This window comes from Paeniglutamicibacter sp. (assembly GCF_046714615.1).
Lineage (GTDB): Bacteria > Actinomycetota > Actinomycetes > Actinomycetales > Micrococcaceae > Paeniglutamicibacter.
In genome coordinates this window covers 1-45275 of sequence record NZ_JBKKAP010000154.1, presented here as the reverse complement: position 1 = coordinate 45275, position 45275 = coordinate 1, and the positions used below count along the sequence as shown (strand labels likewise).

40 protein-coding genes and 1 tRNA gene are annotated in these 45275 nt (G+C 68.0%); 35 read left to right on the top strand and 6 right to left on the bottom strand.

The window, feature by feature from the left end; translation table 11 throughout:
• The 3 genes from ACLQ7E_RS18815 to ACLQ7E_RS18805 all read left to right on the top strand — a co-directional run.
• On the top strand, window positions 1–492 hold a 492-nt coding region (locus ACLQ7E_RS18815; protein WP_411734106.1), incomplete at its 5' end, for a glycosyltransferase.
• A complete protein-coding gene (locus ACLQ7E_RS18810; protein ID WP_411734105.1) occupies window positions 489–1832 on the top strand; it encodes a UDP-glucose dehydrogenase family protein in 1344 nt (447 codons plus the stop codon). The genes ACLQ7E_RS18815 and ACLQ7E_RS18810, both read left to right, overlap by 4 nt.
• Window positions 1833–1838: 6 nt before the next feature.
• Window positions 1839–2654 (top strand): SGNH/GDSL hydrolase family protein, encoded by an 816-nt coding sequence (locus ACLQ7E_RS18805; RefSeq protein ID WP_411734104.1) that lies wholly within the window; start codon window positions 1839–1841, stop codon window positions 2652–2654.
• A gap of 72 nt (window positions 2655–2726) precedes the next feature.
• Here the strand turns inward: ACLQ7E_RS18805 and valS are convergent, their stop codons facing one another.
• Both valS and ACLQ7E_RS18795 read right to left on the bottom strand, forming a co-directional pair.
• Window positions 2727–5342, bottom strand: a complete 2616-nt coding sequence (gene valS / locus ACLQ7E_RS18800) for a valine--tRNA ligase (RefSeq protein ID WP_411734103.1) — start codon at window positions 5340–5342, stop codon at window positions 2727–2729.
• 103 nt (window positions 5343–5445) lie between these two features.
• Window positions 5446–7134 carry a glycoside hydrolase family 13 protein gene (locus ACLQ7E_RS18795; protein WP_411734102.1) on the bottom strand — a complete coding sequence of 563 codons (1689 nt, stop codon included), beginning with the start codon at window positions 7132–7134 and terminating at the stop codon, window positions 5446–5448.
• Window positions 7135–7264: 130 nt separating this feature from the next.
• Between ACLQ7E_RS18795 and ACLQ7E_RS18790 the strand changes: the two genes are divergently transcribed.
• The 13 genes from ACLQ7E_RS18790 to ACLQ7E_RS18730 all read left to right on the top strand — a co-directional run bounded on the left by ACLQ7E_RS18790 (window position 7265) and on the right by ACLQ7E_RS18730 (window position 20481).
• Window positions 7265–7654, top strand: a complete 390-nt coding sequence (locus tag ACLQ7E_RS18790; RefSeq protein ID WP_411734101.1) for a DUF488 domain-containing protein — start codon at window positions 7265–7267, stop codon at window positions 7652–7654.
• 70 nt (window positions 7655–7724) lie between these two features.
• Window positions 7725–8495, top strand: a complete 771-nt coding sequence (locus tag ACLQ7E_RS18785; RefSeq protein WP_411734100.1) for an SDR family oxidoreductase — start codon at window positions 7725–7727, stop codon at window positions 8493–8495.
• Window positions 8492–9232, top strand: coding sequence for a sirohydrochlorin chelatase (locus tag ACLQ7E_RS18780; RefSeq protein ID WP_411734099.1), 741 nt, complete (start codon window positions 8492–8494; stop codon window positions 9230–9232). Before ACLQ7E_RS18785 ends, ACLQ7E_RS18780 begins: the two co-directional genes overlap by 4 nt.
• Before the next feature lie 76 nt (window positions 9233–9308).
• Entirely contained in the window at window positions 9309–11024 is a 1716-nt protein-coding gene (locus ACLQ7E_RS18775; RefSeq protein WP_411734098.1) for a nitrite/sulfite reductase, read from the top strand.
• Window positions 11021–11743, top strand: a complete 723-nt coding sequence (locus ACLQ7E_RS18770) for a phosphoadenylyl-sulfate reductase (protein WP_411734097.1) — start codon at window positions 11021–11023, stop codon at window positions 11741–11743. The genes ACLQ7E_RS18775 and ACLQ7E_RS18770 overlap by 4 nt, the downstream gene beginning before the upstream one ends.
• Before the next feature lie 47 nt (window positions 11744–11790).
• On the top strand, window positions 11791–12729 hold the full coding sequence (cysD, locus tag ACLQ7E_RS18765) for a sulfate adenylyltransferase subunit CysD (protein WP_411734096.1): 939 nt from the start codon (window positions 11791–11793) through the stop codon (window positions 12727–12729).
• Between the two features lies 1 nt (window position 12730).
• The gene (locus tag ACLQ7E_RS18760) at window positions 12731–14110 is read left to right on the top strand and encodes a sulfate adenylyltransferase subunit 1 (protein WP_411734095.1); all 1380 of its coding nucleotides are present in this window, start codon (window positions 12731–12733) and stop codon (window positions 14108–14110) included.
• Window positions 14111–14188: 78 nt separating this feature from the next.
• A complete protein-coding gene (locus ACLQ7E_RS18755; protein ID WP_411734094.1) occupies window positions 14189–15319 on the top strand; it encodes an ABC transporter substrate-binding protein in 1131 nt (376 codons plus the stop codon).
• Window positions 15316–16038, top strand: a complete 723-nt coding sequence (locus tag ACLQ7E_RS18750) for an ABC transporter ATP-binding protein (RefSeq protein WP_411734093.1) — start codon at window positions 15316–15318, stop codon at window positions 16036–16038. The genes ACLQ7E_RS18755 and ACLQ7E_RS18750 overlap by 4 nt, the downstream gene beginning before the upstream one ends.
• Complete coding sequence (locus ACLQ7E_RS18745) at window positions 16028–16996, top strand: ABC transporter permease (RefSeq protein ID WP_411734092.1); 969 nt, start codon at window positions 16028–16030, stop codon at window positions 16994–16996. The genes ACLQ7E_RS18750 and ACLQ7E_RS18745 overlap by 11 nt, the downstream gene beginning before the upstream one ends.
• A gap of 86 nt (window positions 16997–17082) precedes the next feature.
• Window positions 17083–18351, top strand: a complete 1269-nt coding sequence (gene cobA / locus ACLQ7E_RS18740; protein WP_411734091.1) for a uroporphyrinogen-III C-methyltransferase — start codon at window positions 17083–17085, stop codon at window positions 18349–18351.
• A gap of 53 nt (window positions 18352–18404) precedes the next feature.
• Window positions 18405–19910, top strand: a complete 1506-nt coding sequence (locus ACLQ7E_RS18735; protein WP_411734090.1) for an FAD-dependent oxidoreductase — start codon at window positions 18405–18407, stop codon at window positions 19908–19910.
• 196 nt (window positions 19911–20106) lie between these two features.
• Window positions 20107–20481 (top strand): DUF898 family protein, encoded by a 375-nt coding sequence (locus ACLQ7E_RS18730; protein ID WP_411734089.1) that lies wholly within the window; start codon window positions 20107–20109, stop codon window positions 20479–20481.
• A 58-nt stretch (window positions 20482–20539) separates the two neighbouring features.
• Here the strand turns inward: ACLQ7E_RS18730 and ACLQ7E_RS18725 are convergent, their stop codons facing one another.
• Window positions 20540–22264, bottom strand: a complete 1725-nt coding sequence (locus tag ACLQ7E_RS18725; RefSeq protein ID WP_411734088.1) for a DUF222 domain-containing protein — start codon at window positions 22262–22264, stop codon at window positions 20540–20542.
• Between the two features lie 399 nt (window positions 22265–22663).
• Here ACLQ7E_RS18725 and ileS point away from each other — a divergent pair, with 399 nt between their 5' ends.
• Genes ileS through ndk form a run of 4 tightly spaced genes read left to right on the top strand, consistent with a single transcriptional unit; the run spans window position 22664 to window position 28265 of the window.
• Entirely contained in the window at window positions 22664–25969 is a 3306-nt protein-coding gene (gene ileS / locus ACLQ7E_RS18720; RefSeq protein ID WP_411734087.1) for an isoleucine--tRNA ligase, read from the top strand.
• Window positions 25966–27330: a bifunctional folylpolyglutamate synthase/dihydrofolate synthase gene (locus tag ACLQ7E_RS18715; protein ID WP_411734086.1), complete on the top strand. Its 1365-nt coding sequence runs from the start codon at window positions 25966–25968 to the stop codon at window positions 27328–27330. The genes ileS and ACLQ7E_RS18715 overlap by 4 nt, the downstream gene beginning before the upstream one ends.
• A 4-nt stretch (window positions 27331–27334) precedes the next feature.
• Entirely contained in the window at window positions 27335–27796 is a 462-nt protein-coding gene (locus tag ACLQ7E_RS18710; protein WP_411734085.1) for a DUF4233 domain-containing protein, read from the top strand.
• A 52-nt stretch (window positions 27797–27848) separates the two neighbouring features.
• Window positions 27849–28265 carry a nucleoside-diphosphate kinase gene (gene ndk / locus ACLQ7E_RS18705; RefSeq protein ID WP_411734084.1) on the top strand — a complete coding sequence of 139 codons (417 nt, stop codon included), beginning with the start codon at window positions 27849–27851 and terminating at the stop codon, window positions 28263–28265.
• An 88-nt stretch (window positions 28266–28353) separates the two neighbouring features.
• Here the strand turns inward: ndk and ACLQ7E_RS18700 are convergent, their stop codons facing one another.
• Window positions 28354–28779: a DUF2809 domain-containing protein gene (locus ACLQ7E_RS18700; protein WP_411734083.1), complete on the bottom strand. Its 426-nt coding sequence runs from the start codon at window positions 28777–28779 to the stop codon at window positions 28354–28356.
• Window positions 28772–29401: a vitamin K epoxide reductase family protein gene (locus tag ACLQ7E_RS18695; protein ID WP_411734082.1), complete on the bottom strand. Its 630-nt coding sequence runs from the start codon at window positions 29399–29401 to the stop codon at window positions 28772–28774. The genes ACLQ7E_RS18700 and ACLQ7E_RS18695 overlap by 8 nt, the downstream gene beginning before the upstream one ends.
• A 568-nt stretch (window positions 29402–29969) precedes the next feature.
• On the opposite strand from ACLQ7E_RS18695, the gene ACLQ7E_RS18690 reads away from it, so the two are divergent.
• The 15 genes from ACLQ7E_RS18690 (at window position 29970) to ACLQ7E_RS18620 (ending at window position 44734) form a co-directional block, all read left to right on the top strand.
• Window positions 29970–33359, top strand: coding sequence for an Rne/Rng family ribonuclease (locus ACLQ7E_RS18690; RefSeq protein ID WP_411734081.1), 3390 nt, complete (start codon window positions 29970–29972; stop codon window positions 33357–33359).
• Between the two features lie 192 nt (window positions 33360–33551).
• Complete coding sequence (gene rplU, locus ACLQ7E_RS18685; RefSeq protein WP_217388267.1) at window positions 33552–33860, top strand: 50S ribosomal protein L21; 309 nt, start codon at window positions 33552–33554, stop codon at window positions 33858–33860.
• 48 nt (window positions 33861–33908) lie between these two features.
• Window positions 33909–34163, top strand: coding sequence for a 50S ribosomal protein L27 (gene rpmA / locus ACLQ7E_RS18680; RefSeq protein ID WP_217387816.1), 255 nt, complete (start codon window positions 33909–33911; stop codon window positions 34161–34163).
• A 150-nt stretch (window positions 34164–34313) separates the two neighbouring features.
• Entirely contained in the window at window positions 34314–35885 is a 1572-nt protein-coding gene (gene obgE / locus ACLQ7E_RS18675; protein WP_411734080.1) for a GTPase ObgE, read from the top strand.
• 9 nt (window positions 35886–35894) lie between these two features.
• Window positions 35895–37034, top strand: a complete 1140-nt coding sequence (proB, locus tag ACLQ7E_RS18670) for a glutamate 5-kinase (protein ID WP_411734079.1) — start codon at window positions 35895–35897, stop codon at window positions 37032–37034.
• Between the two features lie 100 nt (window positions 37035–37134).
• Window positions 37135–38454 carry a glutamate-5-semialdehyde dehydrogenase gene (locus tag ACLQ7E_RS18665; protein ID WP_411734078.1) on the top strand — a complete coding sequence of 440 codons (1320 nt, stop codon included), beginning with the start codon at window positions 37135–37137 and terminating at the stop codon, window positions 38452–38454.
• A 103-nt stretch (window positions 38455–38557) separates the two neighbouring features.
• A complete protein-coding gene (locus tag ACLQ7E_RS18660) occupies window positions 38558–38782 on the top strand; it encodes a hypothetical protein (protein ID WP_411734077.1) in 225 nt (74 codons plus the stop codon).
• Window positions 38783–38786: 4 nt separating this feature from the next.
• A complete protein-coding gene (gene nadD / locus ACLQ7E_RS18655) occupies window positions 38787–39416 on the top strand; it encodes a nicotinate-nucleotide adenylyltransferase (RefSeq protein ID WP_411734107.1) in 630 nt (209 codons plus the stop codon).
• A 12-nt stretch (window positions 39417–39428) separates the two neighbouring features.
• Window positions 39429–41105 carry a hypothetical protein gene (locus ACLQ7E_RS18650; RefSeq protein WP_411734076.1) on the top strand — a complete coding sequence of 559 codons (1677 nt, stop codon included), beginning with the start codon at window positions 39429–39431 and terminating at the stop codon, window positions 41103–41105.
• A 39-nt stretch (window positions 41106–41144) separates the two neighbouring features.
• Window positions 41145–41558 (top strand): ribosome silencing factor, encoded by a 414-nt coding sequence (gene rsfS, locus ACLQ7E_RS18645; protein ID WP_411734075.1) that lies wholly within the window; start codon window positions 41145–41147, stop codon window positions 41556–41558.
• Window positions 41559–41630: 72 nt separating this feature from the next.
• Window positions 41631–41706, top strand: a tRNA-Ala gene (locus ACLQ7E_RS18640).
• A gap of 289 nt (window positions 41707–41995) precedes the next feature.
• Window positions 41996–42601, top strand: a complete 606-nt coding sequence (locus ACLQ7E_RS18635) for a hypothetical protein (protein ID WP_411734074.1) — start codon at window positions 41996–41998, stop codon at window positions 42599–42601.
• Window positions 42598–43146, top strand: a complete 549-nt coding sequence (locus tag ACLQ7E_RS18630; protein WP_411734073.1) for a hypothetical protein — start codon at window positions 42598–42600, stop codon at window positions 43144–43146. The genes ACLQ7E_RS18635 and ACLQ7E_RS18630 overlap by 4 nt, the downstream gene beginning before the upstream one ends.
• A gap of 73 nt (window positions 43147–43219) precedes the next feature.
• Window positions 43220–44161 carry a hypothetical protein gene (locus tag ACLQ7E_RS18625; RefSeq protein WP_411734072.1) on the top strand — a complete coding sequence of 314 codons (942 nt, stop codon included), beginning with the start codon at window positions 43220–43222 and terminating at the stop codon, window positions 44159–44161.
• A 222-nt stretch (window positions 44162–44383) separates the two neighbouring features.
• A complete protein-coding gene (locus ACLQ7E_RS18620) occupies window positions 44384–44734 on the top strand; it encodes a zinc ribbon domain-containing protein YjdM (protein WP_411734071.1) in 351 nt (116 codons plus the stop codon).
• Window positions 44735–44815: 81 nt separating this feature from the next.
• Here ACLQ7E_RS18620 and ACLQ7E_RS18615 read toward each other — a convergent pair.
• Window positions 44816–45275 (bottom strand): IS3 family transposase (locus tag ACLQ7E_RS18615; RefSeq protein ID WP_411734070.1); only part of this gene is annotated, 460 nt, incomplete at its 5' end.

Here is a 45275-nt window from a genome sequence, read left to right as displayed (position 1 = left end):
TTGGCCGTCTTGGCGTCCATCCCGGACACCCGGCTGGTCATAGTCGGCGACGGACCGCAACGGGAGTTCCTCGCGTCAATCCTGCCGAACGCCTACTTCACGGGATTTCTGGGCGGAGACGAGCTGGGTACCGCCATGGCCTCCTTCGATCTTTTTGTCCATCCGGGCGAACTTGAGACCTTTTGCCAGACCATCCAGGAAGCCATGGCAAGTGGTGTCCCCGTGGTGGCCACCGGCCGTGGCGGGCCCGTGGATCTGGTGGATTCGTCCCGCACGGGCTGGCTCTACGCCCCGGGCAATCTGGACCAATTGCGGGACTACGCCATGGACCTCATCGGCGACGACGCCAAACGCGCAGCCTTTTCCGACGCGGCATTCCAACAGGTCCAGGGACGCAGCTGGCACGTTGTGTGCGAGCAGCTGATGGACCTCTACACCCAAGCCATTGCAGATCACCCGCGGCTTCCGGCCGCCCTGAAAGGAATCAAATGAAAATTTCAGTCATCGGCGCGGGCTACCTTGGCACCGTGCATGCGGTCACTCTCGCGCACATGGGCCACGATGTCATCGGTCTCGACACGGATGCCGCACGGATCGCGCAGCTGTCCAACGGCACCGCACCTTTCCATGAGCCTGGCCTGGCCGAATTACTCAAGGAGGGTCACGAGCGCGGTCACCTCACGTTCACCACCGACCCGGCGGAACTAGCCGAGGCCGAGGTGCATTTCCTATGCGTCGGCACCCCACAATCCAAGACGGCCAACGATTCCGACCTGTCGTTCCTTCGTTCAGCCATTGAGTCGCTGCTGCCCCACCTGCACTCCGACGCCCTGGTTGTGGGGAAATCGACCGTGCCGGTGGGAACCGCCAGCGTGGTTGAATCGATGATCTCGGCAACCGGAGCGGTGTTGGCGTGGAATCCGGAATTCCTGCGGCAGGGAACAGCCGTCAAGGATTCGCTGGTTCCCGACAGGCTGGTCTATGGAATTGCCGAGGGTGAGCGGGGCGCCAAGGCCGGGGCCATGCTCGACGCCGTCTACGCGTCACTGCTGGAACGCGGGACACCGAAGGTGGTCACCAACTTTGCCACGGCCGAACTGATCAAGGTTTCGGCGAACGCGTTTTTGGCTTTGAAGCTTTCCTACATCAACGCGGTAGGTGAGTTTTGCGAGCAGGCGGGGGCCGACGTCGTACAGCTTGCCCAAGCATTGGGGCACGATGACCGCATTGGGGGCAAGTATTTCCACGCCGGGATTGGATTTGGGGGAGGCTGCCTGCCCAAGGATCTGAGGTCCTTCCGGGCCCAGGCGCAGAGTCACGGCGTCGACTCCCTCGATGAAATGTTCTCGCTCGTGGACGGCATCAATGCCGACGCGCGCTACCGCACGGCAGAGACAGCCGTGCGGCTCTGTGGCGGCTCGGTGGCCGGACGGCGCATCACCGTCCTTGGTGCCTCGTTCAAGCCGCACACGGATGATATTCGTGATTCGCCGGCGCTTGATGTGGCAGCACAGCTGGCGTCGCAGGGTGCACACGTGACCGTCAGCGATCCCCAGGCAGCGGACACAGCTTGGCTGCAGTTTCCACAGCTTTCCTTTGAACCAGATGTGACAGTAGCGCTGCAAGGAGCCGAGCTGGTGCTGTTGCTGACCCAGTGGCCCGAATTCACCACCTTGGATCCCGCGCAGACGGCCGCTCTGGTTCAGCGTCCAGTGATCCTCGACGGGCGCAACGCCCTTGACGCCGCCGCCTGGCAGTCCGCCGGATGGGACTACCACGGGATTGGGCGCGCTGGGCTGGGAAGCATCGCCACATCACGGGCCGCCGTCTAGGATCCAGTGATTGTTCAGGCGCCGGGCCGTTATATTGCCCTGGGAGACTCATTCACGGAAGGGGTCGGCGATGTCAGTAACCGCCGGCCCAACGGTGTTCGGGGATGGGCCGACAGGGTTGCGGAGGGGCTGGCCAGCGAATGTCCAGGCTGGGAGTACGCAAATCTGGCCATTCGCAGCAAGCGGCTGCGGCACATCATTGCCGAGCAGCTGGAACCTGCCGTCGCCATGGAACCCACGCTCATCACCCTCTATGCTGGCGGCAACGATGTCATGGACTTTGGGACAAAAATCGCTGACATCCTTGCCGACTACGAAGTCCTTGTAGCCAGGTTGGCGCAGACCGGCGCAACGCTTGTCCTGTTCACCGGTTATGACGTGGAGGTCTCGCCCATCCTGAGCCCGTTGCGCCGCAAAAACCATGCCTACAACGACGGCGTTCGGCTTATCGCCGCGAAGTACGGCGCTGTCCTGGTGGATTACGCCAGTTTCTCCGTCTACGCGAACTCCCGTATGTGGGGGCCAGACCGGCTCCACATGTCCAAGGCGGGGCACAAATACCTTGCCGCAAGGTTGCTGGACATCCTGGAAGTACCGCACGGCATCACGCACAAGACAAAACACCGGGCACCCGCCACCACGGCAAAACAGTGGGCGCGGGAACACCATGTATGGGTTACCGAGTGGGTGCTGCCCATGTTTGCCAGAAAGCTCCGCGGCACCACTCTTGGCGATTCCTTGACCCCCCGCTGGCCCGAGCCGGTGCGGGTGCCGCCCAAAAAGGGCCTGAAGAAACTCACCCGCTCCCGCTTAAACAACTGACCCGCAGTAGTGGTCGAAAAACACCGCGAAATCGGGATTTTTCAGCCACTACTGCGGGCCAGTTGGAGGATGCTAGGCCTGTGCTGGCTCCTCAGCCGGCGCAAGCTCGACGTCGGACACGGTGAGTTCGCCGTCGCCCACGGCGACCGTGAGCTCCAGGGCGTTCGCCGCGGCCCTGAGGTCACCCAAACCGGCCGTCAGCTGTGCGGCCTGAACCTCGCCGGCGGTGACCGTCGCGGAGATGACCTGGGTGCGTTGCTTGACCTTGGCCTCGGACTTGGCCTTACGGATGCCGCTCAAAGCGTCCCCGACCGTCGCGAGCAAGGTGGTGTCGCCGTCGTCCACGGCAACCGCGGAAGGCCACGGCGCACGGTGCACCGAACCGGTGCGCCACCAGCTCCACACTTCCTCCGTCGCGAACGGCAGGAACGGTGCGAACAAGCGCAGCAGGGAATCCAGCGTTGTGGCCAGGGCGGCCAGCACGGAAGCCTGGCCTTCCTCGCCGCTGGCACCATAGGCGCGGTCCTTGATGAGCTCAACGTAATCGTCCGTGAAGTGCCAGAAGAAGCTCTCGGTGAGCTGCAGCGCGCGGGCGTAATCGTACTTCTCAAAGGCTGCCGTCGAGACGCGGATAACTTCTGCCAGCTGGGCCAGAACGGCGCGGTCCAAGGGGTTGGTCAGCACGGCGGTGTCGCCCGTGACAACGTTGGCCTCGGTTGCGCCAAGGTTCAACACGAACTTGGAGGCATTGAGCAGCTTGATGGCCAGGCGACGGCCAATCTTCATCTGCGCAATCTCGTAAGCCGTGTCGGCGCCGAGCTTGGCGGATGCGGCCCAGTAACGGACAGCGTCGGCACCGAAGTCGTTGAGCACGTCCGTGGGGACAACCACGTTGCCCTTGGACTTGGACATCTTCTTGCGGTCCGGATCCAGGATCCAGCCGGAGATCGCCGCGTGCTTCCACGGGGCGACATCGTGCAGCGCGTCGGCGCGCACGGCGGAGGAGAAGAGCCAGGTGCGGATGATGTCGTGGCCCTGCGGGCGCAGGTCAAACGGGAAGACCTTGTTGAAGAAGTCCTCGTCGCGGGACCAGCGGCCAACAATCTGCGGGGTCAGCGAGCTGGTCGCCCAGGTGTCGAGCACATCGGCATCGCCCACGAAGCCGCCGGCCTCGTTGCGCTGGCTTTCCTGGTAGCCCGGAGCGACATCCGCGGCCGGGTCGACCGGCAGCATCTCGTCGGTGGGCAGGATCGGGTTCTCGTAGTCGGGTTCCCCTGCAGCATCCAGCGGGTACCAGACGGGCACCGGCACGCCGAAGAAGCGCTGGCGGGAGACCAGCCAGTCGCCGTTCAGGCCGGAGATCCAGTTCTCGTAGCGCGAGCGCATGAACGCGGGGTGGAACTCGATCTGCTCGCCGCGCTTGATCAGGCGGGTCCGGCGTTCCTCGTCGCGCCCGCCATTGCGGATGTACCACTGGCGGGAGGAAACGATCTCCAGGGGCTTGTCGCCCTTTTCGAAGAAGTTCACCGGGTGGCTGATCTTCTTCGGCTCGCCGTCGAGCAGGTCGGCGGCGATGAGCAGCTCAACGACGCCCTCCTTGGCGGAGAACACCGTCTTGCCGGCGATCTGCGCGTAGGCCCCGGCCCCGGCCTCGGTGGTGATCCACTCCGGGGTCTCGGCGATGACGCGGCCGTCGCGGCCGATGATGGCGCGGGTGGGCAGCTGCAGTTCGCGCCACCAGGTCACGTCGTTCAGGTCGCCGAAGGTGCAGACCATGGCGATGCCAGAGCCCTTGTCCATCTTGGCCAGCGCGTGCGGGTAGACGGTCACGGGAACGTCGAAGAGCGGGGAGGTGACGGTCTTGCCGAAGAGCGGCTTGTAGCGCTCGTCGTCCGGGTTCGCCACCAGGCCGGCGCAGGCTGCCAGCAGCTCGGGACGAGTGGTCTCGATGAAGACCTGGGTGCCGTCCTCGGCGGTGAACGGGTAGCGGTAGTAGGCGCCGGGCATTTCCCGGTCCTCGAGCTCGGCCTGTGCCACCGCGGTGCGGAAGGTGACGTCCCACAGCGTGGGGGCCTCTGCCATGTACGCATCACCGGCGTTCAGGTTGGCCAGGAAGCCGCGCTGCGAGACGGCACGCGAGGTGTCGTCGATGGTGCGGTAGGTCAGGTCCCAGTCGACCGACAGGCCCAGGGTGGAGAAGAGGTGCTCGAAGACCTTCTCATCCTCCACCGCCAGTTCCTCGCACAGCTCGATGAAGTTCTTGCGGCTCACGACGTCCCAGTCGCGCTGGTTCTTCGCCGGGGTCGCCGGGGGGCGGTAGCCCTCGACGTAGGAGTACGTCGGGTCGCAGCGCACGCCGTAGTAATTCTGCACGCGGCGCTCGGTGGGCAGGCCGTTGTCGTCCCAGCCCATCGGGTAGAACACGTTCTTGCCGCGCATGCGCTGGTAGCGGGCCAGTACGTCGGTCTGCGTGTAGGAGAACATGTGTCCCACGTGCAGCGAGCCAGAGGCCGTCGGCGGGGGAGTATCGATCGAGTAGACCTGCTCGCGCGTGGTCTCTGCGTTGAATTTGTAGGTGCCTTGTTCGCGCCAGCGGGCGCCAAGGCGTTCCTCCAGGCCCTCAAGAGCGGGCTTGTCCGGAACGGAAACGATGACGGGCGTGTCTGTGCCCAAGGTGTCTTCTGCCATGGTTCCCATTCTTCCATGTCTGGGCGCGGTTGCCCCATTCATGGCACTGTGACGGCCGCGGCATCCTGCCCCCGCAGTGGGGGGCAGGATACCCAGTGGACGCTCAGGGGGCGATCCAGAGCGTGGTTTCGCTCTCGATGTGCACCACCGGTCCGGCGGGCCCGCCGCTGGCAAGCACGATCCTTGAGGGGTCGATGGTTCTCGGCAGCCCGAGCGGGTCGGTGCCGAAGTTGGTCAGCACCTCCCAGCCGTTGGGCCGGCGGTAGTGCGCCAACGTGGCATCGGGCGGCGAAACCCAGTGCAGGGACTCGGTGGTTTGCAGCTTGCGACGCCATGCCAGGGCGCTTCGGTAGAACTCCAGGGTGGAGTCCTTCACCCCGTCCTGGGCGCTGACAGCGTGGTCGGCAAACCACCCGGGCTGGGGCAGCCACGGCGAGCCGCCGAAACCGAAGTGCTCTTCCTGAGCATTCCAGGGCAATGGCACGCGGCAGCCGTCGCGGCCCTTGATCTTGTTGCCGGTGCGGAACCACGTGGGATCCTGCAGCGAGTCCAGGGGAAGGTCCGCGTCCTCAAAGAGTCCAAGTTCCTCGCCCTGGTAGAGGTAGGCGGAGCCCGGCAGGCCCAGCATGAACAGTGTTGCGGCCCGGGCCCGGCGCAGCCCTCGTGCCGGATCGGCTGCGGGTTCCTTGCCGCCGGAGAGCAGCCACGCATCCTGGGCAGCCGCGTCGGTCCCGTCGGGCAGGGAGTAGCGCGAGGCATGGCGCACCACGTCGTGGTTGGAGAACACCCAGGTGGACGATGCGCCCGAGGCTTCGGCTTCCTCCAGGCACCGCGCCACGATGTCGCGGAATGCGGCGGCGGAAAAGGGCGCCTGCAGCAGGTCGAAGTTGAAGGCCTGCCCCAGCCCGGTGGGCCGGGCATAGCGCAGGCGGCGGTCGGTGAAGGGCACCCAGGCCTCGGCCACGGCAATGCGCGGCGGGTCGTATTCGTTGAGCACCGAGCGCCAGCCGGCGTAGATCTCGTGGACCTCGTCGCGGTCAAAGAGCACGTCGGTGCCGTCATCGACCAGGATCTCCAGCGAGGGCTTGGAACGCAGTGGAGGAGCCATGTCCTTGACCAGTGCGTGGGCAACGTCGACGCGGAAACCATCCACGCCGCGGTCCGCCCAGAAGCGCAACGTGGTGTGGAAGTCCTCGCGAACCTCCGGGTTGTCCCAGTTCAAGTCCGGCTGCTCGGAGGCGAAAAGGTGCAGGTACCACTGGCCCGGCGCCCCGGCGTTTTCCCCGGTGGTTTCTTTGATGCGGGTCCAGGCCGGTCCGCCAAAGTGCGATGGCCAGTCCGAGGGCGGCAGCTCGCCGTTTTCGCCCAGCCCGTCAAGGAAGTGGTAGCGGGCCCGTTCGGGCGAGCCCGGTGCCGCAGCGAGGGCAGCGGTGAACCATTCGTGGCGGTTCGAGGAGTGGTTTGGCACCACGTAGGCGATGACCTTGATGTTTGCCGCATGGACGGCAGCGACCATGGCGTCAAAGTCGTCCAGGGTGCCCAGGCGCGGGTCCACATTGCGGTAGTCGTCCACGTCGTACCCGCCGTCGGCCAGGGCCGAGGGGTAGAACGGGGAGAGCCAGATTGCGTCGATGCCCAACCCCGCGAGGTAGCCCATGCGCGATGTCACCCCGGGCAGGTCGCCGAGCCCGTCACCCGTTGCATCGGCGAAGCTGCGCGGATAGATCTGGTAGACGGCGGCCTGACGCCACCAGTCGGCGGGGGACACTGATGTCGGGTCGGTGCTGTTCATGGGTCGGGGTCGTTCCTCTCTGAATGCATGCGGGCCGGGCAAGTGCTTCCAGTATGTCGCCGCCGCGGCGGGAATCCGCGCATTTGGCGCCGTCGTGGACGATTCACCCCGCCCGCCATACGCTGTAGCCATGGGTACCTTTCGATTGTTGCGCGCCTACGAGCCCGCCGATGGCGGCTATCGGATCCTGGTTGACCGCCTGTGGCCACGCGGACTCAGCAAGGAGCGGGCGGCGCTCGATGACTGGGCCAAGGACGTTGCACCCTCGACCGCCCTGCGCGTCGCATTCAGCCACAAGGCAGAGCGGTTCACGGAGTTCACCGACCACTACCGCCACGAGCTGGAACTGGGCTCCGCCGCCGAAGGGGCCCAACGCCTGCTGGGGATCGCGAGCGAGCATCAGGACGTGGTGCTGCTCTACGCCGCCCGCGACACCGTGCACAACCACGCCGTCGTGCTTCTGGACTTCCTGCGAGAGGCGCAACAGGCGAGCTTGAACGGGACGGGGCCCGGGGCCTGAGGCTTCCCCCGGGTGCCACGGAACGACATTGCGCTTGGGGACCGGCCGCCGCGCTGGATAGGCTTTGGTCATGTCATCACAGAATCCAGTCATCCAGCACGCAGCCGTCGTCACCGGGGCCTCCAGCGGCATCGGGGAAGCCACCGTACGCGCCCTGACCGCCGCCGGGTGGAAGGTCTACGCAGTTGCCCGCCGCGCCGAGCGGCTTGCGGCGCTCGCCGAGGAAACCGGTGCTGTGCCCGTTCCCGCGGACGTGACCGACGACGCCCAGGTCGCCGGGCTGCTTGCCGCGGTGACGGCCGGCGGCGGCATCGACACGCTCATCAACATCGCCGGCGGAGCCCGCGGCGCCGACTACCTGGCCGAGGCCAAGAACGAGGACTGGGACTTCATGCTCCAAGCCAACGTCATGGGCACCATGAAGATGACCCGCGCGTTCCTGCCGATGCTGCGCGCCCACGGCGAGGGAACCGTGCTCAACCTGACCTCGACCGCCGGGCTGGTCAGCTACGAGGGCGGTTCGGGCTACAACGCGGCCAAGGCAGCGCAGCGCGCGCTCACCCAGGCGCTGCGACTGGAGGAGGTCGAGCACAACGTGCGGGTCATCGAGGTGCTGCCCGGCCTGGTGCACACCGAGGAATTTGCCCTGCGCCGGATGGGCGGGGACCGCGAGAAGGCCCGGAAGGCCTACGCCGGGGTGGCCAAGCCGCTGAGGGCCGAGGACGTGGCAGACATCGTCTCCTACGCCGTCAACGCCCCGCACCACGTGAACCTGGACGAGATCGTCGTCCGCCCGGTGGCACAGGCCGCTGCCCACAAGCTGATCCGCGGCCAGGCGTGAGCGGCCCCGCCGCGGGCACCGGGCCGCGGCGGCTGCACGTGGTGGCCTGTGCCCACGGCACCGACAATCCCGAGGGGCGCCGGCTCGTGAACGGGCTGCGCGCGGACCTGGCCGCGGTGCTTGCCGCCGACGGGATCGACGCGGTGATCCACGAGGCCTATGTCGACGTGCAGGACCCCCGGCTGGAGGCCGTGCTCGCCGCACTGCCGCCCGGAGAGGACGCCATCGTGGCGCCCCTGCTGCTCTCGGAGGGCTTCCACACCTCGGTGGACATCGCCAACGCGGTGGCCACCCGGGCGCACACCCGAACCAGTGCGCCGCTGGGCCCGGACCCCCGGATGGCCACGGTGCTGGCCAAGCGGCTGGCCCAGGCCGGCCACCAACCCGTGGACGCCGTGGTGCTCGCCGCTGCAGGCACCCGCATCGAGGTCGGGCAGCAGCAGGCAGCCCGGATGGCCGCGGCCCTTGCCGAGGAGCTGGGCCTGGAGGTCGCCGTGGCGTATTGCTCGGCTGCCGCGCCGTCGGTGCCCGATGCGGTGGCCGCCTTGCGCGCCGCCGGGGCGCGGCGGGTGGGCATCGCTTCCTTCCTGCTGGCGCCCGGATTCTTCCACGACAGGCTGGCCGGCGCCGGGGCCGACTATGTTACGGCGGCGCTGCTTCCGAGCGTCACAATCGCGAAATGTGTCGCCGGAAGACTTGCCGAGGCCCTCGCCCAGGGCTCTTCCGACACCGAATAGGTCGCCGGGTTACGGCATGACGCGGTAGGTCGGCGGCGTTGGCGGGACGCCGCCGACCGGCCCTAGTGTCGTAGCCATGACACAGGCAACCGACACCCCGGAACGCACCCGGCCCGCCCGCCCGGCGAGCAAGCCGCACGGACAGTGGAAGATCGACGGCACCGAGCCGCTGAACGCCAATGAGGCGTTCAAGGCGGACGACAATGGGCTGAACGTGCGCGAGCGCATCGAAAACGTCTACGCCCAGGGCGGGTTCGACTCCATCGACCCCAACGACCTGCACGGCCGCTTCCGCTGGTGGGGTCTTTACACCCAGCGCAAGCCAGGCATCGACGGCGGGCGCACCGCCACCCTGGAACCGCACGAGCTCGAGGACCGCTACTTCATGCTCCGGGTGCGCATCGACGGCGGCACCCTTTCCACCGAACAGCTGCGCACCATCGGGCAGATCTCCCGGGACTTTGCCCGGGACACCGCCGATGTGACTGACCGACAGAACATCCAGCTGCACTGGATCGATGTGGTGGACGTGCCGGAAATCTGGCGCCGGCTCGAGGCCGTGGGCCTGGACACCACCGAGGCCTGCGGCGACGTGCCCCGTGTCATCCTCGGTTCCCCCGTGGCCGGCATCGCGAAGGACGAGATCCTGGACCCGACCCCGGTCATCGCCGAGATCCGTGAGCGCTTCATCGGGGATCCCGAACTGGCGAACCTGCCGCGCAAATTCAAGACAGCCATCTCCGGTCACCCGTCCCAGGACGTGGTCCACGAGATCAACGACATCGCGCTCATCGCCGCCATTCACCCCGAGCTCGGACCCGGTTATGACCTATGGGTCGGCGGCGGACTGTCAACCAACGCCCGACTGGCCGAGCGGCTTGGCGCCTTTATCCGCCCCGAGATCGCCGCGGATGTGTGGCTGGGTGTCATCTCGATCTTCCGCGACTACGGGTACCGGCGTTTGCGCAACAAGGCGCGGCTGAAGTTCCTGATGGCCGACTGGGGACCGGCGCGCTTCCGCGAAGTGCTGGAAACCGAGTACCTGGGATATGCCCTGCCCGACGGACCGGTGCCGGATGCCCCCACCACGCCGGGGGACCACGTGGGAATCCACGAGCAGAAGGACGGACGCTTCTACATCGGCGCCAGCCCGAACGCCGGCCGGCTCTCCGGCACGCTGCTGCTGGAACTGGCGGACCTGCTGGAGCGCCACGGCTCCAAGCGCTTGCGCACCACCCCGCACCAGAAGCTGCTGGCCCTGGATATCCCGGGTGAATCGGTGGCCGCCGCCGCCGCAGAGCTTGATGCCCTGGGCCTGGCCACGGCTCCCTCGATCTTCCGCCGCTCCGCGATTGCCTGCACCGGCATCGAATTCTGCAAGCTGGCGATCGTTGACACCAAGGACACCACCATCGCGGCGGTGGCCGAACTCGAAGCACGCTTCGCCGCCAAATCGGCGGTGCGGCTGCCCGCGGCACTGAGCCTGCACGTGAACGGCTGCCCCAACTCCTGCGCCCGCATTCAGACCGCCGACATCGGGCTCAAGGGCCAACTGCTGCCCGACGGGAACGGCGGGCAGACCCCCGGCTTCCAGGTCCACCTGGGCGGGGGACTTGCCTCCACCGAACGCGGGGAGGCGGGGCTGGGCCGCACCGTGCGCGGACTCAAGGTCACCGCAGACCAGCTGCCCGACTACATCGAACGAGTACTGGAAAACTACTCGGCCGGTTCCCAGGACGGCGAATCCTTCGCCACCTGGTCACACCGCGCCGCGGATGAGGACGTTGTATGAGGGCCGCCGATCTAAAGACCGCCGACCCGATTGCCGCCGACCGGGCGCTGGCCGAGGCAGGCGCCGCCGAACTGGGCTTCGACGCCTCCGCCACCGAGGTCATCGCCTGGGTGAAACGCAACTTCTCCACCGCCGAGGTAGCAGTCGCCTGCTCGATGGCCGACGCGGTGCTGCCGGCGGTCGTCGCCGAGCAACTGCCCGGGGTCGACGTGCTCTTCCTGGAGACCGGCTACCACTTCGCCGAAACCCACGCGACCCGCAACGAGGTCGCTGCTTCCCTGGACGTGCGGATCATCGACGTCCTCCCGTTGCGCACCGTTGCGGAGCAGGACGCCGAGTTCGGGCCCAGGCTCCACGAGCGCGACCCTGCAACCTGCTGCAGGCTGCGCAAGATGGAGCCGCTGGCCAAGGCACTTGCCGGTTACCGGCTCTGGTTCACCGGGGTCCGCCGGGAAGAGGCACCCACCCGCACCAACACCCCGCTGATCACCTGGGATGCGGCGCACTCGCTGATCAAGGTCAACCCGCTGGCCGGGTGGAGCTTCGATGAGTTGATCGGCCACGCCGCGGCCAACAGCGTCCCGGTGAACCTGCTGCTCTCCAACGGCTACCCGTCGATCGGCTGCGCCCCCTGCACCCAGCCGGTGGCCGAGGGCGAAGACCCGCGCGCCGGGCGCTGGGCCGGGGTCGCCAAGACCGAATGCGGCATCCACCAATGACCCTCGCCCGCACCCCCTACCACTTCCCACCTTCCAAGGAGCCAGAGATGAGCACCACAGCACCGGGGATCATCCCGCCGGGGACCACCGCGCCGGCCACCGACGTGCTCGACGCGTTGGAGGCGGAATCCATCCACATCCTGCGCGAAGTCGTCGCCGAGTTCGAACGCCCCGCCATGCTCTTCTCCGGCGGCAAGGACTCGGTGGTGATGCTGCACCTGGCCACCAAGGCCTTCTGGCCCGGGGTCGTCCCCTTCCCGGTGCTGCACGTGGACACCGGACACAACTTCGATGAGGTCATTGCCTTCCGGGACCAGACTGTCCAGGAGCTGGGGCTGCGCCTGGAGGTGGCACGGGTGCAGGATTACATCGACGATGGCCGGCTCACCGAGCGCGCCGACGGGACCCGCAACCCGCTGCAGACCACCCCGCTGCTCGACGCCATCGCCGCCAACAAGTTTGATGTGCTCTTTGGCGGCGGACGCCGCGACGAGGACAAGGCGCGGGCCAAGGAACGCATCCTCTCGCTGCGCGACGAGTTCGGCCAGTGGGATCCGCGCAACCAGCGTCCCGAACTGTGGAACCTGTACAACGGGCGCCACACCCCGGGACAGCATGTGCGGGCCTTCCCCATCAGCAACTGGACCGAACTGGACATCTGGCGCTACATCGAACGCGAAGACATCGCCCTTCCCTCCCTCTACTACGCCCACGAGCGCGAGGTCTTTGAGCACTCCGGGATGTGGCGGGCGGTGGGCGAATTCAGCCGGCCGGGCATTGGCGTTCCCACGCAGCGCCGCACGGTGCGTTACCGCACCGTGGGGGACATGTCCTGCACCGGTGCGGTGCTCTCCAACGCGTTTACGACCGCGGACGTTATCCGCGAGGTGGCCACCACCACCATCACCGAACGCGGGGCCACCCGCGCGGACGACCGCATCTCCGAGGCGGCCATGGAAGACCGCAAGAAGGACGGGTATTTCTAAGATGAGCACCACGAACCTGGACACTGCATTGGACACCACCTTGGATACCGACGCACCCCGGCTCGGTCGACGCGGGCTCTTCCGCTTCGCCACCGCCGGCTCGGTCGACGACGGCAAGTCGACGCTCGTCGGCCGGCTGCTGCACGACGCCAAGGTGGTCCTCGCCGACACCCTGGAGACCCTGGCCCGGACCTCCGCCGCCAGCGGCTTCGGCGGCGGGGACGGCACCCTGGACCTGGCGCTGCTCACCGACGGACTGCGCGCCGAACGCGAACAGGGCATCACCATCGACGTGGCCTACCGCTACTTCTCCACCGGTGAGCGCTCCTTCGTGCTCGCCGACTGCCCCGGACACGTGCAGTACACGCGCAACACCGTCACCGGCGCCTCCACCGCGGACGCGGCCATCGTGCTCATCGACGCCCGCAAGGGGGTGCTCGAGCAGACCCGCCGCCACCTGGGCGTCATCGGCCTGCTGCGCGTGCCCAACGTGGTCATTGCGGTGAACAAGATCGACCTGATCGACTACGACGGCGAACGCTTTGCCGACATCGCCGCCGACGTGGCACGGGTCGCCGCCGGGCTGGGGCTGCCGGCCCCGCACACCCTGCCGGTCTCCGCCCTGGTGGGGGACAACGTGGTGGAGCGCTCCGCACACACCCCCTGGTACACCGGGGACACGCTGCTGGGACTGCTCGAATCCCTGCCCACCCGCGACGAGCAGGACACCGTGGCCGAGGCCTTCCGCTTCCCGGTCCAGCTGGTGCTGCGCCCGCAGGGCGCGCTGGCCCCGGGGCTGGACGCCGCGGTCTTCCGCGACTACCGCGCCTACGCCGGCTCCATCGCCGCGGGCTCCATCGCCGTGGGGGACGCCGTCACCATCGCCACTCCGGGGCAGCCGCGCCGGGAGACCACCATCGTGGGGATCGACGCAGCGGGGGTTGCGCTGGCTTCCGCCGCGGCGCCGGCCTCGGTGGCGCTGCGGCTTGCCGACGAGCTGGACATCGCCCGCGGGGACACCATCGCCGGCACAGGCACCCTGCCGGACTCCTCGGCGGACCTCTACGCCCAGCTGTGCTGGCTTTCGCCGAAAACGCTGCACCCCGGCGCAACCGTGCTGATCAAGCACGGGACCGCGACGGTGCGCGCGAAGGTCGCCGCCATCGAGGGCCGGCTGGACCTGGAGGACTTCGGGCTGCTTCCCGCCGACGGGCTGGAACTGAACGACATCGGCACGGTGACACTGCGGCTGGCCAGCGAACTGCCCACCGAGCCCTACGCGCACCACCACCGCACCGGGGCGTTCCTGGTCATCGACCCGCAGGACGGCAACACGCTGGCCGCCGGGCTGGTTGGCGAGAGGCCAGCCACCGCGGGCTAGCCTCCGCACCCCGGCCGCCACCCCGCACTTCGACCACCCCGATCCCGCACCACACCGACAGAGAAGGACACCCGCGCCATGGACACCATCCGGTACACCGCCGAGGGACCGCGCCGCGGCCCCGGCCGGCGGGCCCTGCTCGCCGGCGGCACCGGGCTGCTGGGCCTGCTGGTGCTTGGTGCCGCAGCCACCACCGCGGTGCCGCGGCCCGGGGCTGCGGGGAACGCCGCCGCCGGGCCCGCGGGCACGCTGCGGCTGGGTTTCTTCGCCAACCTGACCCACGCGCCGGCGCTGGTCGGCACCGCCCGGGGGCTCTTCGCCCGGGAGCTTGGTGGATCGGGGACGCAGCTGGCCACCAGCGTGTTCGGTGCCGGACCTGCAGCCGTCGAGGCGCTGAACGCAGGGGCCATCGATGCTGCCTACCTGGGACCGAACCCGGCGATCGCCGCGTTCGCCTCCAGCGGCGGGCAGGGGTTGCGCGTGCTGGCAGGGGCAGCTGCGGGAGGTGCCCAGCTGGTGGTCCGGGCCGGTATCGCCAACGCCGCGGCGCTGCGCGGCAGAACCCTGGCCACCCCGCAGCTCGGCGGCACCCAGGACGTCGCGCTGCGGACCTGGCTTTCCACCCAGGGACTGCGGACCGACTTGCGCGGCGGGGAGGTGTCCATCACCCCGACGGCCAACGCCCAGACTCTGGAACTCTTCCGATCCGGGGCCATCGACGGGGCCTGGCTGCCCGAACCGTGGGCCTCCCGGCTGGTGCTGGAGGCCGGCGCGAAGGTGCTCATCGACGAGGCCGAGCTGTGGGACGGGGCGGCGACCGGAGCGCCGGGGCTGTTCCCGACCACGGTGCTCGCCGTGTCCCCGGCCTTCGCAGCGCGCCATCCGGAAACCGTCGACGCCCTGCTGCGCGGCCATCTTGCCGCGCTTGACTGGATCAACACCGCCAAGCGCGCCGACGTGCTGGAGACGCTGAACGCCCGGCTCGCCGAGAGCGCCGGCGCCGCCCTGGCCCCTGCAGTGCTGCAACGCGCGCTGGGCAATCTTGACTTCACCGCCGACCCGCTGGCAGGTGCCTACCCGCGCCTGCTGGAGCACGCCGTTGCCGCGGGGCTTGCCGAACCGGCGAGCCTGGACGGGCTGGTCGACACCGCGTTCCTTCAGCGGGCACGCGCCGCACGTTCCACCGGGACCCAGGGGGCAGCGGCATGAGCATCGTCATCGAGAACCTGTCCAAGGACTACGGCGCCGGACCGGTGCTCTCCTCGATCACCACCACGATCGCCGACGGCGAGTTCGTGGCGGTCCTGGGGGCCTCGGGGTGCGGCAAGTCCACGCTGCTGAACGTCATCGCCGGGCTGGAGCCGCCGAGTGCAGGTTCCGTGAGCGTCCCTGCCGGCGGGGCCGCATTCATGTTCCAGGACGCGGCGCTGCTGCCCTGGCTCACCGCCAGGGCCAACATCGAACTCGCCCTGGAACTGCGCGGGGTCCCGCGCGCCGCACGCGCCAGGCGCGCCAATGAGCTGCTGAAGCTGGTTCACCTGGGCGATGCCGGCGCCAAGCGCCCGCACGAGCTCTCCGGGGGCATGCGCCAGCGCGCCTCGCTGGCCCGGGCCCTGGGCCAGGACCGTCCGGTGCTGCTGATGGACGAGCCGTTCGCCGCCCTGGATGCGATCACCCGGGACCTTTTGCACGAGGAACTCGAGCGGATCTGGCGCGCCCACCGGCGCACCGTGGTGTTCGTGACCCACAACGTCCGCGAGGCCGTGCGGCTGGGCCAGCGGGTCCTGCTGCTCTCCTCGCGCCCCGGACGGGTCGCCGCCCAGTGGGAGATCGCCGAGCACGTGCGCACCGATCCGGCCGCGCAGGCCGCCCTGACCCGGGACATCACGCAGAGGCTACGCGAGGAGATCCGCCACCATGCCCACTAGTATCACTTCCGCGACCGCGACCGCCATCGCCCGCGAACGCATCACCGCCTGCGCCGGAGACCCGGCTCCGGCCGATGACATCGAGGACCCGGACAACCCGGAGCACCCGGACAGCCTGGGCGAACTCGAGGCCGGCCTGGACAGGTTGCAGGACACCCCGGCCACCTCCCGGCCGCCGGTCGGCCGGATCCTGCTGCCGCTGGGCACCCTCGCGGGCCTGCTGAGCCTGTGGCAACTGGCCGCCTGGTTCGGTTCGCCGCGCGCGGACCTTTTCCCCGGCCCGCTCGAGGTGCTGGGCACCGCCGCGGAACTTGCTGCCGACGGACGGCTGGCCGAAGCGGTGTTCACCTCGCTGCAGCGCGGGGTGCTCGGCTTCCTGCTGGCCCTGGCCATCGGCACGCCGCTGGGACTCTTGCTCTCGGCCTCCGCGACCCTGCGCCGCGGCCTCGGCCCGCTGGTCTCGGGCCTGCAGGTGCTCCCCAGTGTCGCCTGGGTGCCGGCCGCCATCATCTGGTTCGGCCTCACCGACGCCACCGTCTTCTTCGTGGTGCTGATGGGTGCAACGCCCTCGATCGTCAATGGATTCCTCTCCGGCGTGGATACCGTCCCGCCGCAATACCGCCGGCTCGGCACCGTGTTGGGGGCCAGCCGCACCCAGCAACTGCTGCGCATCGTGCTGCCCGCGGCCCTGCCCGGCTACCTGGCCGGACTCAAGCAGGGCTGGGCGTTCTCCTGGCGCTCGCTGATGGCCGCGGAGATCATCGCCGTCGGCGGGTCCATCGGCTTCGGCCTGGGGTCGCTGCTGCAACAAGGCCGCGACCTGTCGCAGATGGCGGTGGTCGTCTCCGCGATCATGGCCATCCTTGCCGTCGGCATCGCCGTCGAACTGCTGGTCTTCGCCCCGCTGGAGCGCAGGCTGCTGCGCCGCCGCGGCCTGGCCCCCGGAGCAACCCGATGAACCGCCCGCCGACCCCGCGGACCCCGCCGACGTCGCCGAACCCGCGCCACACACCCACGACCTTCCACTACCGGCAGGAGCCGAGCATGAGCCAGTCAACCGCACGCCGCGAGGCACCCATCCACCCGCTGGCGCTGCGCCTTTCCGGCAAGGCAGTGCTCTGCGTCGGCGCCGGAGCCGTGGCCGAGCGCCGGGTCAACCAGCTGCTCGACGCCGGCGCCCTGGTCACCGTGATCGCCCCCGCTGCCGTGGCGGGAATCGCCGCGGCAGCCGACTCCGGGCAGCTTCTCTGGCTGCGCCGCGGCTACGTGCCCGGGGACCTGGAGGGCATGTGGCTGGCCCACACCGCCACCGGGGACCTGGCGCTGGACGCGCGGGTGGCCGCCGACGCGGAAGAGCTGCGGATCTGGTGCGTCAACGCCTCGGACCACGCCGCCTCGAGCGCCTGGACCCCCGCCGTCGCCCGGACCGGGGACGGGATCACCGTCGCCGTCACCGCCGGCGGGGACCCCCGCCGGGCCGCCGGGCTGCGCAACGCCATCGCCCTGGCGGCCGACACCGGACTCCTGCCGCTGCGCCGCCACCGCTCCGGCACCGGCTCCGTGGCCCTGGTCGGGGGAGGTCCGGGGGATCCCGGGCTGATCACCGTGAAGGGGCGCCGGCTGCTGGCCGCCGCCGACGTCGTGGTCGCCGACCGGCTCGGCCCGCGCGACCTGCTTTCGGAGCTTGACCCGTCCGTGCGCATCATTGAGGTCGGCAAGGCCCCGGGGGACCACCTGGCCTCCCAGGACGAGATCAACGCGGTGCTGGTGCGTGAGGCGCGGGCCGGGAACCGGGTGGTCCGGCTCAAGGGCGGGGACCCGTTCGTGCTGGGCCGCGGCGGCGAGGAGGCTGCACACTGCCGCGAGAACGGCGTCGCCGTCGAGGTCGTGCCGGGGGTGACCAGTGCGGTCTCCGTCCCGGCTGCAGCCGGGATCCCCGTCACCCACCGGGGCGTCGCCGCCGGATTCTCGATGGCCACCGGGCACGACGAACTGACGGAACTTCCGGCACGCGCGGACCACACCCTCGTCCTGCTGATGGGGGTCGCCCGGCTGGGCCGCAACACCGCCACGCTGCTGGGGCGCGGTTTGCCCGCGGACACCCCGGTGGCGGTCATCGAGCGCGGGTGGACCCCCGAACAGCGGGTCACCATCGACCGGCTCGATTCCATCGCGGCCACCGCCGAGGCCATCGGGGTGTCGAACCCCGCCGTGGTCGTCATCGGCGATGTGGTGCGGCTCAGCCCCCACGCCGTCGGCCGGCTCGCGCCTGCGCACCCGGCACAGACCAGGCAGCCGCTGCCTGTCGGCTGATCCGACGCCCCCCGAAAACACCATCAAACCCGTTGGACCCCAGGAGAACCCCCATGACCGAGAAGAACACGCCCGCCCCCGCAGGCGCTCCCGCCGCGACCCCGGCCGCCTTCGCCGCACGCCCGCTGCGCGTCGCCATCATCGGCGCCGGCCCGGCCGGCGTCTATGCCGCGGACATCCTCACCAAGGCCGAGCGCGGCTTCGAGGTCGCCATCGACCTCTTCGACCGCTACCCGGCGCCCTACGGGCTGATCCGCTACGGCGTCGCCCCCGACCACCCGCGCATCAAGGGCATCGTCAAGGCGCTGCACAAGGTGCTTGACCGCGGGGACATCCGCTTCTTCGGCAATGTCGAATACGGCACCGACCTGTCTCTGTCGGAGCTGCGCGAGCACTACGACGCGGTCATCTTCGCCACCGGCGCCATCAACGATGCCGATCTGAACATCCCCGGCATCGAGCTGGAAGGTTCCCACGGGGCCGCCGACTTCGTTTCCTGGTACGACGGACACCCGGACGTGCCGCGGGCCTGGCCGCTGCAGGCCACCGAAATCGCGGTCATCGGCAACGGCAACGTGGCCCTGGACGTCGCCCGGGTGCTCTCCAAGCACGCCGAGGACCTGCTGGTCACCGAGATCCCGGAGAACGTGTACGAGGGGCTGCGCTCCTCCCCGGTCACCGACGTGCACGTCTTTGGCCGCCGCGGCCCGGCCCAGGTCAAGTTCACCCCGCTGGAGCTGCGCGAGCTGTCCCACAGCCGCGATGTCGACATCGTGCTTTACCCCGAGGACTTCGAGTTCGACGAGGCCTCGGACGCGGCGATCAAGTCCAACAACCAGACCAAGACCATGGTCGGCACCCTCACCAACTGGCTGATCGAGCAGGAGGATCGCGAGGAGCGCGGGGCCGCCGGCGAGACGGGCCAGCGCGCCAGCCGCCGGCTGCACCTGCACTTCCTGCATTCCCCGCTCGAGATCACCGGGGAAGACGACAAGGTCACCGGCATGAAGTTCGAGCGCCAGGAGCTGGACGGGACCGGCAACGCGCGCGGGACCGGGGAGATCGTCGACTACCCGCTCCAGGCCGTCTACCGCGCCGTCGGCTACTTCGGCTCCGCGCTGCAGGACGTCGAATACGACGGCCGCACCGGCACCATCCCCAACGACGGGGGCAAGGTCCTCGACGGCGCCGGCACCCAGGTGCCCGGCCTCTACGCCACCGGCTGGATCAAGCGCGGCCCGGTCGGGCTCATCGGCCACACCAAGTCGGATGCCGCCGAAACCATCGCCCACCTGCTCAATGACCTCGCCGGGTTGCCGCCGGCCTCGGACCCCGCCCCGGATGCGGTGCCCGGCCTGCTGGATGCCAAGGGTGTTGCCTACACCAGCTGGGAAGGCTGGCTGGCACTGGATGCCCACGAACAGGCCCTCGGCGCGGCCGCGGCCCCGGCGCCCACCCACGATGGTCCCGTGCCGCGGGAACGCATCAAGGTCGTCGAGCGGGCGGAAATGGTCGCCGTCTCGCGAGCCGCGGACGAGCCGGCCCGAGCCCGCGCCTGAGCCGGCATCCCGGTCGGGGCGCGGATGTTGAGCCCCGACCGGTGATCCAGCGGATCGACACCCTTGGCACCGCTCCTTAAGGCGTTCGGCGGCGGGTGGCGGCAAAACGTGGTCGTGCCTGGTTAGGCTCCAAGGGACAGGCGCGGATGACCGGCTCATCGCCGGCCACCCGTTCGGTACCAGGGGGAGAACCATCATGAGCATGCAGGTCAGCGGAAACAACCAATCCGGAACGGGTGTAGCGGCGCTGGGGAACTTCCCGCCCGGTACATCGATATTCGAATTCCGCGGGGGAGCGGCAACGTGGTTCGGCACGCAATTGCTGGGCATGGCCATCACCATCTTTACGCTGGGGATCTGCTACCCGTTTGCGGTGGTGCTGGTGGAGCGCTGGCGGGCCAAAAACACCTTCCTGCTGGGCAGGCCGCTCCAGTTCGTCGGCGCCGGGTGGGGAATCTTCGGGTTGTGGGTGAAGTGGTTCCTGCTGTGCCTCATCACCCTGGGCATCTATTCGTTCTGGGTGTACCCGCGCCTGACGGCGTGGAAGGTCGAAAACACGGTCTTGAACTAGCCTTCGGCAGTTCTGTGCTGTACCAGCGGGCGGCCTGCCGCTCGCGATGCGGAGGGGATCAGGCCGCCCGCTGGGGTTCCGCGGCGGGGTGGAACATCCAGTTGCGCCGAGGTATTTGCAAGGGATCGCGGGATCTGGGCAGGATGACATGCGGGATACCGCGGATCATCTCGATCCGGAATTTGCCGGCGTGGTAGGCCTGGTGGCATATCGGGCAAAGCAGGCAGCCGCGTGAGACATCTGTCCTGCCACCGAGATTCCAGGCATCCAGGTGGTGCGCCTCGCAACGGTTGGGCGGCATGGTGCACCCGGGGTTGGCGCAGCCCTTGTCGCGGACGGCGATGGCGCGGCGTTGGGCCCGGTTGAAGTATCTTCGGGTCCGCCCAAGCTCGAGCGGGACCCCGGCGCCGTCCAGCACGATCGGGACGATCCCGGCATTGCAGGCGATGCGCCGGCAGCTGGCTGCCGAAATGTCTTCGCCGTGGTCGGTCACCCCTGCCGCATCGAGTTGGCCCATGAACGTTTCCAGGTTGATGGTGATGTTCATCGTGAAGTTGGGGGCCAACGGCATTTGGGCGTCGGCGGCATTGCCCTCCGGGGCCCCGGGTTCCACCGGGCTGGTGGCAATCCTCAGAGCGTCGAGGAAGAACTGGTGCAGCCGCCGGGCACGCTGCCGGGTCAGCGCCTGTTCAATGGTTTCCCCGGGGCGGATTTCCGTCGTCGGGTCAAGTTCCGGCGCAATGCCGAGGTCGGTGAATCCGGCGGTGGGTCGCTGTCCCACCGGGATGTTCGGGTCGATGGCCCATTCGGGGATTGGCGGGCCCGCCTCCGGTGCCGGTGCGGCCGGTGTGCCGGCCTTGGTCTTGGGGCTGTTGAGGATGTCCGCGGCCGTGGCCAACAGTTCGTGGCCCTCGGCCGTGGTGATGACCTTGTACTCGTAGCCCTTGCGCGTGTGGCCTAGATAATAGGCGCCGACGAAGAGGTCTTCCACGGCCTCGCGGGCGGTGGCTGCAGCCTCGTCGTTGAGGCGTTTGGCCTGGTCCTTGAGCAACTTCGCGGTGCCCTGCGCGTTGCGGGTGCGAGCGGCATCGGCCAGCTCCGCCTCCAGCTCACGGGCGGTGGACGTCCCCTCGTCGCCCTCGGCCAGGTTCGGGGCCAGGGCCTCGAACTTCTTGGCCAAGGTCGCCACGGCCTTGGGATCCGCCGCGGCATCCGTGAGCACCCGGCCCAGCAGCGGGAACTTCGGCGGGACTTTCCGGCCGTTGAACCCGATGTGCGGCAGCAGGTTCCCGGCGCTTTGTACGCGATGCTGCGCCTGGAAGTGCGTGAGGTTCAGCTGGGCCGCCAGGAAATCGGTGTCGTCGCGATACAGCGGCTTGCAACCGGGCCTGGCCGGCGCATCCTCCGGCAGTCCGGCTCCGGCGGCGAAGGCCGCGGGATCCCGAAGCGCCTCGTTGAGGGCAGCAAGCGGATCCTCCGTGATGGTGTGCAACCCGGCATCCCCGGCCTGCGAGACCGCAAGAAGCTGGCCGTAGCCCGCCTGGCGGTAGATCTCCTCGGACAGCCTGAGAAAGGCGGCCGCCCGGACCGGGGACGACCCGACCGCGGAGGCCGCCCGGTCCAGGGCCTCGCGCACCACCGGAACAAGCACCGCAAGCACGCGCAAGGCATCGACCCCAGGTCCGGGATCCGGTGCCGGGCCATGCGGGGTGTCCAGGGGGAGGGGCAACGCCGTGGAGATGGCGTCCAGCACCTTCCCGACAAGCGGTGGCGTGATGGTCATGGATCAAGCATGCGCCGGGAAGGCCGGCCGCGGGGCGGGGACGGCAAAATTGTGGATAACCCGTATCGGCGATGCCTGGATCACCGAAACCGGCGGGATTCCGCGCCGGGCGCGAAGGCGCGCTAGACTTGTGGCAATACGACGTCGACCCGGCAATCACCGGCGAGTCCTTGGAAGAACGGTGAACACCCGGCGTGCCGGGAAAGCACCCGGTAGAACCAAGCGGGTAAGCCCGTCACAGCAGTCAACGAGCGGCCAGGAACGGTCCGGGTAAATTCCGGGGCGAACCGGGCAAGCGGGGTGGTACCGCGAGGTGGAGTGACCAATTGCTTCGACTCGTCCCTGTGTTGGAGAACGCCTAAGCGTGTAAAAACGCCTTCGATCCCAGGACTGCCGCAGATGACCAGCTACCCCAAGGCCTCGACCGACCCGCATGGCGTGACGCCATCCTCTCCCCGCTTCCCGGAGATCGAGGAACGGGTCCTGTCCTACTGGAAGAACGATTCGACCTTCCAGGCCTCCATTGACGCCCGCGACGCGGGTGTCGACGGTGCCAACGAGTTCGTCTTCTACGACGGACCTCCCTTCGCCAACGGACTGCCGCACTACGGCCACCTGCTCACCGGGTACGTCAAGGACCTGGTCGCCCGCTACCAGACCCAGCGCGGCTCCCGCGTGGAGCGCCGCTTCGGCTGGGACACCCACGGACTGCCGGCCGAGCTCGAGGCCATGAAGCAGCTGGGCATGAGCGACAAGGCGCAGATCGAGGCCATGGGCATCGACAAGTTCAACGACGCCTGCCGCTCCTCCGTGATGAAGTACGCCGACGAGTGGCAGGACTACGTCACCCGCCAGGCGCGCTGGGTCGACTTCGAGAACGACTACAAGACGCTGAACGTCGAGTACATGGAATCGGTCATCTGGGCCTTCAAGCAACTGCACGAGAAGGGCCTGACCTACAAGGGCTTCCGCGTGCTGCCGTATTGCTGGCAGGACGAGACACCGCTGTCCAACCACGAGCTGCGCATGGACGACGACGTCTACAAGGACCGCCAGGACCAGACCGTCACCGTCTCCTTCCCGCTGCTTGCCGGGGAATCCGCGGTCTCGAAGGAGCTTGCCGGCGTGCAGGCCCTGGCCTGGACCACCACCCCCTGGACGCTGCCGACCAACATGGCCCTGGCCGTGGGGCCCGAGGTCGTCTACGCCGTGCTGCCCGCCGGCGAAAACGGCGTGAAGGCCTCGGATGCCACCGGCAGCTTCATGCTCGCCGAGGACCTGGTCGGCGCCTACGCCAAGGACCTGGGCTACGCCGATGCGGCAGCCGCCACCGCCGCCATCATCGCGCGCCACACCGGTGCCGACCTTGCGGGCATCAGGTACGCACCGCTCTGGGACACCTTCACCGATGTGGAGACCTGGAACACGGGCAAGGCCTGGCAGATCCTGGTTGCCGACTACGTCACCACCACCGACGGCACCGGCATCGTCCACCAGGCCCCGGCCTACGGCGAGGAGGACCAGAAGATCTGCGAGTCCGCCGGCATCCCGGTGATCCTCTCCATCGACGAGGGCGCGAAGTTCCTGCCGGTGTTCGCCGGCGGCGAGCTGGCGGAAATCGTCGGCGTGCAGGTCTTTGAGGCCAACAAGGCCATCACCAATGTGCTCAAGGGCGAAGCCCGGCTGATCAAGCAGGCCTCCTACGTGCACTCCTACCCGCACTGCTGGCGCTGCCGCACCCCGCTGATCTACCGCGCCATCTCCTCCTGGTACGTCGAGGTCACCAAGGTCAAGGACCGCATGCTGGAGTTGAACCAGCAGATCAACTGGATCCCGGAGAACGTGAAGGAAGGCCAGTTCGGCAAGTGGCTGGCCAACGCGCGGGACTGGTCGATCAGCCGCAACCGCTACTGGGGATCCCCGATCCCGGTCTGGGAATGCGACGGCGCGAACTGCACCCACCGCGAGGTCCACGGCTCGCTGGAAGAGATCAAGGCTGCCTTCGGGCGCCTGCCGCTGAACAACGAGGGGCAGCCGGACCTGCACCGCCCCTTCATCGACGACCTGGTCCGCACCCACGAGGGCTGCGTCGATGCCGGCACGCTGCGCCGGGTCGAGGACGTGCTGGATGTGTGGTTCGACTCCGGGTCGATGCCCTACGCCCAGGCGCACTACCCGTTCGAGAACAAGGAGTGGTTCGACACCCACCACCCGGCGGACTTCATCGTCGAGTACATCGGCCAGACCCGCGGCTGGTTCTACACGATGCACGTGCTCTCCACCGCGCTCTTCGACCGCCCGGCGTACAAGAACGTGATCAGCCACGGCATCGTGCTGGGCTCCGACGGGCAGAAGATGTCCAAGTCGCTGAAGAACTACCCGGACGTCAACGAGGTCCTTGACCGCGACGGCTCCGACGCCATGCGCTGGTTCCTGATGGCCTCCCCGATCCTGCGCGGCGGCAACCTGGTCGTCACCGAACAGGGCATCCGCGAGGGCGTGCGCCAGGTGCTGCTGCCGATGTGGAACGTCTGGCACTTCTTCTCCCTGTACACCAACGCGGCCAATGGCGGCGCAGGCTACGAGGCGAAGATCGCCCACAGCTCCAGCGATCCGCTCGATGCGTACATGCTCGCGGCCACCGGGGACCTGGTCCGCGAGGTCACCAAGTCGCTGGATGCCTACGACATCTCCGAGGCCGCCGAAACGATCCGCCGGTACATGGACACGCTGACCAATTGGTACGTGCGCCGGTCCCGCCAGCGCTTCTTCGACGAGGACACCCGGGCCTTCGACACGCTGTACACCGCCCTGGAGACCCTGACCCGCGTCGCGGCCCCGCTGCTGCCACTGGCGAGCGAGGAAATCTGGCGCGGACTGACCGGTGGCCGCTCGGTGCACCTGGCCGAGTGGCCCGACGCGGAGCTCTTCGTCCGCAACGATTCCCTGGTCGCCGCGATGGAGATAACCCGCAAGATCGCCTCGGTCGGCTCCTCGCTGCGCAAGGCCGCGAACCTGCGCGTACGCCTGCCGCTGGCCGGCATGAGCGTCGCGGTGCCCAACGCCGCGGCCCTGGAGGGCACCTTCGCCACGATCATCGCCGACGAGCTGAACCTGCGCTCGATCACGCTCATCGACGCGGCGGATGCCAACGCCGCGGAATACGGCATCAGCCAGCGCCTGGTCGTCAACGCGCGTGCCGCAGGCCCGCGCCTGGGCAAGAACGTGCAGGTGGCCATCAAGGGGGCCAAGTCCGGTGACTGGTCGGTGGACGATGCCGGCGTGGTCACCGCCGGGGGACTGGGGCTCCAGGAGCACGAATACACGCTCGAAACCGTCGTGGAAGCCTCCGGGGGCGAGGACACCATCGCCGCGGCGGTGCTGCCCGGCGGCGGTTTCCTGGTCCTTGATACGTTTGTCACCGAGGAGCTGGCGGCCGAGGGCACGGCACGGGACATGATCCGTGCCATCCAGTCGGCCCGCAAGGACGCCGACCTGCTGGTCGGGGACCGCATCCGCACCGAGATCACCGCCGACGCCGCCACCGTGGCGGCGCTGCACGCCAACGCCGAGCTCATCAAGGGCGAAACGCTCAGCCTCGGGCTCGTCCTGGTCGCCGGGCCCGACGGGGATGCCCCCGTCGTGAGCGTCGAAACCGTGGCCGAGGCCGAAGCCGCCGACAACGAAATGGGACCCAACACATGAGCAACACCTTTGACAGGTTCTCGGTAGAGAGCGTCTACGCCGAGCTGTTGGCGCGCGCACCGGAAAACAAGATCGAGCCGCGCATGGCGCCCATGCGCCGGGCCATGGAGATCCTCGGGGAGCCGAACAAGGCCTACCCGATCATCCACGTCACCGGCACCAACGGGAAGACCTCCACGGCGCGCATGATCGAATCCTTGCTGCGCGCCCACGACCTGCGCACCGGACGCTACTCCTCCCCGCACCTGAATTCGGTCACCGAACGCATCGCGATCGACGGGGAGTCGGTCGACGATACGACGTTCGTGCGGATCTGGGACGAGATCCGCCCCTACCTGCAGATCGTCGACGACGAGCTCGCCGCGGCGGGCGAAAACCGGCTGACCTTCTTCGAATCCGTGACCATCCTGGGCTTCGCGATCTTCGCCGACACCCCGGTGGACGTGGCGATCATCGAGGTGGGCCTGGGCGGGATCACCGACGCCACCAACGTGGGCGACGGGCAGGTCTCGGTGTTCACCCCGATCTCCCTTGACCACACCGACCTGCTGGGCGACACCGTCGAGCTGATCGCGCAGGAGAAGGCGGGCATCCTCAAGCCTGGCGGATTCCTCATCTCCTCGGCGCAGCCGGCCGATGCGGCCCAGGTGCTGCTGGAGCGCGCCCGCGAGCTCGAAACGCCCTACCGGTTCGAGGGCGTCGAGTTCGGCGTCGAAAACCGCATCGTCGCCGTCGGCGGCCAGCAACTGGACCTGCAGGGCCTGGCCGGACGCTACCCCGGCATCCTGCTGCCGCTGCACGGAGAACACCAGGCACAGAACGCGGCGGTGGCCCTGGCAGCCGTCGAGGCGTTCATCGGCGGCGGGGAAACCGCGCTGAACCACGACCTGGTCATGGAGGGCTTCGGCGCCGCCACCAGCCCCGGGCGCCTGGAGGTCATCCGCAAGGCCCCGACCGTGCTGTTGGACGCGGGGCACAACCCCGACGGCATCCGCGCCTCCGCGGCCGCGGTGAAGGAGTCCTTCGGCTTCACCAAGCTGGTGCTGGTCATCGGGATCCTGGCCGAAAAGGACGCACCGGCCATGCTCGCGCAGCTGCGCGAGTCCTACCTGGACCTCACCGAGGACATCTGCATCACGCAGTCCAATTCGCCGCGCGCCATCCCCGCCGGGGAACTGGCCACCATGGCGCTGGAGGCGGGGTTCAACGAGGAGGACCTGTTCGTCACCGAGCGCCTGGACGACGCCCTGGAGTGGGCGGTGGGACGCTCCGAGGCCGGCGAGGACTTCGGCGGCGGCGTGCTGGTCACCGGGTCCATCACCCTGGTGGGCGAGGCCCGGATGCTGCTGGGAGGGTCCTAGACAGATGGCGAAAATGACCAAGGCGCAACGCGAATGGCGCCCGGGAGTGCCAAAGAAGCCCCGCTCGACCCGTGTGATGTTCGCCTCCACGGTGCTGGTGCTCGAGGCGTTCCTGGCGATCTTCGTCGCGCTGGCCCTCTTCGGGCTCAAGGGCGAGGAACTGTCCGGCGCCCTGGTGATCGGCGCCGGTGTCGTGGTGGCACTGATCTGCATCTTCACCTGCGCGCTGCTGAAGAAACCGCTGGGATACGCCATCGGCTGGGCGCTGCAGCTGCTGTTCATCTTCACCGGGTTCCTGCTGACCTCGATGTTCTTCATCGGTGCGGCGTTCGCCGCCACCTGGTGGTACGCGGTCACCAAGGGCCACACCATGGACCTGGAGACCGCCCGCCGCGCCCGCGAGCAGGCCGCCTGGGATGCCGCGCACCCGCAGGAGGGGACCGGGAATCCTCCCGCCCAACCGTAGAATCAACACCGACGCACGAGATTTTCACCAACAACGACAAGGAGCCGCCCCCATGGCCATTGAACGCACCCTGATCCTCATCAAGCCCGACGGTGTCAAGCGCCAGCTGACCGGCCAGATCCTCTCCCGCATCGAAGCCAAGGGCTACGTGATCGCCGAGCTCAAGCAGGTCTCCGCGACCCGCGAACTGCTCGAGGCACACTACGAGGAGCACGTGGGCAAGCCGTTCTACGAGCCGCTGGTCGAATTCATGCTCTCGGGCCCGCTCGTGGCGATCATCGCCGAGGGCCAGAACGTGATCACCGGCTTCCGCTCGCTGGCCGGCACCACCGATCCGACCACCGCCGCCCCGGGCACCGTCCGTGGCGACCTGGGCCGCGACTGGGGCCTGAAGGTCCAGCAAAACCTGGTCCACGGCTCGGACTCGGTCGAATCGGCAGCCCGCGAAATCGGCATCTGGTTCTCCTGATCCAGGGGGGTACCCACCCCGCAGAGAGGGCCCGGCACTTCCATAAGTGGAAATGCCGGGCCCTCTTTCTCGTTCGCGGAGGCCGGGTTCAGCTCGAGGTTGCCCGCCGGGCCCGGATCCTGCCCGCCAGCACATCCGCGCCGAGCGCCAGCGCGGCGCCAATCGCGTAGGCCGCCAGGTCCAGGGGTGCGAAGCCCGTGCCCAGCACCAGCCGGAAGGGCCCGAACGCCCGGGCCAGGTCGGCCGGAATCGAGGTGAGCTGCAGCAGCTCGATGAGCACGCACAGCACCAGGGCGATGGCGGCATTCGACACCGCCGTGGCGCGCGGGCGCAACGCCGTGAGCAGCACGTAGATGAGCACCGCGTAGAGCACGCCGCCGGCCAGGTCCGCCGGCAATCCGGCACCCAGGAAGCGCGAGGCCAGGCCCGCCGCGACGACGGGCAGCACCAGGGCGACGGCCGCCAGCCGCCGGGTCCTGGCCGGCCGCCGGTCGGCGACGGGAAGCTCAGGCACCAACGAAGGCGCCCGGGAAGCGCAGGATGACCGTGGCCGCGGTGATGACCAGCAGCACGATGACTGCAACCCAGGTCCATTCGCCCGCCGCGCGGCGCAGTGCCGCCGGGGCGGGGATCACTCCGTGGGCGATGTTGCGCGCCGTGGTGTACATGAACATCGGGATCATCATCGCCCAGACGATCATGCAGTACGGGCACAGGGCGTTGATCTCATACAGCGCCTGGGACCAGAGCCACACGATGAACACCATCGCCAGGGTGACGCCGACCTGGACGCCGACCCAGTACCAGCGGGCCAGGCGGGCCCCTGCCAGCAACGCCATGCCGATGGTGATCACGATGCCGAAGCCCACGATGCCCAAAAACGGGTTGGGGAAGCCCAACAGGGCCGCCTGGGTCGATTTCATGACGGTTCCGCAGGAGACCCACGGGTTGAAGTCGCAGCTGGTCACGTAGTCGGGGTCCTTGTACAGGGCAATGCGCTCGAGCACCAGGATCCCCGAGGCGATCCAGGCCACCGCGCCGGTGAGCACCAGGAACAGGCCAAAGGGCCGTGCGCGGGCCATGCGCGGCACCGCGTCCTGCGCGCTTGGCGGCGCTGCTGCTTCGGACATGCTCATTGGTGCTCCCTCGTGGCGGTTCGGTTTCCCCCCGGCGTGCGGCCACCCGGGAATCTGGCGTGGATGCCAAGCGGGGGCGGGAATTGCAGGTGGCCGTAAGTGAAGTCTAGTGGCCGGGTGCGGTGCCGTTCATGCCCCGCGCCGCAGGTTGGCACAAGGGGCGGGGCAATGAGCTGCACGCGTGCGTGTCGCCCGGTTTCCCGGCGCGGCGTCCTTCGGCGTGTCGATGTGAGACAATTGCATTGGTTGTTCGTGGATCCACAGTCTGCTTTCAACCCAACGACAGGCTTTCAAGCCCGATTGCGATGCATCTGCTGCGTAGAGACCGCCTATACGAAGGTCTGAGCGAATACCGCGATATGGTCGCCGCAACGTAAAGCGGCTTGCTTGGAAAAGCGCCGTTGGTCTTGCACGGATGCCGCGCCCCGCAATGGTTGGCGCACCCGGTCAAGGCATAAACAAGGACTTCCGCTGGGACACGCGGCCACAAGGCCCGGTCCGGCGAACCAACCAGGGGAGACGCGCTATCTGTGGGAGCAGTCGACCCGCCGAGGAGCACTCTTTTAACATGGCACTGAATCGCGACGAATCAAAGGCAGCGATGGGCCAGGGCCCAAAGGCCCACACCCGCACGTCCCGCCCCCCGCGCGGCAACTTCAACGAGCCGGCACCGCCGCCCCCGCGCCGGGCAATGACCCTGGCCGAGCTCAACGACGCAGCAGCCGCCCCGACGCGGAAGGTGCGCGCCAACGTTTCCCCGCGCACCGCCACCGCCCGCCGCGCTCCGGCCACCCGGAACGCCCCGGCCAAGACCGCCACCGTTGAATCGGTCGTCGCCGCGGCAACCGGCAAGGCATCTGCCCAGGTCCAGGCACCCGCGGCCGAGGCAGTGAAGGCCCCGGCCAAGGCACCTGCACGCCGCGGCCCGCGCCGCGCCACCTCCGGGGTCACCTCCCCGGGCGCAACCGTCGTGGAGGCACCTGCAGTCATCGAGGCCCCGGCCGCTCTGGCCGCCGCCGAAGCCAAGATCGAAATCGTTGCCGAGAAGGCAGAGGCCCCGGCCGCAGAGGCCCCGGCCGCGGAAGCACCCGCCGCCAAGCGCCCGGCCCGTGGTCGCGGCCGCAGGGCCACCGCCCCGGCATCGACCACCGAGGCCCCCGCCGCCGATGAAACCCTTCAGGCCCCGGCCGCCGAGGCAGCCGTCGAGGCCACCGAGGAGCCGGCCGAAAGCACCGAACCGGCCAAGGCCACGCGCCGCCGCCCGGCCCGAGGCGGCCGCGGCACCCGCGCCGCCCAGGATCCGGCAGCCATGGAAGCAGCCGTCGCCGAGACCCCGGCCGCCGCGGAAGCCGAGAATGCCGAAGCCGCCGACGAGGCAGCCACCGAGCTTGAGCCGGCGACCATCTCCGACCCGTTCGCCATTCCGGAATCCGCGCTCTCGCTGATCTTCCAGGCACCGAGCCTCCCCGCAGCCAGCGCTGCGGCCGGCGAGGACGAGAACGAGGAGCCTGCCGGCAACGGCCGCCGCACCCGCACCGACGCAGCCCACGAGGATGCCGATGACGAAAACGGGGACGGCTCCGGAGCCGTGTCCCGTCGTCGCCGTCGCCGCCGCCGCGGCGAAGCCGACCTTGAGTTGGCCGGCGGATCCGAAAACGACCCGCCGAACACCATCACCCGGGTCCGTGCCCCGCGCGCCACCCTGGAACCGGTGGTCTCCAACAAGGTCACCGCCGTGCGCGGATCCACCCGCCTGGAAGCCAAGCGCCAGCGCCGCCGCGACTCCCGCGAATCCGGCCGCCGCCGCCAGGTCATCACCGAGGCCGAGTTCCTGGCCCGCCGCGAATCCGTCGACCGCCAGATGATCGTGCGCCAGCGCGAGGACCGCATCCAGATCGGCGTCCTCGAGGACGGCATCCTGGCCGAGCACTTCGTCTCCAAGACCCAGCAGGACTCCCTGATCGGCAACGTGTATGTCGGCAAGGTGCAGAACGTGCTGCCCTCCATGGAGGCAGCCTTCGTTGACATCGGACGCGGACGCAATGCCGTCCTCTACGCCGGCGAGGTCAACTGGGACGTCGCGGGCCTGGACGGCCAGCCGCGCCGCATCGAACACGCCCTGAAGTCGGGGGACACCGTCCTGGTGCAGGTCACCAAGGACCCGGTCGGCCACAAGGGCGCCCGCCTGACCTCCCAGATCTCCCTGCCGGGCCGCTACCTGGTCTACGTGCCGGGTGGCTCGATGACCGGCATCTCGCGCAAGCTTCCCGACGTGGAACGCAACCGCCTGAAGAAGATCCTCAAGGACCACCTGCCGGAAAACGCCGGAGTCATCGTGCGCACCGCCGCCGAGGGCGCCTCCGAGGAAGAGTTGATGAACGACATCAACCGCCTGCGCGCCCAGTGGGAAGGCATCGACGCCGCCGCGACGTCCACCAAGACCCTGGCCCCGGAGCTGCTCTACGGGGAACCGGACCTGACCATCAAGGTCGTCCGCGACGTCTTCAACGAGGACTTCACCAAGTTGATCGTCTCCGGCGAGGAAGCCTGGGACACCATCGAGGCCTACGTGACCTACGTGGCCCCGGACCTGGTGTCGCGCCTGGAGAAGTGGGAGTCCGAGGATGACATCTTCGGTGCCTTCCGCATCGACGAGCAGATCCACAAGGCACTTGACCGCAAGGTCTTCCTGCCCTCGGGTGGCTCGCTGGTCATCGACCGCACCGAGGCCATGACCGTGGTCGACGTGAACACCGGCAAGTTCACCGGTTCCGGCGGCAACCTCGAGGAAACCGTCACCAAGAACAACCTGGAGGCGGCCGAAGAGGTCGTGCGCCAGCTGCGCCTGCGCGACATCGGCGGCATCATCGTCATCGACTTCATCGACATGGTCCTTGAATCGAACCGCGACCTGGTGCTGCGCCGCCTGGTCGAGTGCCTGGGCCGCGACCGCACCAAGCACCAGGTCGCCGAGGTCACCTCCCTCGGCCTGGTGCAGATGACGCGCAAGCGCATGGGCACCGGATTGCTGGAAGTCTTTGGCGAGAACTGCGAGGCCTGCAACGGCCGCGGCGTGATCACCCACGACGTCCCCGTCGAGCACCGCCGTTCCTTCAACTCGGCCGGCGAGTCGCACGGCCCCAGCAGCCGCGCCGCGGAGAAGCCCTCGCGGGCAGAGCGCCGCCGCCGCAACCGCTCCACCGACGGCGAGACCGGCACCGAAGACGGTGCCGAGGCGTTCGACGAGGCCCCGGCAGCGGTGTCAGCGCCGAACGAGGCCAAGGCCACCGCCACGCGCAACGCCTTTGCCACGATCGCCGCGGCCGCACACGCCGCCCACGAACACGACGAGGCGGAAGCCGTCGATGGCGGCGCAACGCTGACCGTGGCGGGGGAGTCCGTCGTGGTTCCCGCGGCACGCCGCAACCGCCGTGCAGCCTCCTCCGAGGCCAGTGCGCCGTCGCTGACCCTGGAGAACCTGGAAGCCGCGCTGCCGGACAACTCCCCGGTGGCCGATGCGCCCGCCGAGGCCGAGGAAGGCGAGTCGGGGCAAACGCGTCCGGCCCGCTCCCGCACCCGCCGCAAGGCCCGCGCCAAGGCTCCCGAGGCGAGTGTCGCCACCACCGGTGAACAGCCGGTAGTGGCCGCTGCACCCGTGATCTCGGGTGTGGCCGGACAGGCCTCCGACGATGCGCCCGCCGAGGCGCCGTCGGCCACGGCAACCAAAAAGACTTCGGGTATCGAGCCGGTGGCGCGCGTCAAGCGCAGCCGCCGTGCAACGAGCCCGCAGGGTGGATCCGACGCCGCAGTTTCTGTGGCATCGGACACGCTGGCGGCATCGGGTACCTCCCATGTCGCTTCGCTCGCTGACCCATCCAAGGCCCCACAGCCGCCAATCGCCGCGAATGCGCCGATTATGCTGGGTGTCGGGGTGCCGGTCAACGAGTTGAAAGAGTAGGGGTCTTGACGACTCGCGGGGCAGTCTGTATTTGCCCCCGCAGCGCTTTTTAGCGTAGTCTAGATCCTCGGTGCGAACGCCAGCTATCGGATTCTTCCGCTCGGCGTGCCAGCACAGCGCAATCCCCGGTTTGATTTGGGGTAGTGATGCGCAGCAAGACAGATTGAACGTCGAGTAGAAGTGAGTACCCACGTGGTGTACGCAATTGTCCGCGCTGGCGGCCGCCAGGAAAAGGTTTCTGTTGGAGACCTCGTTACCCTTGACCGCCTGAAGGCCGCCCCAGGCGCCTCCATTGAATTGCCAGCCCTGTTGCTGGTTGATGGCGAGAAGGTAACTTCGGCAGCCGATGAGCTTGCCAAGGTTAAGGTGACCGCTGAGGTCATTGAGAACCTTCGCGGCCAGAAGATTGTCATCCAGAAGTTCAAGAACAAGACCGGTTACAAGAAGCGCCAGGGTTTCCGCGCTATGTTGACCAAGGTCAAGGTCACCTCGATCGCTTAATTGCGGTTGATTCCAAGAATTCTCATTACCTGAAGGTAGGCATTTTCAATGGCACATAAGAAGGGCGCGAGTTCCACTCGCAACGGTCGCGATTCCAACGCCCAGTACCTTGGCGTAAAGCGCTTCGGTGGTCAGGTCGTTTCGGCCGGCGAAATCATCGTTCGCCAGCGTGGCACCCACTTCCACCCGGGCGCCGGCGTGGGACGTGGCAAGGACGACACCCTGTTCGCACTGGAAGCCGGGGCTGTCGAATTCGGCACTCGCCGCGGCCGTAAAGTCGTGAACATCGTTACCGCTGGCTAACTAGCGCGTAACCGCATTCATTACACTGTAGAGGGTGGGCCGCACGGCTCACCCTCTATGTGTTTTTCCAGAACCCCCCAGTTTTTTGCCGCACCCCGCCTCCGGGCGGCAGCGGAAAACATCATCCTTTTTTGCTAGGAGCTTTCAACCGTGGCAGCCTTCATCGACCGAGTGGTCCTCCATGTCTCCGGTGGTACCGGTGGGCACGGCTGTGTCTCCATCAAACGCGAAAAATTCAAGCCCCTGGGCGGACCCGACGGCGGCAGCGGCGGTGACGGCGGAAACGTCGTCCTGCGTGTAGACGCCCAGACCACCACGCTGCTTTCCTACCACCACTCGCCGCACCGCCACGCCGGAAACGGCGAAGGCGGCAAGGGCGACCTGCGCCCGGGCAAGAACGGCGAGTCCCTGGTCCTGCCGGTGCCCGAGGGCACCGTGGTCAAGAACCGCAACGGCGATATCCTCGCCGACCTGATCGGCGACGGATCCGAATACATCGTGGCCTCGGGAGGCCTGGGTGGCCTCGGCAACGCCGGGCTTTCCAGCCAACGGCGCAAGGCCCCCGGGTTCGCGCTGCTGGGCACCCCCGGCACCGCAGCCGAGGTCATCCTCGAGCTCAAGTCGGTCGCCGACGTCGCCCTGGTGGGCTACCCCTCGGCCGGCAAGTCCTCGCTGATCGCCGCGCTGTCCGCAGCCCGGCCCAAGATCGCCGACTACCCCTTCACCACCCTGGTCCCGAACCTCGGCGTGGTCCAGGCCGGCGAAGTGCGTTACACCGTCGCCGACGTTCCCGGTTTGATTCCCGGCGCCTCTCAGGGCCGCGGCCTGGGCCTTGAATTCCTGCGCCACGTCGAACGCTGCGCCGCCCTGGTGCACGTGCTTGACTGCGGTGCCCTGGAAACCGACCGCGACCCGGTCGCCGACCTGGAAACCATCCAGGCCGAGCTGGACGCCTACGAGGTCGACTCCTCGTTTGCCGGCGCCGATGGCCAGATCATCCCGCTGAACGAGCGCCCGCGACTGATCGCCCTGAACAAGGTCGACATGCCCGACGGCCGCGACATGGCAGAATTCGTGCGCCCGGAACTGGAGAAGCGCGGCTACCGCGTCTTCGAGGTCTCGGCCATGAGCCGCGAGGGGTTGCGAGAGCTCTCCTTCGCCATGTCCGAACTCGTCACCGAGGCACGCGCCAAGATCGAGGCAGCCCCGCTGCCCGTTCCCGTCGAGGTGCTGCGCCCGCGCGCCACCAAGGCCAGCAAGGCAGGGTTCATCATCCGCAAGGAAGAGCGCAACCTCGAGCCGCTCTTCCGCGTCATCGGCGAAAAGCCGGAGCGCTGGATCATGCAGACCGACTTCCGCAACGACGAGGCAGTGGGCTACCTCGCCGACCGCCTGGCCAAGCTCGGTGTCGAAAACCAGCTGTACAAGCTCGGTGCCCGTCCCGGCGATGCCGTGGTCATCGGATCCGAGGTCGACGCCGTGGTCTTCGACTGGGAGCCGACGATGGCCGCCGGCGCCGAGCTGCTCGGTTCGCGCCGTGGACAGGACGAGCGCCTGGCGGAATTTGGCTCACGCCCCTCCCGCGACCAGAAAAAGGCGGAGCACGAGGCGCGCAAGGATGCCAAGGCCGCTGCCCGCGAAGACCTGGAAGCCGAGCGCAAGGCCGGAATCTGGACGGAGTCGGTCAACTACAAGCACCAGCTACCCAAGTCCGGGGAGTAACACAGCACCGTGCGCGCCACCAACCAGCCCTCGGGCATCACCCAACGTGCGGACTTGCCGCGTGCCTCACGCATCGTGGTCAAGGTCGGTTCCTCGTCCCTGACCACGCTGGCAGGGGGCATCTCCGAGGAGGCGCTCAGCTCGCTGGTTGACCGCCTCGCGGCGGTCAAGACCGCGGGGACCGAGCTGATCCTGGTGTCCTCCGGGGCGATCGCCGCCGGACTGGCGCCCCTGGACCTGGGGCGCCGTCCGCGCGACCTGGCCACCCAGCAGGCCGCGGCCTCGGTGGGCCAGGGGCTGCTCATGGCCAAGTACACCCAGGCGTTTTCCGCCCACGGGGTCACCGTGGGCCAGGTCCTGCTCACCGCGGACGACCTGATCCGCCGCCAGCAATACGCCAACGCGTTCCGCGCGCTGAACCGGCTGCTGGCCCTGGGCGTGGTGCCGATCGTGAACGAAAACGACACCGTCGCCACCCACGAGATCCGCTTCGGCGACAACGACCGGCTCGCCGCCCTGGTGGCGCACCTGGTCAAGGCCGACGCGCTGCTGCTGCTCTCCGACGTCGACGCGGTCTACGACGCGCCCCCGAACGCCGGTGGCGTGCGCGTGCCCCGGGTCGATCGCACCGAGGACCTGGCGAGCTTGCGCATCGGGTCCACCGGGGGAGCCGGGCTGGGCACCGGAGGCATGGCCACCAAGGTCGAGGCGGCCACGATGAGCGCCGAATCGGGCATCCCCGCGCTGGTGACCTCCACCGCGAACGCGGCGGCGGCGCTGGCCGGAGCGGACGTGGGAACCTGGTTCTCCGCCCGCGGCGGACGGCGCTCCACCCGGATGCTTTGGCTGGCCCACCTGGCCACCACCCAGGGGCGGCTGCTGCTGGATCCCGGCGCCGTGCGTGCAGTGGCCTCGGGCGTCGCCTCGCTGCTGCCTGCCGGGATCACCGGGGTCAACGGTTCCTTCGAGGCAGGTGACGCGGTCGAAATCACCGACGCCGCCGGGCAGGTCATCGCCCGCGGGCTGGTGAACTTCTCTTCCGCCGAATTGCCGCAGATGCTTGGCCGCTCCACCCGCGAGCTCGGCGAAGACCTGGGCAGCCAGTTCGAGCGCGCCGTGGTGCACGTCGACGACCTGGTCCTGGTCTAGGCCGCGCACCGCCGCCGCCCGCAGGCTGCGCGATGCCGAGCCCGCCTCCGTGCTTAACATGGGGGCGGGCTTCGGCGCATCCACCGTAGAATGGGGGATCATGAGCCAGAACATTGACGCATCGCTGAATCTTACCGACGTAGCAGGGGCCGCCGACGGCATCGAGGCCGCCACGGTGGCGGTGGGCAAGCTCGCCGAACGGGCCCGGACCGCCTCGCGCGTGTTGGCCCGTGCCGACCGCAATTGGAAGGACCGGGCGCTGCTGGCCATTGCCGCGTCGCTGGATGCCAACCGCGCCGCCGTCATCAAGGCCAACGCCAAGGACATCGCCGCCGGGCGGGCCAACGGCACCACGGATGCGCTGCTGGATCGGCTCAAGCTCGACGACAAGCGCGTGGACGCGCTGATCGCCGCGCTCGAGGAACTTGCGGGGCTGCCGGACCCGGTGGGCACCGTGCTGCGCGGCCAGACCCTGCCCAACGGGCTGCGGCTGCGCCAGGTCCACGTCCCCATGGGCGTCATCGGCGCGATCTACGAGGCGCGCCCCAACGTCACCGTCGACATTGCAGGACTGGCCCTCAAGAGCGGCAACGCGGTGCTGCTGCGCGGGGGCAGCGCAGCGGCGCACTCCAACGTGGCGCTGCTGGCACTGATCCGCGACGCCCTGGAATCCGTGGGGCTGCCGGCCGACGCCGTGGCCTCGGTGGATGCCTGGGGCCGCGACGGAGCCGATGCCATGATGGGCGCCCGCGGCCAGATCGACGTGCTGATCCCGCGCGGCGGCCGCGAGCTGATCCAGCGTGTGGTCACCACCGCCAGCGTCCCGGTCATCGAGACCGGCGAGGGCAATGTGCACATCTACCTCGACGAATCGGCCGATGCCGCAATGGCCGTGCCGATCCTGCTCAACGCCAAGACCCAGCGCCCCTCGGTCTGCAACACCGTCGAGACGCTGCTGCTCAACGCGCACGCCAAGGCTGCCCCCGAGGTGCTCGCGGCCCTGCACAAGGCCGGGGTGCGCCTGCACGTCGACGCCCGGGCCAAGGTGCTTGCAGGTTCGATCCCCACGATCGACGCGCAGGAATCCGACTGGGACACCGAGTACATGGACCTCGACCTGGCCGTTGCCGTGGTCGATGACCTGGGCGGGGCCATCAAGCACATCCGCCGGCACAGCACCGGGCACACCGAGGCGATCCTGACCAACGACCTCTCCCACGCCGAGCGCTTCATTGCCGAGGTGGATTCGGCCGCGGTGATCGTCAACGCCTCGACCCGCTTCACCGACGGCGGGCAGCTGGGCCTGGGCGCCGAGGTCGGCATTTCCACGCAGAAGATGCATGCGCGGGGTCCGATGGGCCTGCGCGAGCTCACCACCACCAAGTGGATTGTGCAAGGCGATGGGCATGTTCGTTCGTAGCAGCGTGCCAAGGTGGGTACGATAGAGGCTAACGAGTCTTAAAAGATACAACACAGTGCCGAGCACGCATGTGCGCGTGCGGCACGCAACAACCTGGAGAAACATGTTTACCCAGTCCCTGAACGCGGCCATTGCTGCTTCCGAAAGCACCGGCGGCGGCATGTCCACCGGCGCGCATGCGTTGCTTATCGGCGGCGGCCTCTTCTTCGCCTTCATGGTGTTGCTGATGATCACCATGTCGTACTCCAACGTCAGCAACCGCCACGAGGTCAAGGCCGAGCCCGAGGACACGCACCGCACGCACGCCAACAAGCACGGCCATCACTAGCCGTCTGACGGCCGAACGAACGGACCGCCCATTTCGCCTGGGCGTCATGGGCGGCACGTTCGATCCGATCCACCACGGCCACCTGGTGGCCGCCAGCGAGGTTGCAGCGGTCTTCGACCTTGACGAGGTCGTGTTCGTGCCCACCGGGGAACCCTGGCAGAAGCTGGACCGCGATGTGGCTCCGGCCGAACATCGCTACCTGATGACGGTGATCGCCACGGCGGCGAACCCGCGCTTCACCGTGAGCCGGGTGGACATCGACCGTCCCGGCCCCACGTACACGATTGACACGCTGCGTGACCTGCGCACCCAGCGTCCGGGCGCGGAGTTGTTCTTCATCACCGGCGCGGACGCCATGGCCCAGATCCTGGGCTGGAAGGACGCCGAGGAACTCTGGCAACTGGCGCACTTCGTGGGGGTCACCAGACCCGGACACGAGCTGCCGGTGCTGGAGCGCAACGACGTCTCGTTGATGGAGGTCCCGGCCATGTCGATCTCCTCGACGGATTGCCGGGAACGGGTGCGGACCGGACATCCGGTGTGGTACCTGGTGCCGGACGGCGTGGTGCAATACATCGCCAAGTACAAGCTGTACAACGACAAGAACAACGCAGTAAGCAACGGCCAGGAATAGAGACGGCCGGGAATGGACAAGATGAGCGACGAGACCGGGCCCGCGCTCAGCAGGCGTGCCCTGCGGGAGCAGCGACGTGCCGAGGCCGAAGCGAAGCTTGCCCAGGTGGCCGAGCCCGCGGGCCGGCCGCCCGCGACCCCCGCCGGCAAGCCGGCGGCCAAGCCCTCCGTGTCCGCTCCGGCCGCCCCGGTGGCAAAGACTCCGGCGCCTGCGCCCAGGACTCCCGCGCCGGCAGCCAAGAGCCCGGCACCGGCAGTGAAGACGCCCGCGCCCAAGGCTCCCACGCCTGTGGCGAAGAGCCCGGCGCCGGCTACCAAGCCTGTCGCCAAGCCGGCCGTCGCAGCGCCCGTAGCCAAGTCCGTGCCGCAAACCGAAGAACCAACGCGCAGCCGCCGCGCCGCCGCCGGGGAAGTTGATGCGGTTTCCCAACGCACCGAACGTACCTCGCTGCAGCGCGCCCGCGACCGCGAGGCCCTGCGCACCCGCCGCCGGCTGGAACAGGAAGTCTCCGAACTTTCCCCCAAGGATCCGTCTCCGGCCGACGACCCCGCGCCGCTGACGCGCAAGCAGATGCGCCTTCAGGCACTCGGCATCGCCAAGGACGCGGGCTCGGCCTCCGAGCCGAGTGCCCCCCCGGCCACTGCCCGCCCCCAGACCGCTGCCCCCAAGCCGGCCGCTGCCGCCACGCCCGCCGCATCCAAGCCTGCAGCCGCGTCCAAGCCCGCCGAAGCCAAGCCCGCCGCGGCCGCGAAGGCTCCGGCCAAAGCCCCCGCCAAGCCTGCCGGGGGCAAGCCGCGGGTCGATCCCGCAGTACCGGCTCCCACCCCTGTTACACCGCAGATGAGCGTCGAAGAGGCCCTGGCGCTCCGTCGGCGTTCCGGCGGAGCCGCCCCGAGCGAGCCCTTGCTGATCCAGCCCGAAGAGGACCTGGCCAATGTGGACCTCGAGGTCCTGGCGCAACAGCGCGAACTCGCCGCCCGCGCGGCCATCATTTCCCGCCGCGCCGCCGAACGCCAGCGCATGCAGGAAGAAAACAGCCAGCGTGCCGGCGCCCGCCGCTCGGATCCCTTCACCGGGGCGATGAACCACCTGCGCGAAGAGGACATCGAGAAGAAGCTGGTCAACACCGGCATCTCCGGTCCGCTGACGCGCGGCTACAACATTGCCATGACCGACCAAGGCACCATCGTCGAGAATCGGCAAACCCTCACGGCCCCGGCCGCAAAGACTCCGGCTTCAGCGCCCCACGCGCCGAAGCCGACGACCCCGGCAGCGAAAGCCCCGGCGGTCACACCTGCGCAAAAGCCAAAGGCTGCTACTCCGGCCCAGGCACCGGCTCGCGACTCCACGTCGCCCGCCGCTACACAAGCTGCCGCAGCAGCACCGGCACGGACGGCAGCGGCAAAGCCCGCGGCCGCCGCACCCGCCGGCCCCAAGGCCCCCGTGGCCCAGGGCTCCGGCAAGGCAGTGGAAGCACCCGATACCATGGATGCCCCCGCCGAAAATGTTGGGCCTTCGGTGGCTCGCCCACCCGTGCGTGCCGTTCGCGCGCAGGGGCTTGAGCCACTTGATGTGCAAACCGCCGGAATGCGCCGTGCCAACAACATGTACTTGATGGTCATCGCGGCTTTGTCCGTTGGAGGCGCGGCACTCGTTGCCGGTCTCATTATGTTCCTGAACTCAAACTAGCGCCCACCGCGTCGCACCCAATCACTCAAGGAGAACCCCATGAGCGCCCACGAACATTCCATCGACCTGGTGCAAACCGCTGCCCTGGCCGCAGCGGAGAAGCAGGCCGAGAACCTGATCGCATTGGACGTTTCCGAACGCCTCGGTGTCACCGATGCATTCCTGATCGCCTCGGCGGCGTCCGAGCGCCAGGTCAATTCCATTGTTGACGAGATCGAAGACAAGCTTGCCGAGAAGTTCGAGATCCGACCGGTTCGCCGCGAGGGTCGCGGCCAGGGCCGCTGGGTCCTGCTTGACTACTCGGATGTCGTCATCCACGTTCAGCACAACGAGGACCGCGTTTTCTACGCCCTGGAGCGCCTTTGGGGCGACTGCCCGGTCATTGAACTGCCGACCACCGGTGAGCCCGCCACCGACATGTCGCACGTCGAAACCCTTCCGGACGTCCTCTAGGTCCTTCGATTTGCGCCACACGTTTTGTGTGGCCTATGATGGTTGAGTTGCCCGAAAGGGCGGCTCTCATTTGGGGGTATGGCGCAGTTGGTAGCGCGTCTGCATGGCATGCAGAAGGTCAGGGGTTCGAATCCCCTTACCTCCACCAAAATGTATGAATGAAAAGGTCTCCGGCTCCGGCCGGGGGCCTTTTTGCTTGCCTTGGAAGGCTTGTGTGTCGGGCCCGGCCGAGCGCCCAGGCGGGGCAGCGGGTGGATGTTTCGATCACTGTGTGTGCCCGTTCAGGAAAGCTCCCTTCAGCTCCTGCCCGATGGTGCCAGACTCCGGGCGGAGGAGCGGCATCGGACAGGGGGAGCCCACACACGTGCTCGTCTTTGTGAAGCGGCCGACAAAGCATGGACCTTGTGAAGGATCATACAAGCCTGTAGGTTTGTCTCATGATTGTCATCACCATTGACCAGCGCAGGTCGCGTTCGGGGCCGGACAAGGTCGAGTCCTTGCTGCGCCGATTGGCCGGCGACTACAGCGCGGTGCGGGGATTTGAGAGAACAGCGGGCGATGAGCTGCAGGGCGTGCTCGATGACGGTGCCGTTGCCGTTGCCTTGGCCCTTGAAGTCGCGCACACGGGGGAGTGGAGCGTGGGAATCGGCGTGGGGTCGGTGCAGACCCCGATGCCGCGCGAAACCCGGGCAGGACGAGGCCAGGCCTTTGAATATGCGCGGGATGCGGTCGAGCGGGCAAAGAATTCCAGTGGCGCCGTGGCCATGTCCGGCCCGGGGCCGGAGGCGGAGCGGATCGAGGCCGAATTGCAGCTCCTCGCGCTGGTAAACGCGCGACGAACCAAAACGTCGGCCGAAGCTGGCACATTGGTGTCGAAGGGCCTGACCCAGCAGCAGGTCGCCGCCCGCCTGGAGATCTCGCAGCAGGCCGTTTCGGCACGCCTGGCCTCGGGCCTCTGGTACGAGACCGCTAGGCTCACCGACCTTGCGGGCCGTGCGCTGGGAGAGTATTCGATGACGATGGAAGGCGGGCAGCGTACATGAACTGGATTGCCTGGGCCTTGCTGCTCGTTGTTGTTCCGTTGGGTGTCCCGCGATACTTTGCGGACTCCGGGTTTCGCTGGCCGTTGAAGCAGTCGATCACCAGCTATCTGCTCGTGGCCGTGCTTGGCTTGGCGGGGATCGCCGCAACGATCGGCAACCACATTCCCGCGACGGCCTCCATCCCCCATGAGCTTGTGGTCGTGGCCAGTGTCGCCGCGGCAACCCTGGGTGGAGGGTCGGTCACCGAGACGGTCTTCCGACTTGCGGCATTCAAAAGGGCCGCCGGAGCCGATGCATCCGACGATGTGGAGCCGAGTCCGCTGCGCGGAGGCATGTGGATCGGACTGCTGGAACGTGCGGCCATAGCCTCAACGCTCTGGGCCTCATGGCCCGAGGGGCTGGCGGTGGTCCTGGCAGTTAAAGGGCTGGGCCGGTTCTCCGAGCTCAAGCAACACGCTGCCGCCGAGCAGTTCATCCTTGGAACCTTCGTCAGCGTCTTGTGGGCATGCGCAGCCGTAGGAGTTGGCAGGCTCATCGGTCTCTAAGCCACCGACGGAAAGACGAATACGGTAGCGCCCGGGAGGGTGAATATCTGGAAGCCGTGGAAGAATGCCTCCTATGATGCCATCGGCCAATCCCCTCACTGACACGCCACAGTTCCGGAGGATGTTCATATGGATGTACTTCCCGCTGGGTTTCGGGGCCGTGTTCATTGGCCTCCTGCCATGGATCGTCACCGGGATGCGGCTGCCATTGCAGAACCTCTGGGCAATCAATACCCTGCCGGAAAACATGCCGCGTGCCCTGCTGCCGTTCAGCCAGTATCAACTTCCACTGATCCTGGCCATGATCATTTTCGGCATGGGGCTGGCTGGCCTGGCCGTTCGTGCCGCGCCACCTGCCGTGTGGCGGCGGGCCGCCTTCCTTGCCGCGGCTGGTGCACTTGGGGCATGCGGCCTGGCTGCAATCCAGACCGGAGCAGTGGTCCTGAACGGTCTGCATGATGGCATGCAATCCATGAAGTATTTCTACAGCGTGATGGCTGCCATCGTCGTCGCGGTGATTGTCGGGTTACTGGCCCTGTTCCTGTTTGCCTTGTCCAGACCGCCGGCGGCGTCGATCGGGGCAACCCTCGCTGCACTGGCGATGGCGATCTGGGTCAGGGCCCTCGTTGTGCTGCTGGGAAGCCATGTGGAATCACCGATCCTGCAAGCACTTCTGGCTGTGGCCCATTGGTTGCCGGCGCTCCTGGTGGGGGCCGTCATGGCATGGTGCGGAATCGGCAAGGTCCGTCAAGCCATGGCCTGGGTGGCCAACCTGCTCCTGCTGTGGATTGTGCCGGCGGCACTTGGGGCACTCTCCTACGCGGCGGGTTCTCGCTACCTCGCCGGGGACCTGCGGGAGATGGCAAGGGTCGGAATGGGCGTCTTGCTCAACTCGCTCGGACCGGAGGGAGGGGCACATTGGACGCTGCTGGCTGCGTTGCTGGTTGCCGCTCTTGGGACGCTCGCCCTGCGTAGCAAGGCGTTGGGTAGTAGCGCCAATCCGGCGCGGAACTGACCCACTGCCACTGGAAATGTTGAGGGGCATTGACGTTGGAACCGTGGGGTCGATGCTTGGCAGTGTCGGCTTCGTCGGCGGCCATTCACCGCCAAGGATTCCCGGGCCTACGGACCTCGTCCTTTGCCTGATGCGCGATCGCGCGGCGCGGCGGCGTTCCGCCCGGAATCAAGATTGCCGCCCGTTGTTCATGATTTGCGCCAACGGCTTAGAATAGGAGGCATGAGTGACGTTTTGCCATCGTGCCCGCAGTGTTCAAGCCCATACACCTACGAGATGGGCGCCTTGCTGGTGTGCCCCGAGTGCGCCCACGAGTGGTCCGCTGAAGCGGACGCCGTTGAGGAGCCTCAGGAAGCGGTTATCAAGGATTCGGTCGGCAAGGTACTTTCCGATGGGGACACCGTGACCATCGTCAAGGACCTTAAGGTCAAGGGACAAGCCCTGTCCATCAAGGTCGGCACCAAGGTGCGCAATATCCGTCTGGTCAACGGCACCGACGGTCACGACATCGACTGCAAGGTCGATGGCTTTGGGCCCATGCAGCTCAAGTCTTCGGTCGTCAAGAAGGTGTAAGAAGCCACTTTTCCCTGTTAGCAAAGCGCCACCCTCCAACCATGAACTGGTCCCCGAAAGTTGGACCCTGTAAGTAAAAGTCTACGCAGCCAGTGCCTGAGCCCGGTATTCCATCGGGCTCAGGCACTCGAGCGTTAACGAGATGCGGTCATAGTTGTACCACTGGATGTAGTCGTCGAGCTCTGTGGTGAACGCCTCGACACTGGTGTGTTCGTCGTGGTGGAACATCTCTTCCTTCAGGTGCCCGAAGAAGTTTTCCATCACCGCGTTGTCCAGGCAGTTGCCCTTGCGCGACATGGATTGGGCCATGCCGGCGTCGGCGAGCATCTTCTGCCAGCTGGCGTGCTGGTACTGGAATCCCTGGTCCGAGTGCATCATCGGCGCCTCGCCCGCGGCCAGGGTGCCGATGGCCTCGCTGAGCGATTGGTTGGCGAAGGCCACGGTCGGGGACTGCGACACCGAGTAGGAAACGATCGAGCGGTCGAACAGGTCCAGCACCGGCGAGAGGTAGACCTTGCGCTCGGCGATCTTGAATTCGGTC

Excerpts from the sequence above, each read along its gene's own strand:
- ACLQ7E_RS18810 (WP_411734105.1), top strand. The coding sequence starts at position 489 with ATGAAAATTTCAGTCATCGGCGCGGGCTACCTTGGCACCGTGCATGCG.
- valS (WP_411734103.1), bottom strand. The coding sequence starts at position 5,342 with ATGGCAGAAGACACCTTGGGCACAGACACGCCCGTCATCGTTTCCGTT.
- ACLQ7E_RS18795 (WP_411734102.1), bottom strand. The coding sequence starts at position 7,134 with ATGAACAGCACCGACCCGACATCAGTGTCCCCCGCCGACTGGTGGCGT.
- ACLQ7E_RS18790 (WP_411734101.1), top strand. The coding sequence starts at position 7,265 with ATGGGTACCTTTCGATTGTTGCGCGCCTACGAGCCCGCCGATGGCGGC.
- ACLQ7E_RS18785 (WP_411734100.1), top strand. The coding sequence starts at position 7,725 with ATGTCATCACAGAATCCAGTCATCCAGCACGCAGCCGTCGTCACCGGG.
- ACLQ7E_RS18775 (WP_411734098.1), top strand. The coding sequence starts at position 9,309 with ATGACACAGGCAACCGACACCCCGGAACGCACCCGGCCCGCCCGCCCG.
- ACLQ7E_RS18770 (WP_411734097.1), top strand. The coding sequence starts at position 11,021 with ATGAGGGCCGCCGATCTAAAGACCGCCGACCCGATTGCCGCCGACCGG.
- cysD (WP_411734096.1), top strand. The coding sequence starts at position 11,791 with ATGAGCACCACAGCACCGGGGATCATCCCGCCGGGGACCACCGCGCCG.
- ACLQ7E_RS18760 (WP_411734095.1), top strand. The coding sequence starts at position 12,731 with ATGAGCACCACGAACCTGGACACTGCATTGGACACCACCTTGGATACC.
- ACLQ7E_RS18755 (WP_411734094.1), top strand. The coding sequence starts at position 14,189 with ATGGACACCATCCGGTACACCGCCGAGGGACCGCGCCGCGGCCCCGGC.
- ACLQ7E_RS18750 (WP_411734093.1), top strand. The coding sequence starts at position 15,316 with ATGAGCATCGTCATCGAGAACCTGTCCAAGGACTACGGCGCCGGACCG.
- ACLQ7E_RS18745 (WP_411734092.1), top strand. The coding sequence starts at position 16,028 with ATGCCCACTAGTATCACTTCCGCGACCGCGACCGCCATCGCCCGCGAA.
- cobA (WP_411734091.1), top strand. The coding sequence starts at position 17,083 with ATGAGCCAGTCAACCGCACGCCGCGAGGCACCCATCCACCCGCTGGCG.
- ACLQ7E_RS18735 (WP_411734090.1), top strand. The coding sequence starts at position 18,405 with ATGACCGAGAAGAACACGCCCGCCCCCGCAGGCGCTCCCGCCGCGACC.
- ACLQ7E_RS18730 (WP_411734089.1), top strand. The coding sequence starts at position 20,107 with ATGAGCATGCAGGTCAGCGGAAACAACCAATCCGGAACGGGTGTAGCG.
- ACLQ7E_RS18725 (WP_411734088.1), bottom strand. The coding sequence starts at position 22,264 with ATGACCATCACGCCACCGCTTGTCGGGAAGGTGCTGGACGCCATCTCC.
- ileS (WP_411734087.1), top strand. The coding sequence starts at position 22,664 with ATGACCAGCTACCCCAAGGCCTCGACCGACCCGCATGGCGTGACGCCA.
- ACLQ7E_RS18715 (WP_411734086.1), top strand. The coding sequence starts at position 25,966 with ATGAGCAACACCTTTGACAGGTTCTCGGTAGAGAGCGTCTACGCCGAG.
- ACLQ7E_RS18710 (WP_411734085.1), top strand. The coding sequence starts at position 27,335 with ATGGCGAAAATGACCAAGGCGCAACGCGAATGGCGCCCGGGAGTGCCA.
- ndk (WP_411734084.1), top strand. The coding sequence starts at position 27,849 with ATGGCCATTGAACGCACCCTGATCCTCATCAAGCCCGACGGTGTCAAG.
- ACLQ7E_RS18695 (WP_411734082.1), bottom strand. The coding sequence starts at position 29,401 with ATGAGCATGTCCGAAGCAGCAGCGCCGCCAAGCGCGCAGGACGCGGTG.
- ACLQ7E_RS18690 (WP_411734081.1), top strand. The coding sequence starts at position 29,970 with ATGGCACTGAATCGCGACGAATCAAAGGCAGCGATGGGCCAGGGCCCA.
- rpmA (WP_217387816.1), top strand. The coding sequence starts at position 33,909 with ATGGCACATAAGAAGGGCGCGAGTTCCACTCGCAACGGTCGCGATTCC.
- ACLQ7E_RS18665 (WP_411734078.1), top strand. The coding sequence starts at position 37,135 with ATGAGCCAGAACATTGACGCATCGCTGAATCTTACCGACGTAGCAGGG.
- ACLQ7E_RS18660 (WP_411734077.1), top strand. The coding sequence starts at position 38,558 with ATGTTTACCCAGTCCCTGAACGCGGCCATTGCTGCTTCCGAAAGCACC.
- ACLQ7E_RS18650 (WP_411734076.1), top strand. The coding sequence starts at position 39,429 with ATGGACAAGATGAGCGACGAGACCGGGCCCGCGCTCAGCAGGCGTGCC.
- rsfS (WP_411734075.1), top strand. The coding sequence starts at position 41,145 with ATGAGCGCCCACGAACATTCCATCGACCTGGTGCAAACCGCTGCCCTG.
- ACLQ7E_RS18635 (WP_411734074.1), top strand. The coding sequence starts at position 41,996 with ATGATTGTCATCACCATTGACCAGCGCAGGTCGCGTTCGGGGCCGGAC.
- ACLQ7E_RS18630 (WP_411734073.1), top strand. The coding sequence starts at position 42,598 with ATGAACTGGATTGCCTGGGCCTTGCTGCTCGTTGTTGTTCCGTTGGGT.
- ACLQ7E_RS18625 (WP_411734072.1), top strand. The coding sequence starts at position 43,220 with ATGATGCCATCGGCCAATCCCCTCACTGACACGCCACAGTTCCGGAGG.
- ACLQ7E_RS18620 (WP_411734071.1), top strand. The coding sequence starts at position 44,384 with ATGAGTGACGTTTTGCCATCGTGCCCGCAGTGTTCAAGCCCATACACC.